This window comes from Paraburkholderia sp. WS6, from assembly GCF_030464835.1.
GTDB classification, from domain to species: Bacteria; Pseudomonadota; Gammaproteobacteria; order Burkholderiales; family Burkholderiaceae; genus Paraburkholderia; species Paraburkholderia madseniana.
In genome coordinates, this window is record NZ_JALQCK010000018.1 from 1 (window position 1) to 57,671 (window position 57,671).

The window sequence follows — 57,671 nt, forward strand, 5'->3', positions numbered from 1 at the left end:
TCCATCTCGCGTACAAGGTCGCTTGATGGAATGGGGCTTAAGTTGAGAGCATTGCCCCGCACAGGGGCAACGCTAATAGACCACTAACAATGCAAGGAAAGGCACCAAGGCCAGAACAAGGAAAAGCCAACACCCCAGGCAAACAGAAAAACAAGCGCCGAGCAGGCAAAGAAACGTTACTTCACCCGCCGACGCCCCAACCCCCGCACCGCGAGCAAACACAAAACCATAACCGTGAGCGACAAGACCGTGGTCATCGTCCCAAGCGCATAAATCACAGGCGTCGTCACCGACGTGGTAAGACCCTGCAATTCGAGCGGCAAGGTATTCTGATCTCCGATCGCCTGCGAGGTACGCGAAATCTCATCCCATGAAAGGGTGAAACCAAACATTGCGACGCCGACAACCGAAGGTCCGATGATAGGCAAAACAACATGCCGGAAGCTTTGCCACGGCGTGGCGCCAAGATCCCGCGAAGCCTCTTCGTAAGCAGGATTGAAGCGGTTGAACACAGCAAACATCACAAGCAAACCGAATGGCAGTGTCCACGTCAAATGCGCACCCAGCGCCGACGTGAACAGGCCCATCGACGTCGTATAGGTATCGGCAAACGACTGATACCCCCACGCGGAAGCGAGATACTTCACACCGTTATCGAGCAACCGGAACGTCAGCCCGATCCCAAGCGAAACGATAATGGACGGCATGATCAGACTGGCGACCGAGACGTAAAAGACCGCCGTATCCCCGCGAAACCGCCGGCGAAAAGCCAATCCGGCTGCCACCGAGAACAGCACCGTCAACACGGTTACAGCCAGCGCGAGCCGCACTGATCGCCCAAATGCACCCCAGATGTCAACGTCGCCGACGCCGTCACGCAGCGCGGCAAACCAGTGCAACGACACCCCACGCATCGGAAACGTCAACCCGCCCTCGGGTCCCTGAAACGAAAGAATGAAAATCGTAATGACCGGTCCATACAGGAACAGCACGAACAAGCCGAACAGCAGCGCAAGCCAGTAAAAGCTGGCCGGCCGACGCTCTCGATGTTTGAGGCGAATGGCCTGCATCTTCACAGCTCCTTGCGGATGTCGACCACCCGCGTCAAACCCCACACGATCATCAACACCACGGCCAGCAGAATGATCGCGTTGGCTGCCGCGGCGGGAAATTGCAGGTAGCCGGTCTGGACCTGAATGATCTTGCCGACCGATGCGATCTGCTGGCCGCCCATCACGCCGACGGTCAGGAAATCGCCCATTACGATCGTGATCACGAAGATCGAGCCGATCACAATGCCGGTCTTCGATAGCGGCAACACCACGTCGCGAATCACTTGCCAGCCGCTCGCCCCCGCATCGCGTGCCGCTTCGAGCAAGGAGCGGTCGATCCGCATCATCGCGTTGAAAATCGGCACGATCATGAAGAACGTATAGAGGTGCACGAACGCCAGCACGACCGAGAAGTTCGAATACAGCAGCCATTCGAGCGGCTGGTCGATCAGATGCGCGCCCAGCAGTGCCTGATTGACGAGCCCGTTACGGCCGAGCAACGGCATCCAGGAAATCATGCGGATCACGTTCGACGTCCAGAAGGGAATCGTGCAGACGAGGAACAGGATTGTCTGCATGCTCGTCGTGCGCACGTGGAACGCGAGGAAGTAAGCGATCGAAAAACCCAGCAGCAAGGTCACGGTCCATACGATCGCGCAGAACTTGAGCGTCGACCAGTACGTCTTGAGGGTCACGCAGACGTCCGTCATCGACGAACAGCCGTTGAAAATCGCCGCGTAGTTTTTCAACGTGAACGCCGGGATGATCTGGTATTCGTTGAAGTCCCAGAAACTGACGATCAACGTGATGGCCAACGGCACGATGAAAAACAGCAGGAACGTGAGCGAAAGCGGCGTCGCCTGCAACCATGCCGGCGCGCGCCGGTGTTTGACGGGCTCATCCTGCGCGTGAGAGGGAAGGTCGATCGTTGCCATGGGCGGATATCAGTGGAAGCACTTTTGCGGCATGACCGCGTCATCGAAGAACTGCCGGCATGTCATGCACCGGCAGTCCGGCATGCGATTCAGTCGCTCAAGCCGCGATGAACTCGTTCCACTTCTGAACCATGTAGATGTTCTCGTCCATCACCGCATTCCAGCAGGCAATCGCCCCCATGCGCTGGTTGTACGAGCCACCGTCGCGCACGGTGCCGGTTTTTTCGAGCAGCTGGCCGTCAGGTGCCTTGATATCCTGCGCGGCAGCTTTGCCTTCGATCCAGTAGTCCCATTCGTAAGGCTGCATGTGCGTTTTCGCCGTCTCGAGCACACCGGAGTAATAGCCCTGACGCATCAGGTAGGCGCCGGCCCAACCGTCCTGGAACCAGTTGACGAACTCGTACGCAGCGTCGAGTTTCTTGCCTTGCAGCGAGCGCGGAAAGCCGAAACCCGACGCCCACGAGCGATAGCCTTCCTTGAGCGGCTGGAATTTGCAGGCGACGCCCATGGTGCGCACTTTGGTCACGGCGGGCGACCACATCGACTGGATCACAACCTCGCCCGACGCCATCAGGTTCACGCTTTCGTTGAAATCCTTCCAGAACGCGCGGAACTGGCCGGCGCGCTTGGCTTCGATCAGGATCTTGATGGTCTGGTCGATTTCGGCCTTGGTCATGTTGCCTTTGTCGCCGTACTTCACGTGACCCATCGCCTCGATCGCCATCGCCGAATCCATGATGCCGATCGCGGGAATGTTCAACAGCGCCGCCTTGCCCTTGAATTGCGGATTGAGCAGTTCGGCCCAACTGTCGATCGGCCGCTTGATAAGGTCGGGACGGATGCCGAGCGTGTCCGCGTTGTATGTGGTCGGGATCAGCGTCATCCATTCGGTCGGCGTTGCAGAGAACTCGGTGGAGCGCGGGCCGGTCAGAAACATCACCTTCTTCGGCGCGGTGCCCTGATCGCCGATCTTCTTGCCGTTCACTTCACCGCGTGTCAGCACCGGCGTGATCTTGTCGGCGAGCTTGATACGTTTCGCGTCCATGCCCGCGAGCGTGCCGGCGGGAATCAGTTTCTTGAGGGCGAAATATTCGGTGTCGACAATGTCGAACGAGTTAGGCTGCGTGATGATGCGCTTGGCCACGTCGTCAGTCGTCACCGGCACGTATTGAATGTCGATGCCTGTGTCTTCCTTGAATTTCTTCGCGATGTCGGCGCTCTGGTTCACCGCCGTGCCGAGGTAGCGCAACGTGATCTTCTCCTGCGCATGCACGTACGGAAAGCCGGCAATGCCGGCCGCCGCCACAGCGCCCTTGATGAACGTGCGGCGCGACAGGCCCTTTTCCTTCAGATCGGATGCGGCCGCTGCCGGGCTCTCGTTCGCTTCACTCATTGCCTTCTCCTCAGTTGACGTTCGTTTGATCCGCGCTTGATGTTCGATCAGCGCCTGTTTGTCGTTCAGTTAAAGCTCAGTTCACGCCACTCGTTCAGAGACGTTCTCTGCGCCGCCATGTCACGCAAGGCAGCGCACAACCGCGCACCCGTTCAGGCCGCCAGCGGATGCGCGTCCTGCTCGTTCCACCAGACCACCACGCGTGCGTCGGGGCCGAGCCGCGCAGGGTCATAGTCGGCGTCGCTCACGAGCGAAATCAGTTCAGGCGAGCCGTCGAGCGGATCGAGCGTCATGCGTAAATGGGTGCCTTGGTACTCCGCTTCGCGTACCATGCAGGGCACACCGCCAATCCGCGTCAGGCCACTCTCACCGGTTGCGGTCTGGACGGGCGTGACGCCGTGCGGCACCACCCGCAGATGATCGGCGCGCACGGTAAACGAGCGGCCGTTCGTGTTGAATACGTTGTGACCACCGAGAAAGCGCGCGACGAATTCCGTACGCGGACGGTTGAAGACTTCGTGCGGCGTGCCACTTTGTTCGATGCGCCCGTGGCTCATCACGACCACCAGATCGGCAAGCGCCATTGCTTCTTCCTGCGAATGCGTGACGTGCACGAACGTGATGCCGAGTTCTTTCTGCCAGCGTTTGAGTTCCGCACGCATCTGTACACGCAGAAAGGGGTCGAGCGCCGAAAGCGGCTCGTCGAGCAATAGACAACCCGGTTGATTCAGCAACGCACGAGCGAGCGCCACACGTTGCTGCTGGCCACCCGACAGTTGCGCCGGTTTGCGTTCGGCATACGCGGACATCGCGACCAGTTCCAGCAGCTCACCGGCACGCTTGCGGCGCACATCCTTCGCGATGCCGCGCATCTTCAGGCTGAACGCGACGTTATCGAGCGCGCTCAGATGCGGGAACAGCGCGTAGTTTTGAAAGACCATTGCCGTGCCGCGGGCAGCGGGTTCTTCCCGCGTGACATTGCGTCCCGCGATCAGAATGTCACCCTCGGAGACCGATTCATGCCCGGCGATCATGCGCAGGGTCGAGGTCTTGCCGCATCCCGAGGGCCCGAGCAGGCAGCAGTACTGGCCGCCGGCAATGCGCAGATCGATGGCGTCGACGGCAAGCGAGTCGCCGTATTGCTTCGACACGTGCACCAGTTCGATATCGGCGGCTGTAGTTTCGAGCACCGTTGAAGCAGGCTGAATCATGGAGTGGGTGTCCTCGTGAACGGCGAAGTGCTGACGCACGCAAAACCACACGCGATGCCTCGGCGAAGCCATCCAAACGCAAGACATGTGCCATCCGTCGCTTCGTAATGGTCGCGGATTGCAAACGCGCCGGTGTGCTTAACGTCGACGAGTTGGCTCACATATTGCAAACGATCTGCAGCGTCGATCGTCAGCGATCAAAGCGTTTCTTTTGCGCAATCGCGGTGCGTCTTCGGTCCGTCCCGGGGCATGATCCGGCCAACTCGGTTCATGCAGGGCGCCCTGCGTCGCTTTTAGTCACTCACGGCTTCTTTACATGAACGACACACGGAACATGCCCGCAGCAGAGAATCGCGCCCGTCAATCGATCGCCACCCATGGCCGCTTTTCCTATCGCCCGATCACGGACAGCGATGCGTTCCGCTGGCCCGGCGATAGCGGACTCGCGGTCTACCTCGGCTTCAATATCGAGCACTTTGCGTTCGGCGAGGGACTCGGCGCCGCGCTCGGCCCGATTTCGCCGCAACCGGATGTGCTGAACCATAGCTGGCGCGAGTACGGCAACCGCGTGGGCGCGTGGCGCTGCATCGAACTGTTCGACCAACTTGCAATGCCAGCAGGCACGCTCATCAATACCGCGCTCTACGACCATTGCCCGGAACTGATTGCGGCCTGCGTGGCGCGTGGCGACGAACTGATCGGTCACGGTCACACCAATGCGCATCGGCAAAGCGACCTCGACGAAAATGGCGAACGTGAACTGCTTCGGCATTGCCGCGAACGTATCGCCGAAGTCTCCGGCACGCCGCCGGAGGGCTGGCTCTCACCGTGGATCTCCGAATCGCACCTGACGCCTGACCTGCTGGCCGAGACCGGTTATCGCTATACGCTGAACTGGTGTCACGACGATCGTCCGGTACGCATGGCTACACGCAGTGGGCCGTTATGGTCGATTCCGTACCCGCAGGAACTCAACGATCTGCCGATGATGGTGGGCCGCCATATGGACGGCCGCGCGTTCGCCGACATGATCGTCGATCAGTTCGACGAGATGCTTGAACAGGCTAATCGCGGCACGCAGCCGCAGGCGCTCGTGATGGGTATCGCGTTCCATCCTTATCTGGTGGGGCAGCCATATCGACTACGGCATCTGCGCCGCGCACTCGACCATATCGCCGCGGCACGAGCGAAAGGCGATGTGTGGATCACGACGCCGGGCGCAATCGCGCATCACATGGACGAACTGGAGCGGGACGGCGTGTTGCGCCCGGAGGTCGCATGAGCACGAGCACGAGCACCAAGCCGAAAGCCGGCGCGGTCACCGCCAGAAAAACGCCGAAGGAAGAAGCGGACGTCGACGAGCGCATCTATCAATCGATCTTCGACGGCGTGCTGAACCACCGTTTGACGCCCGGCACGAAGCTGCCGGAGCCCGAGTTGTGCCAACTGTTCGGTGTAGGCCGCGCGGTCGTGCGGCGGGTACTGGAGAAGCTCGCCTACGACGGCATCGTCGTGCTGCGGCCGAACAAGGGCGCCGTGATCGCCGAGCCGACACCGGAGGAAACGCGCGAGATCTTCGAGGCGCGGCGCTCCGTTGAACGCATGCTGGTCGAGCTGGCCGTACAGCGCGCGAGCGCCCAGGACATCAAGGCCTTGCGCCAGCAACTGGCGAGCGAACACGAGGCGATGCATCGCTTCGACCAGCCTTCGTGGGCCACGCTCGCGAGCGGTTTTCATATGCGCATCGCTGCGCTCGCGGGCAACTCGATCCTGCAAAACTATCTGAAGGAACTGGTTTCGCGCTGCTCGCTCATTGTCGGCGTATATGAACCGCCGGGGCACGCGCCGTGCGAGCACGCTGAACATGCGACGATTGTCGATTGCATCGCGGCACGCGATGCAGCGGGCGCTATGGCCCATATGGAAGCGCACCTTCGCGATATCCAGGAGCGGATCGAAACCTCGCGGATGCGCGGCGAGAAGAGCCTGGGCCAGTTGCTCGGCATCACTGGCTACGCCAATGCGTCAGCGCGGGAAACTACGTGAGTGGCGACACGCGACCGCTTGACGCCCGGCTGACTCAAACCCCAAGCGCACGGCCGTCGCTACGTGGATCGTGCGCGCCTGATGCCGCACCGTCCGACTCGATGCGGATCACGCCTGGATGGCCCGCCAACGGACTCTGCGCCGGAATAGCGCTCACCTCATGTCCACGTGCAGCGAGTTCGGCGAACACGTTGGCGCCGGCGTCTTCTTCGAGCTTCAACGCATCGCGTGTATCGGAGAAAGTCTTGCCAAGCAGAAAGCGCGGACGGGCGAGGGCAGTGAGCGGGTCCATCCCGTAGTCGATCAGCCGCGTGAGGATCGCGGCCAGCGTTTGCGGCTGACCGTCGGCGCCTTGCGTGCCGAACAGCAGATGTGGCCGGCCATTCTTCAGATACATGCCGGGGTTGAGCGTATGGAACGGCCGCTTGCCCGGTTCCACCGCGTTGTGATGCGCGGGATTCGTGCTGAATGACGCGCCGCGGTTGTGCCACAGAATCCCCTTATCGCCCGCCACCACGCCGCTACCCCAGTCAAAGTAAACCGTTTGCAGAACACTGACGCTGCGGCCTTCGCTATCCGTCGCGCCGATAAACACCGTGTCGCCCGGGCGGAACACATGGGGCCATGCGCGCGCTTCACGCAGATCGATCGAGCGTGCATACGCATCGAGCGCGGCGGGCGACAGCATGTCGTCGACCGGCACGGAGTTGAACTCAGGATCGGACACGAAGCGGTCGCGGTCCACGAACGCGACCTTCACCGCTTCCACCAGCAGGTGGTAGTACTCGGCGCTGCCCTCGGCAATCTGCGCAATGTCGAAACGATCGAGCATGCCCATGATCTGCAGGGTCGTCACACCTTGAGTCGGCGGCCGCATGCTGACCAGTTCGCCGCCACGGTAGGCCACGCGCAATGGCGCCTCATCGCGTGCTTGCGTTCGCGCCAGATCGCTCAACGTCAGCGGCGAGCCGGCTTCGCGCAGACCGTGTGCGATCCGCTCGGCAAGCTCGCCCTCATAGAATTCGCGCGCGCCGAAGCGGGCAATCCGCTCGATGCTCTTTGCCAGCGCAGGTTGCACAAAGCGTTCGGCGATGGCAGGAATTTGGCCGTTCGGCGCGAAAGTTGCCGCGAAGCCGGGCAGGGTGTGCAATTCGTCCGCCCGCATGCTTTGCCAGAAATGCTGCGAGGGCGTGACCGGGAAGCCATCGGTTGCATATTCCAGCGCACGGTCGAACAGCGACGACCACGATTGCGCGCCGCCCCATGCATCTTTGCTGATCTCGTACGCCTGACGCCATGTGTCGACGGTCGCGGCCGTGGTGAGTGCCGAGGCAGCACCGCGCAGTGGAATGGCGCCTGTGAACGCGGGCAGTTCCTGCGCGGCCTGGCCGATGCCCGACACCGTACGCAGCATCCCTTGCCGATCGCCGATCACCCAGAAAGCGTCGCCGCCGAGTCCGGTGAAATGCGGATACGTCACGCACAACGCTGCGCCGATGGCGATCGCGGCTTCGATCGCGTTGCCGCCCGCAAGCAATACGTCGCGACCCGCCTCGCTCGCCAACGCATGAGGGCTGGTGACCATGCCGGCGGTCGAACGGGCGAGTCGGGTGTCGTGCATCGATGCTCCGCTACGGGGGACGAGCAGTGAGTGAGTTCGTCGGAGTAGCGAGTATAAGTTCGCGCACGGCGCCGAAAAAAATCGGCACGTAGCGGTAACGTGCGATCGCGCGGCGCCGCTGCGCGCCAGGCTCGAATGCAGGGCGCAGGAGCCCCGAGTTGGGGAGCGCTGCACCATGACGCATTGATCGAAGGGCGGCAGCGCGGCCCGTCCTCGCCGCCGGTAAATCGTCGCAAAACCAAACCTGGCAAGGCTAACAGCGCGTTCGGGCGAACTTGAAAGTCACCTGGCATAGCTCCTGCTAATTTGAGTTCAAACTTGTATTCAAGATTGAACTCAAGGAAAAACCAGTGCCAATTTCGTCGCCCCTGAAGGTCCGTAGTCTCCTCTCGGCTTATGCCGCCAAGCGTCTTACGCCGACTGAGGTCGTGGCGTCGGCGCTTGCCCGTATCGCCGAAATCGACCGGCCGGAAGTCTGGATCCTGCGTGTGCCCGCTGCGGACGTAGAGGCCCGCGCCCACGCGCTCGAAGCGCTTTACGAAGAGCAGGGCAGTGCCGTGTTCGAACGGATGCCGCTGTTCGGCGTGCCGTTCGCGGTCAAAGACAATATCGACGTTGCCGGCTTGCCGACCACCGCCGCGTGCGAGCCGTTCAGCTATACGCCGGACACCTCGGCATTCGCCGTGCAGTGCCTCATCGACGCCGGCGCGATCCTGATCGGCAAGACCAATCTCGACCAGTTCGCAACGGGCCTCGTCGGCACGCGTTCGCCTTACGGCGCGGTGCGGAACACCGAGTATCCAGAGCGCGTGTCGGGCGGCTCGAGTTCAGGCTCGGCGGTTGCCGTGGCCGCGGGTTGCGTGGCCTTTTCGCTCGGCACCGACACGGCCGGGTCCGGGCGCGTGCCGGCTGGGTTCAACGGGCTTGTCGGCCTGAAGCCGTCGCTTGGACTCGTCAGCAAGCGCGGCGTGGTGCCGGCGTGCCGCAGCCTCGACACGATCTCGGTGTTCGCGCACGACGTTGACGATGCATGGCGCGTGTTCAATGAAATCGCGTGCTTCGATCCGCTCGACGGTTACTCGCGCAAGGTACCGGGTCTCGGTCTCCTGCGTAGCGCGCCGCGGATCGGCGTGCCGGATCATCTCGAGTTCTACGGGGACGCAGCGGCGAATCAGGCCTTCTCAGCCGCACTCGATACGCTCTCTACCCATCTGCATCTCGCGCCCACGCCGATCGACTTCCAGCCGCTCAAACAGGTCTCCGCGCTGCTCTACGACGGCCCCTGGGTGGCGGAAAGACGCGCCGCGCTCGGTTCATTCTTCGAGACGCATCACGAAGCGGTCCATCCGGTCGTCGCCACGGTGATCGGCAAAGCGGATCGTTACAGTGCCGCTGACGCGTTCAATGGCCAGTACGCGCTTGCCGATCTGAAGCGGCACGCCGAACAGCTCTTCGAGACGATCGACATCCTGATCGTCCCGACTACGCCGACGCATCCGTTGATCGCCGATGTGCAGGCCAATCCTGTGGAGTTGAACAGCCAGCTTGGCTACTACACGAACTTCGTCAACCTGCTCGATCTGTGCGCGTTGGCCGTGCCGTGCCGACGTCGCCAGGACGGTTTGCCGGCCGGCGTCACGCTGATCGCGCCGAGCGGCGCGGACCGTCGGCTCGCCGAGTTGGGCGCGCGGATCCAGGCGCTGTTCGCGACCGAGGCCCGGAGCGCGAGCGAAGCTGCGGCCACGGCAATGACCGAAAAGAAAACCGCGCCCGCGCCAAACGCGATCGCGCCATTGCCGTTTCAGGAGCCGACCGTCGCGCTTGCTGTGGTCGGTGCGCATCTGCGTGGCCAGCCGCTGAACTGGCAACTTCAGGAAGCCGGTGCGCGTTTTGTCATGGCAACGCAAACCGCCGCCGGTTACACGCTTTACGCGCTCGCCAACACGCAACCGCCGAAACCAGGCTTGGTGCGCGTCACCGACCAGCAAGGCGCACCCATCGCCGTGGAAGTCTGGGAAATGCCGCTGCGCACCTTCGGCAAATTTGTCGCCGACGTGTCCGCACCGCTCGGTATCGGCTCCGTGCAACTCGCCAACGGCCTCACGGTGAAGGGCTTCATCTGCGAACCGTCGGCGGTCAGCAACGGCAGTGGCGCACTAGACATCACCTCGTTTGGCGGCTGGCTCGCTTATCTCGACAGCCTGAATGTCAACTGAGGGCCAACGCTCTTCACCTCTCCACAAGGAATTGGACACCATGACCAGTCGCCGCAATTTCATCAAGAGCGCCAGCCTGTTGACGCTCGGCAATATCCTGCCGATTCAATCGGTATTTGCCGCGCCGAAGACGACGGTCGGCGTGATCTACGTCGGCGCGCGCAGCGACTACGGGTACAACCAAGCCCAGGCGACCGCTGCCGCTGTCATCAAGAAAATGCCTGACGTGAAGGTGGTGGAAGAGGAGAACGTGCCCGAAACCATCGCCGTGCAGAAAACCATGGAAGCGATGATCGAACAGGACGGCGCGACGCTGATTTTCGCGACCTCGTTCGGTTACTTCGATCCGCATGTGCTGAAGATGGCGGCCAAATATCCGAAGGTGCGTTTCGCGCATTGCGGCGGTTTGTGGAAGCAGGGCAACCCGTCGAACATCACCAGCTACTTCGGTTATATCGACGAATGCCAGTACCTGAACGGCGTCGTCGCGGGCCACATGACGAAGAGTAAGAAGCTCGGCTTCGTCGCCGCCAAACCGATTCCGCAGGTGCTGCGCAACATCAACTCGTTCACGCTCGGCGCGCAGTCCGTCGATCCGTCGATCACCACGCAGGTGATTTTCACGGGCGACTGGTCGATGCCCGTGAAGGAAGCGGAAGCCACCAACAGTCTCATCGATCAGGGCTGCGATGTGCTGACCTGTCACGTCGATGGCCCGAAGGTCGTCGTCGAAACGGCGGAAAAGCGCGGCGCGATGAGTTGCGGCTACCACGCGAGCCAGGCGGCGCTCGCGCCGAAAGGCTATCTGACCGGCGCGGAATGGGACTGGGCGACGCCGTACAAGCAACTGGTCACGGGCGCACAGGCCGGCACGCCGCAACCGAATGTGTTGCGCGGCGGCTTGAAAGAAGGCTTCGTGAAGATGTCGCCGTACGGCGCGAAAGTCACCGCGCCGGCGAAGCAGAACGCCGACTCGATCAAAAGCAGCATGGTGGCCGGCAATTTCGTGATCTTCAAAGGACCGATGAAGGACAACAAGGGCGGCACGGCGATCGCCTCCGGCGCGAGCCACATACAGACCGACTACACGCTCGAGAGCATGAACTATCTGGTGGCAGGCGTCGTCGGCCAAATCTGATCCTGGCCTGCGTGATTGTGTGAGTGTGCGTGACTTTGCATGAGCGAAGGAGCCATGATGCGCCCCAATGCCCCTACCGCGAGAGTGATGCTGTCGCTCTTGCCCGCGCTGCCGACCGCGTTGGCGGTGCTCGGCACGCTGCTGCTGTTTTCGTTGTTCCTGCTGGTGCAGGGGCAGCCGGCGCTCGATGCGATCGGTTTGATCTTCGAGGGCGCTTTCGGCTCGTCGTTCGCGTGGCAGAGCACCTTGCTGCGTGCGTCGCCGTTGATGTTGACCGCGTTGTGCGTCGCGCTGCCCGCCCAGGTCGGACTTATCGTGATCGGTGGCGAGGGCGCGCTCGCGCTCGGCGGCATGTGCGCGGCGATCGTCCCGCAGATGCTGCCGCACGGCACGCCGTGGCTGATCGCCACGCCGTTGATGGCGGTGGCGGGCATGCTGGCCGGCGGTATCTGGATCGGCGCGGTCGGCGCGTTGCGGCAGTGGCGTGGCGTCAACGAGACGATCAGCAGCCTGTTGATGTCGTATATCGCGATCGCGCTCTTCAAACATCTGGTGGAAGGGCCGCTGCGCGACCCCGCAAGCCTGAACAAGCCGTCCACCTATCCGGTGCCCGACGCGATGATGATCGGCTCGATCCCTGGGCTCGACACGCACTGGGGACTGTTCTGGGGCGTCGTCGCGTGCATCGCGGCGTGGGTGTTCGTAAAGTTCAGCACCAAGGGCTTTGCGATGCGCGTGGTGGGCGGCAGTCATCGCGCGGCGCGTCTGGTCGGCTTGCCGGTCAATCTGCTGGCCCTTGCCGCGTGCGTATTGGGCGGTGCTGCGGCGGGACTCGGCGGCATGTTCGAAGTGGCGGCGGTGCAGGGCAGTGCAAATGCATCTTTGCTCGCGGGTTATGGCTATGCGGGCATCCTCGTTGCGTTCGCCGCACGGCAGAATCCGCTCGCGATCATCGCGTGTGCGCTGATGATCGGCGGCATCGAAGCGAGCGGTTCTCTGCTGCAACGTCGGCTCGACCTCCCCGACGCCACCACGCTCGTCCTGCAAGGTCTGCTGTTCGCCAACCTACTCGCGTGGGAAGCACTTGGCGGGCGCATCGCCGCATGGCGCGTCAAATTGCAGGCCGCCGCGCAGACCGACCTTCCCGTGCAACTGGAGCAGACCCATGCCTGATATGCACTCGCCCATCGTGATCTTGTTGCTGTCGCTGTTCGCCGGTGCGATCCGTGTCAGCACGCCTTATCTGTTCGTCAGTCTCGGCGAGTGTTTAACCGAGAAGGGCGGGCGCGTGAATCTCGGCCTCGAAGGCATCCTCGTGTCAGGCGCGATGAGCGGCTATGCCGGCGCTTTTCTGACCGGCTCGCCGTGGGCCGGCGTGCTTGCGGCCGGTTTCGTAGGCTTGCTGCTCGGCTGTCTGCACGGCCTCGTGTGCTCGTTGCCGCGCGTGTCGGACATTGCGTTCGGCATCGCGTTGATGCTGCTCGGCACCGGGCTCGCGTTCTATCTCGGCAAGCCTTTCATCGAACCGCAGGCGCCGATGCTGCCGTTCATCGACCTCGGCACGTGGACCTCGTCGCCACAATTGCATAACGCGCTGCATATCAACCTGCTGTTCGTGATCGGCGTGGTGTTGTCCTTCGTTCTGCAATGGGGCATGCGCAATACCCGTTGGGGGATGGTGCTGCGGCTCGTCGGCGATCACGCCGAGACGGCGCGCGCCATGGGCTATCCGCTCACGCGTGTACGCATCGCCGCGACGGCGGTGGGCGGCGTGTTCGCGGGCATCGGCGGTGCATATCTGTCGCTGGTGTATCCGGGTAGCTGGAATGAAGGGCTCTCCAGCGGACAAGGACTGATGGCGGTCGCGCTGGTGATCTTCGCGCGCTGGCAGCCTTTGCGTTGCCTGTGGGCCGCGTTGCTGTTCGGTGCGGCGGGCGCGCTCGGGCCGGCGTTGCAGGCGATCGGCGTGACGAGCGGCTACTACCTCTACAACGCGGCGCCTTATGTGCTGACGCTAGCGATCATGATCGTCAATTGCCGTCCGGATCGCACGCTGGCTGGCGCGCCGGGCGAGTTGAGCCTGACTCGCTGAGCTTGCCCCACCGTGCGTGCCTTCAAAGACCCCGCCAGGACCTAACAAGGATCTCACCGCCATGAACCGATTCATCGAAGCGAAACCGTACCCGTGGCCATACGATGGCGACCTGCGCCCGGACAACACGGCACTCGTGATCATCGACATGCAGACGGATTTCTGCGGCCACGGCGGCTATGTCGACAAGATGGGCTACGACCTGTCGCTGACGCGCGCGCCGATCGAGCCGATCAAAAGCGTGCTGAAGCCGATGCGCGAACTGGGCTTCACGATCATTCACACGCGTGAAGGGCATCGCCCGGACCTCTCCGATCTGCCCGCGAATAAACGCTGGCGCAGCCGCCGCGCGGGCACCGACGGCGTAGGCATCGGCGACGACGGCCCCTGCGGCAAGATCCTCGTGCGAGGCGAACCGGGCTGGGAAATCATCGACGAACTGAAGCCGCTGCCAGGCGAGATCATCATCGACAAACCCGGCAAGGGCTCCTTCTGTGCGACGGATCTCGAACTGATTCTGCGTACGCGCGGCATCGTCAATCTGGTGCTGACCGGCATCACCACCGACGTCTGCGTCCACACGACGATGCGCGAAGCCAACGATCGCGGCTTCGAATGCACGGTGCTGGCCGATTGCTGCGGCGCGACCGACAAGAGCAATCACGACGCCGCGTTGCACATGATCACCATGCAAGGCGGCGTGTTCGGCACGGTGTCGGATTCACACGCGCTGCTGGCTACGCTACTGGCCACGACGGCTGCGCCAGCAGCGGCGCTGGCCACTTCAGGCAGATAAACCATGACCACGGCGCCGAAGGCATTGGGCGTGGAAGTGCTGAACGCAAGCAAAACGTTCGGCGCGTTTCGCGCATTGGATAGCGTCTCGATCAAGGTCAAAGCCGGCACGATTCACGCGCTGCTCGGCGAGAACGGGGCGGGCAAGAGCACGCTCGTGAAGGGACTGGTCGGCTATGGCGTGCTCGACGACGGGCAGATCGCCGCCGATGACCGTGAAGTCCACATCGCGTCGCCGCGTGATGCACAGGCGCTCGGCATTGGCATGGTGTATCAGCATTTCACGCTGGCGTCGGGCCTATCGGTCGAAGAAAACCTGTTGCTCGCGCGCGGACGGATGCCGTGGAAAATCGACTGGAAGGGCGAGCGCGCCGCGCTTGCTGCGTTCATGCAGCGCATGCCGTTTCGCTTGCCGCTCGACGCGCCGGTGGCTATGCTCGCCGCCGGTGAAAAACAAAAACTCGAGATCCTGAAGCAGCTTTACTTGCAGCAGCGCTTCCTGATTCTCGACGAACCCACCTCGGTCCTGACACCGCAGGAAGCGGACGAGGTGCTTGGCCTGATGCGCGATCTGACCTCGCGCGGCGAACTGACGGTGCTGATGATCACGCACAAGTTCCGCGAAGTGATGGCCTATGCCGACGACGTCACCGTGTTGCGCAAGGGCCGGCAAGTCGGCACGAGCGCGGTTGCCAACACCAGCCGAGACGAACTCGCAGCGTGGATGATGGGCACCGTCGCTACCCATGCGCCGAACGAAGTCCCTTTGAAGGACCAAGCGCCGGTGATGGCCGCGGTGACCGTGGAACGCCTGCCACGCAAACCCGTCGACGACACGGCGCAGGTGCGTCTCGCGTTGCACGACGTTTCAGTCGAAGACGATCGCGGCCACACGGCAGTCAAGCACGCGACGCTCTCTGTGCGTGCGGGCGAAATCCTCGGACTTGCAGGCGTTTCCGGCAACGGACAGAAGGAGCTGGTGGAAGCGCTGGTCGGTCAACGTCGCGTGAAAGCCGGCGACATGGAGGTGGCAGGCAAGGCCTATCACGCAACGCGCGAAGAAATGACCCAACGTCGCGTGTTCGCGATTCCCGAGGAACCACTGAAGAATGCCTGCGTCGCCGCAATGACCGTGGCGCAGAACCTCGCGCTGCGCGACTTCGATCGCGAGCCGTTGCGGCGCGGCGGCTGGTGGCTCGACCGGCGAGCCGTGCGTGAGCGCGCCGCGCAGCTGATCGCCGAGTTCAACGTGCGTCCACCGCTACCCGAACGAACCATTGGCACGCTGTCGGGCGGCAATGTGCAGCGCGCGGTGTTGGCGCGCGAACTCGGACAGCCGGTGGATGTGCTGATCGTCGCGAATCCTGTATTCGGTCTGGATTTCGCGTCGGTTGCCGATATCCATGCCCGTCTGATGGCCGCACGCGATGCAGGCGCGGCGGTGCTGCTGGTCAGCGAAGACCTCGACGAACTGCTCGAACTGGCCGACCGCATCGTGGTGATCGCGGAGGGCAAACTGGTGTTCGAGACGCCTGCGGCGCGCGCGGACCGGACCGTGCTGGGTCAGCATATGGCAGGGCACGGCGATACCCCGGCGCATCGCGCCGTACCCGCAGAAAGAATGAAGGAAGCCATCGGATGACACAGCAAACCCCGTTGACGATCGACGCCCAACCGGGTCCCTTCACCTTGGACCCCACGAAAACCGCGCTGATCGTAATCGATATGCAGCGCGATTTCATCGAACCGGGCGGCTTCGGCGAATCGCTTGGCAACGACGTGTCGCTGCTGGCCGAGATCGTGCCGACCGTCGCGGCGTTGCTGGCATTCGCGCGCCAGCATCAATGGCTCGTGGTGCATACGCGTGAATCGCATGCGGGGGATCTGTCCGACTGCCCGCCGGCGAAACGGCTCAGGGGCGCGCCCAATGCCCGCATCGGCGATGCCGGACCGATGGGGCGCATCCTGATTCGCGGTGAGCCCGGCAATGCGATCATCGAGCCGCTCGCGCCGCTTGCCGGTGAACTCGTGATCGACAAACCCGGCAAGGGCGCGTTCTACGCCACCCGGCTCGGTGAAGAGCTTGCGATGCGCGGCATCACGCATCTCGTGTTCGCGGGCGTGACCACCGAAGTGTGCGTACAGACCTCGATGCGCGAGGCCAACGACCGCGGCTACGACAGTCTGCTGGTCGAAGATGCGACCGCCAGCTATTTCCCCGCGTTCAAACAGACGACGCTCGAGATGGTGCGCTCGCAAGGCGGCATTGTCGGCTGGACCGCGCCGCTTTCTTCATTGACGAAATTCGACGAGACGATCCCGGCATGGAGATAAATCAGCCCGAAGTGGTAGCTCAAGTGCAGGCAGCCTTTGTCGAATACGAGCGGGCGCTGGTCGACAACGACGTCGCGGCAATGAACGCGCTTTTCTGGCACACGCCGGAGACGGTCCGCTACGGCATCGCCGAAATCCAGCATGGCGGCGAAGCGATCCGCGCATGGCGCGAGACCTGCGAGCCGGTGCCAAAGTCGCGCAAACTGCATCGCACCGTGGTCACGACATTCGGTACCGATTTCGCCACAGTCAGCACTGAGTTCACCAGCGATGCGACGCCTTTGATCGGCCGCCAGATGCAGACGTGGGCGAGGCTTGATTCCGCCGATGGCTGGAAGATCGTCGCGGCGCACGTCAGCCTTATCGCCATGCCATGAAACACCGATAATAAGAAAAAAGGGGATGTGGCATCAATGAACGACGATACGACGAATCTGCTTGAGACTCCCGCAGAGCCCGGCATGCCTGCCGTGCCGGCCGCCGCCAATCCGCTCGCCGAGCAGGTGTACCAGCAACTGAAGAACGATATCTTCAGCTTCCGCCTCTTTCCCGGCGACCGTTTTTCCGAAAATGGCATCGCGCAGCACTACGGCGTGTCGCGCACGCCGATGCGCGACGGCCTGTTTCGTTTGCAACGCGAGGGTTATCTGGAAGTCGGCTTCCGGCGTGGCTGGAAAGTCTCGCCGATCAATTTCGACCAGCTCGATCAGCTCTACGATTTGCGCATCGTGCTGGAAGTGGCGGCCGTCGAACGCGTGGGGGCGGGCGGCGACGTCGCGCATGCGGCCGTCGAAGCGCTGAAGGCGATATGGTGCGTCGAGCCCGAATTGCGCGAGAGCGACCCGGTCAAGATGTTCGGCATGGACGAGAACTTCCACCGTCAACTGGTCGCGGCAACGGGCAACGCGGAGATGCTGCGCGTGCATAACGAAGTGACCGAGCGCATCCGCATCGTGCGTCGGCTGGACTTCCTCAAACCGCACCGCACGAGCGCCACCTATGACGAGCATTCCACCATGCTGAACCTGATCGAACGCAACCGGGTGACGGAAGCGATCATCCTGCTGCGCGCGCATATCACGCAGAGCAAGCTGGAAGTGCGCAAGATCACGCTTTCCATGCTGGCCGCGGCGCGCGATAGCAAGTTGCCGTTTGTGTCCTGAGTGACCTCAATTCACCTTATGCGGCCGTGAGCGCACATTTATGAAGCATTCAGTGCCGACCGCGAATGTCCCTAACGCCAGCCAGTAAAGCGGCGCAAGGGAAGTTGGCTGGGTGGTGCTGTTCATCGTGTGCTCCACTTACGCTGCAACAGCGTCCGTGGTTTCGGTGCTGTAGAACGGGTAGTCGGTATAGCCGACGTCGGTGCCGCCGAAGAAGGTGGGGCGGTCATACGGGTTCAGCGGCAACTGAAGGCGCAGGCGTTCGGGCAGATCCGGGTTGGCGATGAAGTCGCGGCCAAACGCGACCAGGTCGGCGTCGCCTGCCTGCAGGACGGCTTCGGCGCTCGCGGCTTTGAAGCCGCCGGCGGCGATGATGACGCCCTTGTAGTGCTTGCGGATCAGTTGCGCGGCGACCGGGTTCGGGTCCTTGCTGTCGTCGTCGACGTTGCCCAGCACGCGCGGCTCGATCAGGTGCAGATAGGCCAGGTTCAGTTTCGCCAGTTCCTGCGCGACGTAGCTAAAGAGACCTTCCGGATTGCTGTCCGACATATCGCCCCAGGTGCCGCTCGGGCCAAGGCGCACGGCCACGCGGTCGCTGCCCCACACCGAGCTGACGGCCCGGGTGGCTTCGATCAGGAAACGGGCGCGGTTTTCGAACGAGCCGCCGTAGATGTCGGTGCGCTTGTTGCTGCCGTCCTGCAGGAACTGGTCGAACAGGTAGCCATTGGCGGCGTGCAGTTCGACGCCGTCAAAGCCCGCTTCCTTGCCGCGAATCGCCGCGGTGCGGAAGCTTTCCACCAGCCCGGCGATTTCGGGGATGGTCAGCGCACGGCTCGGCGTGTTCGGAATCCAGCCCGCTTCGGTGTAGGCAACGCCGCCATGCGGCACGGCAGATGGCGCCACCGGCTCCACGCCGCCTGGCTGCAACTGGCTGTTGGACTGACGCCCGGCGTGATAGAGCTGCAGGAAGATGCGGCCGCCTTTGGCGTGCACGGCGTCCGTGACCTGCTTCCAGCCGGCGATCTGGCTATCGTCATAGAGACCCGGCGCGCCGAGGTAGCCGTTGCCATTGGCAGCGGCGATGGTGGCTTCACCGATCAGGAAGCCACCTTCCGACGCGCGCTGCGCATAGTACTCGGCCATCAACGGGCCGGGCTTCGCGCCTTCGTCGGCACGCATGCGGGTGAGCGGCGCCAGCACGACACGATGGGACAACTGGTAGGGACCGACTTTGACTGCGGAATGGAGCCTGGACATGATTTCCTCGAGATTCAGTGGCTGGTGACGTTCAATCAACAGCGGGCTTTCGACCTTGAGGAGCAGTGTATGGACGGACGGAGATAAGAAAAATAGGCTAAGGTTCCGAATATATCGGACAGTAAAGTCCGAAATGGAACCGTAACCGGGTTTCGAACGCTCGCCTGCGTCGCCCGGCCGGCGCAAATCGGCCTCGGGAAGCGGCAATGGACAGCCTCAGCGGTATTTCGGTGTTTGTGCAGGTGGCGGAAACGCGCAGTTTTACCGAGGCGGGCCGGCTGCTTGGCGTATCGTCTTCGGCGGTCGGCAAAAGTGTTGCGCGCACCGAGGAGCGTCTCGGCGTGCGGCTCTTTCACCGCAGCACGCGCAGCATTACGCTGACGGCCGAAGGGGCGCTGTTCCTCGAACGATGCCGGCGCATCCTCGGCGAGCTCGAAGCGGCGGAAGCCGAACTGTCCGACGCCGCCGGCAGTCCGCGCGGCAGGCTGCGGATCAGCACGCCGCAACTGTCCGAGCTGATCATGCCGGCGCTGGACGGCTTCATGCTGCAATACCCGGACATCGAACTCGACGTCGATCTCTCCGATCGCATGGTGGACATCATCGAAGAAGGTTTCGATGCGGTGATACGCACGGGTGAGCAGCATGATTCGAGGCTGGTGTCGCGGCGCCTCGGTTCCTGCGGGCAGGTGCTGGTCGCCTCGCCCGGTTATCTGGAGAAGCACGGCGTACCCAAGCATCCTTCCGAACTCGTGCAGCATGCCTGTCTGCTACATAAATTCCCCGCCAGCGGCAAGCTGGAACGCTGGCCGTTTCAGCTCGCTGCGTCGGATGCGGAGCCGGAGTTGCCGCAAACCTTCGTCGCCAACACCATTGAAGTGCTGGGCTTTCTGGCGCTTCGGAACAAGGGCGTTGCCTTCGTGCCGACCTTCCTCGTGCGTGATGCGCTGGCAAGCGGTGCGTTACAGACCGTGCTCGACGATTTCATCGACCAGACCGTCACCTTCTGGATCTTGTGGCCGGCAAGCCGTTACGCGTCGCCGAAGTTGCGCGTCTTTATCGACTACGTCAGCCAGAACCTGCAGATCGGATAGCGACGGCAAAGAAACGTCTAAAAGCTGAGCTTTACTCGTACGAGAAAGCCCCGCCGAACTTATCCATCCGCTCCAGCGCCATCCCCGAGCCACGCACCACGCAGGTCAGCGGGGCTTCGGCGACAAACACCGGCAAGCCGGTTTCTTCCGCGAGCAGGCGGTCGAGATCGCGCAGCAACGCACCGCCGCCCGCGAGCATGATGCCGCGCTCGGCGATGTCGGCGCCCAGTTCCGGCGGCGTCTGTTCCAGCGCGATCTTCACCGCCGAGACGATCTGGTTCAGCGGATCGGTGAGCGCTTCGAGAATCTCGTTGCTGGACACCGTGAAGCTGCGCGGAATGCCTTCGGACATATTGCGGCCCTTGACTTCCATTTCCTTGACTTCGGAGCCCGGAAACGCGGAGCCGATTTCCTTCTTGATGGCCTCGGCGGTCTGCTCGCCGATCAGCATGCCGTAGTTGCGGCGAATGTAGTTGACGATCGCATCGTCGAACTTGTCACCGCCCACGCGCACCGAACCTTTATAGACGACACCGCCGAGCGAGATCACGCCCACTTCGGTCGTGCCGCCGCCGATATCGACCACCATCGAGCCGGTCGCTTCCGACACCGGCAGGCCGGCGCCGGTCGCTGCGGCCATCGGCTCTTCGATCAGATAGACCTGCGAGGCGCCCGCACTATGCGCGGCTTCCTTGATCGCGCGGCGCTCGACCTGAGTCGACCCGCATGGTACGCAGATGATGATGCGCGGCGACGGCGCGAACATCCGCGACTCGTGCGCCATCTGGATGAAGCGCTTGATCATCTGCTGGGTGATGTTGAAGTCGGCGATCACGCCGTCCTTCATCGGGCGGATCGCCTCGATATTGCCCGGCACCTTGCCGAGCATCTGTTTCGCTTCCTTGCCGACGGCCAGAATGATCTTCTTACCGTTCGGGCCGCCTTCCTGACGAATCGAGACCACCGAGGGTTCGTCCAGCACGATGCCCTTGCCACGCATATAGATCAGCGTGTTCGACGTGCCGAGGTCGATTGCCAGGTCGTTGGAAAAATAGCCACGCAAAAAACCGAACATGCAAATTCCTGTCTCGCTGATGCCGGGCGCGTGAGCGCGCCGCTTGGGATGCCGCCCGGAGGCGGCAGGCGACCAGGTGATGGCCGGAGAGAGGGAAGAATAACAGTTTCGGGCGCCGGGCTACTTCGGCGGGCGTGCTCGCAGCAAGTTGTCGCCCTGCCATTTGATGCGGTCGCAGTTGCTTTTGACCCGCACTGCGAATTCCGACGGGGAGTTGAGTTGCAGCGCGCGCATCTGGATCGCATCGCTATCCCCGCGCTGCCAGCCCGCCTGCCAGCGCGTATCGAACTGGCTGGCTTCGGTCAGGACCTTTCTGAGTTTCTCCTTGTACTCGACCACGTCCTGCTCGGAGCCTCCGCAGAATTCTTTGGCAAAGCGGGCGCGCTGGCCCGCGGCTTCCGCGCTGCCGTTGGCGCTGTCTTCGCTGGCCAACACGGATCGCGGCTGGGCCAGCAGCAGAAGCGACAAAAGCAGCGCCAGTACGGGTGCCAGCGCAACCAGGGCGTGATAGCGAGACCGGTTTTTATACACGATTGCCTCCTTGTGGCCGTCCTCCGGCGCCGCAATGAATCGCATGTGTGCAGCGACGGAGCGTGCTGCCCCCATATTACCGTGTATAGCTATAGACGCCCGGCCAGCGCTACTTACGGCGCATTGGTCAGCGCCGGATCGAGATAGGCGCTCACGTTCTGCGATTGCTTGTAGACCGCGTTGCGTACATTGAACTTGTCCGCGTTCACGCTCGAACCGTACACGGAATCCAGCCCGTCACCCTTGACGAAGGCCTTCCTCGCCGCCGTCGCGTCGAGCAGGTGCGTGCCTTTCAGCAACGGCAGATATTGGGCCGGCGTCAGGCCGACGCGCGCGGACATGATCTTGACGGCATCCGGTTGCGTCTTCGGATCGTTGATGTAGGCCACGCAGCGATACCAGACCTTGATCACCTTGGCCCAGTCGGCCTTGCGCGACTGCAGACTGACCGGATTGACCGTGATCGCGTCGTAGATCAGCCCTGGCGCGTCGGCCGAGGTGAAGATCGGACGTGAGCCCGGCACGCGCTTGAGTGCCTCGCCCGCGTTCGGTTGCCATGCGCCGACCGCTGCGACGTCGCCGGACGACGCCAGCACTTGCGGCAACTCATTCGTCTTCGCGTTGACGAGCGTGATGTCCGATTCCTTGAGCGCATGCTTTTCGAGCGCCGTGTCCAGCAACAGGTGATCGACCAGACCCATTTCGACGCCGACCTTCTTGCCCTTGAGTCCGGCCACGGTGCGAATGGGTGGCTTGGCCACGATCATGTCGTTGCCGCTCGAGTAGTCGGTCAGGAGAATCATCACGTTTTTGGCGCCGCTTGCGCCGGTGACCAGCGCATCGCCGTTGGTTGCGCCGACCGCGTCGAGCTTGCCGGCGGAGAACGCGTCGAGCGAGGCCGAGTAGTCGAACCACTGGAAATTGACATCCACGCCGGCTTCCTTGAACCAGCCTTTGTCGATGGCAACCTGGAACGCGACGAAGCCGGGCCAGTCGCTATAGCCGATGGCGAGCGGCGCGGCCGCTTGTGCAGGCGCGGCGGCGAAGCCGATGGCGACCGCGGCGGCAGCACCGGCGATCGCGCCACGCACACGGCGCGACGAGGCAAGGCTGCTCAGTAAGGTGAGGGACGTACGGGCGGATTCGAAGCGTTTCATCGTTTTCTCCAGGAGACCGGTCAATTGCGATTGTTGAGTTGGATCGCGCGGCGACTGCGCGATAAAACAACATGACCGGTTCCCGCGAGAATCCGAATGGTGCGGACACTGCGCGAAAACTGCGGGAGACAAACGCCGGCCACGGAGAGGCACGATAGGCATCGCTATCGCCAATCTCCCGGGCTTTTGTCCCGCCGTGTAGTGCGGCCAGCTCGTTCCCGGATCAAGTCCGAATCGAACGAACAGGTGCACCGGGCTGCTCTCGGACCAGACATTCTCGCGAACCGGAACCCTAGCATCCCTAAGATGCGACGCTGCCGCACCTCTCGGCAATTAATCTAGCGAGAAATATGCCAGCCGGATTGCGCGATGCGTCGGGATGCTTGTTATGCGAATGCTTCAACGCAGAAAGGGCGTCAATGGCTCAATCCAAGGTGGCAAAACGCTGATGCACGTAGGCGAGAAACTGCTCGAGGCGTTCCTCGATCGAGACCGCGAGACTGACCCGTTTGATGCGGCGATCCGCTTCGGAACTCGTCTCCAGCAACCAGCCGGCATCGATCAGCTCCTGCACGTAGCGCACCGCGGTGCGGCGGCTCACGCCAGGCATGAACTCGTAGAGCGCCGTTTTGGCGAAGTCGTCTTCCGGCTCCACCCACATCCGGCAAAACAGATCGCTGTAGTTAAGGTCGTTCAGCCCCAGGTCGCCGAAATGCGAGGACCACTGCCAGTCCATGTCGAGAATGGCGCGCGCGACGGCTTGCCCCTTGTGACGCGCAAGTTTCTTCTTCATCGATTCACCACGAGGAGGAGGGGTGCACAGTTTAAGTGCTAATCGCGCCGGAAATTGGGCGCGCCAGAATTATGCATGGCGAGGCCGGGATATTTTATTGGCGAAGGAATTTCGTGTGTACCATTGCATGCAATTTTGCATGTAATTGGAGAGGCGATGAAATTCGAATTGTTCAAGACGTTCTGGGGATTCGATGGTGGTCCGCGCGATGCCGCACCGCTGGTGCGCGCCGCCGGCTTCGACGGTATCGAAGCGCCCGTTCCGGCGGGTGGGGCGGAGCGTGAAGCGTTTGCGCAGGCAATCGCGGATGAACGTCTCGAGTTCATTGCGGAAATTACGACGGCGGGCAGTTATGTGCCGGAACGGTCCGCCACGCCGGCGGACCACTTGCGCGACTTCGAGGAAAAAATCATATGGGGCAAGCCACTCAGGCCGCGCTTTTTCAATGTGATGGCGGGCTGCGACGCATGGCCGGCCGCTACACAGATGGATTTCTTCGCGCGCGCGGTGGAGATTGCCGCGAAGCACGAGGTGACCTGCAGCTTCGAGACGCATCGCGGCCGCTCGTTCTACAACCCATGGATTACCCGCGACGTCGCGCGTGCCGTGCCGGACCTCAAGCTGACTTGCGACTTCAGCCATTGGGTGTCGGTGTGCGAGCGTCTTCTCGACAGCGAGTGGGACACGATCCTCGAGCTTGCGCCGCATGCGCATCATCTGCACGGGCGTGTTGGCTATCCGCAAGGTCCGCAGGTGCCGCATCCGGCTGCACCTGAGTACGCGGACTGCCTCGCCTCGCATCAGCGGATCTGGGAGGCGCTGTGGAGCGCGCAGGTCGATAGGGGCTATACGACCACGACGATGACACCCGAGTTCGGCCCCGACGGTTATCTGCACACTTTGCCGTTCACGAATGCTCCGGTGGCCGATCTATGGGAGATCAACACGTGGATGGGGCGCGAAGAGCGACGTCACATCGCGGCGTTTCTTGCCGGACGTGAGGCGCGGGGCGGCCTGCAAACCGAATCGCAAGCGAACCTGTCCGCGCAAATGCATTCGCCGACTCAATCGCCCACCGAACCGCAGCCCGTATAAGCCAAGCTCATGAGCCAATCCCACACCCGTTTTGACCGCTTGCCCGTCGTCGATGTCAGCGGCCTTTTTAGCGATGATCCCGACCAGCGTCTTGCAACCGCCCGCGAACTCGACCGCGCGGCGCGTGACGCGGGTTTTTTCTACGTCACCGGCCATCAGGTCTCGCGTGCACAGCAAGCTGCGCTAATAGATCAGGCCAAGCAGTTCTTCGCCGCCCCCGACGACTGGAAGATGCGCTATTACATCGGCAAATCGACTGCGCATCGTGGCTATGTACCCGAAGGCGAAGAGGTTTTCGCAGGCGGCAAGCGCGACAGGAAGGAAGGTTTCGACACGGGCCGGGAACTGCCGCCTGACGACCCGGATGTCCGGGCCGGCACGCCGATGCTCGGGCCGAATTTGTGGCCCGAGCAGCCAGGCTTTCGTGAAGCCGTCGGCGGCTACTACGAGGCGGCGTTCGCGCTCGGCCGCGCGTTGTTCCGGGGCTTCTCGCTTGCACTCGGCTTGCCGGAGACGCATTTCGACAGCTATTTGCAGAAGCCCCCGAGCCAACTGCGCCTGCTTCACTATCCCTTCGACCCGTCCGCGGAAGACCGGCCGGGCATCGGTGCGCATACCGACTACGAGTGCTTCACGATCCTGCTGCCGACGGCCCCTGGCCTCGAAGTGATGAACGGCGAAGGTGAGTGGATCGACGCGCCGCCGGTCGACAACGCGTTTGTCGTGAACATCGGCGACATGCTGGAGGTATGGACGGGCGGCACGTATGTGGCGACGTCACATCGCGTGCGCAAGGTGAGGGAAGAGCGCTACTCGTTTCCGCTCTTCTTTGCCTGCGATTACCACACCGTGGTCCTACCACTGCCGCAGTTTGCAACACCCGAGGCGCTGGCGAAATACCCGCCGGTTTCGGCGGGAGATCATCTGTTCGCGCAGACGGCGCAGAGCTTTACCTATTTGAAGCAGCGTCTCGAACGCGGTGAGTTGGTGTTGCCGGAGGGGTCGAAGGGGTTGGCGAGCTTTGGGCAGCAGGCTCGTTATGCGGGTACTGAGCAGGATGTTGCCTGACTGATGGCACTCATTGAGGCCGTGTGTGTGGCCGCCCCGGAAGCGCGTTTAGTGCTGGTTATCTGGCCGGAACGCGCTTGCAAGACACAGGTTCTCAACCAACGCGCAGCCTAGTCTACGAGCGGCGCCGTTGCTTTTGCAGTTCGATGAAACGAGCCGACATGAGCGTGTAGAGCGTGCGGCGAAGCGTGGCAAGCGTGAGCATGGTCGGATGAGGGCGGTGAAGTGTGTGACGCCTTATCACGCACACACCGTGCCATCGTGCAGAGCCCCTACACCCCGTGATAAACGTAATCGCGCGGCCCAATCATGGTGCTTCGCGCATTCAACTGGTGCCGGTTTGCCCTCAGCCGTGGTGCGTGCGCCATCAAGCCAATGAACCTCTGCTTGCCGCATTGTGCCGCCGATACCATTCAATCCCTTGCCACAATGCGCCTGCGGCCTCAGCAACATCACGCTGGCACGCAACTCGCTTAGCTACGCAGCGAGAGGTGCGAAGTAATTTGCATCATCTTCAGGATCGCTAGGGTTCCGGTCGTACCGCTTTAAAGGCTTCCAGAAGGCTTCAAAGCGCGCACACGATGTCTGGTCCGAGAGCAATCCGGTCTTGCCGTTCACCTTCTTTCAAGGCGCCGGCGAGGCTCCACGGAGGGATAAAAGCCCGGGAGGTCGCGATGTCGGTCAATCGCCCTCTCATGCTTTTTCCCAACCGATACCTGGAGCCTCCATGTCGACGCAAACCTCAGTCGATCTCGCACCGATCCCGCATGTGTTGTGGGAAACAGTGATTCCTGCCGGCACGCATTGGTCCGGTGTGCTGCGCCGTGGCATGGCGCTGCGCATCGTCGATCCCGAGGGCGGCGCCAATCTGGCCGCCGTGTTCTACCGGCACGACGAACCGCTCGAACGCTACAACATGGCCGATACCTTGAAGGCACAACACACCGCGCATCTGACACGCGGTCACGTGCTCTATTCGGATATGGGCCGCGTCATGGCGTCGATTACCGCCGATACGCTCGGCTGGCACGATCCGCTAGGCGGCCTCGGCGACGCCGAACTGTTCGCCGACAAATACGGCGCGGCCCGCTATCAGCAACATCGCAATGCGATGGTCCGCAACGGCCGCGACAGCCTGTTGCTTGAGCTGGCGAAACACGGTCTGGGTACGCGCGATCTCGTCGCCAATATCAACTTTTTCAGCAAGCTCGCGATCGGTGAGGATGGCTCGCTCGACTTCGTCGCGGGACATTCCGCTGCCGGCGCGACCTTCGATCTGCGTTTCGAAATGGACACGCTCGCCGCGTTTTCGAGCGCACCGCATCCGCTGAACCCTTCCTCCGAATACGAACCGAGACCCGTCAAGCTGATCGCGTATCGCGCGTACGCCGCCGACGCCTCCGTACCGGCTGACGATCCTTGCCGCTCCGCCTGTCCTGAGAACGGGCGCGGCTTCGTCAACACCGATCGTCTGTTCGTTTAAGGAGACCCGCGATGCCTATCATCGAAAGCAAACTCGACAACCATCACGCGGTCTACGACCTCACGCTGCCGTCCGGTGAGCCGTGGCTGCACGAAATCAAACGCGGCCAGTTGTTCCGCATTCTCGACCTGGAAGGTAACCAGGCCGTCGACACGCTGTTCTACAACAGCGCCGATCCGCTCGAACGCTACAGCGCGCAAGGCACGATTCGCGCGCAACGCAATCTCTATCTATCCGCGGGCAGCGTGCTGATGTCGAACTTGGGCAAGCCGATGCTGACCATCGTCGCGGACACTTGCGGTCGCCACGACACGCTCGGCGGAGCCTGCGCCGCCGAAAGCAACACGGTGCGTTACGCCCTCGACAAACGCTATATGCATAGCTGCCGCGACAGTTTCCTGCATGCCATTACGCATTGCACCTGCGGCGTGGGCACGCAGCTCACCAAGCGCGACATCGTCAGCAATATCAACTTTTTCATGAATGTGCCGGTGACACCACTCGGCAAACTGACCTTCGAAGACGGCATCTCAGCCCCGGGTAAATACGTCGAAATGCGCGCCGAGATGGACGTGACGGTACTGATCTCGAACTGTCCGCAGTTGAACAATCCGTGCAACGGCTACAACCCGACGCCCGTGCGGCTGACCATCTGGGACGCCCAATGACATTCGACAAAGTCCTGATTGCCAATCGCGGCGAAATTGCCTGCCGCGTGATTCGCACGCTCAAGCGTCTCGGCATTGCGTCGGTTGCGGTCTATTCAGAGGCCGATCGCCACGCCATGCATGTGATGCTCGCCGACGAATCGATCTGCATCGGCCCCGCTGTGGCGGCCGCCAGCTATCTGAATAGCGCGGCGATTCTCGAGGCGGCGCGTGCAACCGGCGCGAATGCCGTGCATCCCGGCTACGGTTTTCTCTCGGAGAACGCGGCTTTCGCGCAGGCATGCGAAGACGCGGGCATCCGTTTCATCGGGCCGCGCCCCGCGCAGATGCGTGAATTCGGCCTGAAGCACACGGCACGCGAGCTGGCACGAGCAAACGACGTGGCGCTACTACCCGGCACCGGCTTACTGCCTGATGTAACTGCCGCGCTAAGCGAGGCCGAATCGATCGGCTATCCCGTGATGCTGAAAAGCACCGCGGGCGGCGGCGGCATCGGCATGTCGCTGTGCCGCGATGCGGCACAACTGGAGAGCGTGTTCGCATCGGTCGCGCGGCTTGGCGAGGCCAACTTCGCGAACGCGGGTGTCTACATCGAGAAGTTTGTCGAGAACGCGCGCCATATCGAAGTGCAGATTTTCGGCGACGGCCGCGGCGGCGTGATCGCGCTCGGCGAACGCGACTGCTCGGTGCAGCGGCGCAATCAGAAGGTGATCGAGGAAACGCCCGCACCCGGTCTGACACAAGCGGAACGCGCGGCATTGCATGCGAGTGCCGTGCGCCTCGCGCAGGCTGTGAAGTATGAATCAGCCGGCACGGTCGAGTTCGTATTCGACGCCGACACGCGGCGCTTCTATTTCCTCGAGGTGAACACGCGGCTGCAGGTCGAGCATTGCGTTACGGAGGAGGTGACGGGCGTCGACCTGGTCGAGTGGATGATCCGTCAGGCAGAGGGCGCACTTGCGCCGCTCGACACGCTGGTTGCGACACCCAGCGGCGCGAGCATCCAGGTCCGCTTGTACGCTGAAGATCCGCACAAGCAGTTTCAGCCGAGCGCGGGCGTGCTGACCCACGTCGCTTTCTCCGCCGATGCGCGGGTCGACACCTGGGTCGATGCAGGCACCGAAGTCAGCGCGTTTTACGACCCGCTGCTCGCGAAGATCATCGTCAAGGGCGCAACACGCGATGCCGCGCTCGCCGCCATGCGCGCCGCGCTGGCGCAAACCCAGTTGTACGGCATCGAGACGAACCTCGACTATCTGCGCGCCATCGCCGTTTCGGCGACCTTCGCACGCGGCGAGCAAACCACCGCCTTCCTCACGCGCTTCATGTTCGCGCCGCACACCATCGATGTGCTCGACGGCGGCGTGCAGACCACCGTGCAGCAGACGCCGGGACGGGTTGGCTACTGGGACATCGGCGTGCCGCCGTCGGGCCCCATGGACGATCTGTCGTTCCGCCTTGCCAACGAACTGCTCGGCAATCCGGCCGACGCGGCGGGACTCGAATGCGCGATGGTTGGCGCGACGCTGCGCTTCAACACCGCGACGCTGTTCGTGCTGGGCGGCGCGCCGCTCGCCGCCACACTCGACGGCCAACCGGTCACGCTCTGGCAGGTCACGCGGGCACCGGCGGGTTCGGTGCTCAAGCTCGGCGGCGTGACCGGCGCGGGCATGCGTGCCTGTCTCGCGCTCAAGGGCGGCTTGCAGGTGCCGGACTATCTCGGCAGCAAGGCCACCTTCACGCTGGGCCAGTTCGGCGGCCACGCGGGGCGCGCCTTGCGCAAGGGCGACGTGCTGCATCTTGCCGCCGACGCAGGCCGCGGCGAAGCGGGCGCGCAACTCGATCCGGCGCGCGTGCCGGCGCTGACGCACGACTGGACCCTCGGCGTGCTCGACGGTCCCCACGGTGCACCGGACTTCTTCACGCCCGACGACATCGCGATGCTGTACGGCACGCGCTGGACGGTTCACTACAACTCAAGCCGCACAGGAGTCCGGCTGATCGGCCCGAAGCCGCAATGGGCGCGCACGGACGGCGGCGAGGCCGGGCTGCATCCGTCGAATATTCACGACAACGCGTATGCGGTCGGCGCGGTCGATTTCACCGGCGACATGCCGGTGATTCTCGGCCCGGACGGTCCGAGCCTTGGGGGTTTCGTCTGTCCAGTAACCGTGGTGGGCGACGAGCTATGGAAGCTCGGGCAACTGCGGCCGGGGGATGCGGTGCGGTTCGAACCGGTACGCGCGCAAGCGCTGTCGATGGCGTCTGCGGCACCTACAGCAACCGCAGCAACGACAAACCTCAACGCTCACGATTGCATTCTCTACAGCGATCCATCGGCCGGTGAGGGCACGGGCGTGGTCTACCGCCGCTCCGGCGATCAGAACGTGCTGGTCGAATACGGCCCGCTCATGCTGGACCTGAATCTGCGCTTTCGCGTGCATGCGTTGATGAACTGGCTCGATGCACACCGGCTGCCCGGCATCGTCGATCTCACGCCGGGCATCCGATCACTGCAGGTCCATTTCGACCCGCGCACGCTGTCGCACGATACCTTGCTCGCGCATCTTCAGCAGGCCGAGCGCGAATTGCCCGCCGTCGACGAGATGCGCGTGCCGAACCGCATCGTGCATCTGCCGCTGTCATGGGACGACCCGTCGACGCGGATCGCGATCGAACGCTACATGCAGTCGGTGCGGCCCGATGCGCCGTGGTGCCCGAGCAATATCGAGTTCATTCGCCGCATCAACGGTCTGAATAGCATCGACGACGTGAAGCGCATCGTGTTCGACGCGCGTTACCTGGTCATGGGTCTCGGCGACGTCTATCTCGGCGCGCCGGTGGCGACGCCGCTCGATCCGCGCCACAGGCTCGTCACGACCAAATACAACCCGGCGCGCACCTGGACGCCGGAGAATGCGGTGGGAATCGGCGGCGCCTATCTGTGCGTGTATGGCATGGAAGGGCCGGGCGGCTATCAGTTTGTCGGCCGCACCGTGCAGATGTGGAACCGCTATCGCACCACGCGCGAATTCGAAGCCGGCAAGCCGTGGCTGCTGCGGTTTTTCGACGAGATCCGCTTCTACGAAGTCAGCGAGGCCGAGCTGGCCGAGCTGCGCGCCGACTTCATCGCGGGCCGCGCGGGGCTGAAGATCGAGGAATCGGTGTTCGACCTCGGCGCGTACAACCGCTTCTTGAAGGATGAAGCCGAATCGATCTCCGCCTTCAAACGCCTGCAACAGGCCGCGTTCGACGAAGAGCGCGAACGCTGGAACGCAGCGGGGCACGCCGAGTATGTCGGCGAGCAGGGCAGCGACGCGGGTTCGGCTACCGGCAACGGGGCGGACGACGCGCTGGCGGCCGGTCAGCAGAGCGTCGTCGCCGATGTCTCGGGCAGCGTCTGGAAACTGCTCGTCAGCGAAGGCGAACGCGTGAGCGAAGGGCAGGTGGTGGCAATCGTCGAATCGATGAAGATGGAAGTGTCCGTTGCCGTCACCGAAGACGGTGTGATCGAAACGATCGATTGTGCGGCCGGCGCGGCGGTTGTCGCGGGTCAGCGCTTGATGGTGCTGCGTGCCGACGTGGCGGCCGGGACCACGGAGGAGGCGACGTGCAAATGAAGCAAGCCGACGAACTGTTCAAATCGATGTTGATTGCGGCGCTGCAGTCGCGCCGCGCGTCAGGCGGATCGAGTTCCGACACCGAACGCTGCCCCGGAGAATCCCATGACCGTCATTAACAGAAGCGACTGGTTCGCGGTGCGCCGCGAACTCTCCGCACGCGGCAAGTGGCTATTGGGCTTCGGCTCGTTTTTGTTGCCGGTTCTCGTATGGTGCATCGTCAGCTACGTGCCGTTCGTCTGGCATCCGCAGGTGCTGGTCGAGAGCCCGGGCAGCGTCGACTATTTCCAGCCCGGCATGCGCGTCGACAAGGACGTGTTCGCCGACGAACTGAGCCATGCGCAAGCCGGCCACACGGCGTTGCCGACGGGTGAGCCGGTCAACCCGGTCTACCTGCCCGCGCCCCACGAAGTGCTGCGTGCGTTCTACACCGCGTTCACGACGCCGCCTGCGTCGCGCGACGGCGTATGGCTGCATCAAAGCCTGTGGCACAGCATCCAGGTGATCTTCTGGGGCTTTCTGCTGTCGTCGGTGATCGGCGTGCCGATCGGCATTGTCTGCGGGACTTACAGCGCGATTGCGCGGCTGCAGGAGCCGTTTTTCGAGTTCTTCCGTTACTTGCCGGCCCCCGCGTTCGGTGCGCTGATGGTGGCGATCCTCGGCATTTATGACGGTCCGAAGATTGCCATCATCGTGATCGGCACGCTGTTCCAGCAGGTGCTGATCGTGGCGAACACCACGCGCAAGCTGGAGTACGGCCTGTTCGAAGCGGCCATGACGCTCGGCACGAAGAAACTCAAGCTGCTCACGCATGTGGTGATTCCCGGCATCCTGCCCGACCTGTACCGCGACCAGCGCATTCTGCTCGGCTGGGCGTGGACGTATCTGATCGTGGCGGAACTGGTCGGCACCAGTTCCGGTATCACGTGGTACATCACGCAGCAGGCGCGTTATGAGCATTTCGACAACGTCTATGCGGCGATCATGATGATCGGGATTATCGGACTCGGCACCGATCTCGTGCTGGCCTATGTCGGCCGCAAGCTGTTTCCGTGGGACCGCACGCTCAAGGCGTAGCGGGACCGATCGCGCCACGGCCTGATGCCACACATCGCAGCGCACAGCACCTCATTGCACCGCATTCAAGGATTCAATCATGTTAAATCCGCAACCGATTCCGTCATACCTTATCCAGTCCGAAGCGGTGCGTGAGCGTTTCGACCGTCTGAAATCGCGCGAGGTGATCCTCGAAGTTCGCGATCTCGACAAGCGCTTCGAGAGCGCGCAAGGCGAGTGCACCGCATTGAACGGCATCAGCTTCAAAACGCACCGGCGCGAGTTCGTCTGCGTGATCGGACCGTCGGGCTGCGGCAAGTCGACCTTGATCCGCATTCTCGCGGGCCTCGAGCGGCAGACGAGCGGCAGCGTGCTGCTCGACGGCAAGCCGGTGGAGGGGCCCGGTGCGGATCGAGGCATGGTGTTTCAGGGCTACACGCTGTTTCCGTGGCTGACAGTCAAGAAGAACGTCATGTTCGGTTTGAAGATGAACGGCCACAGCAGCATGCACGCCGAGCGCGATGCGCTGCAATGGCTCGATCTGGTCGGTCTGACAAAGTTCGCCAACGTGTATCCGCATCAATTGTCCGGCGGGATGAAGCAGCGTGTGGCGATTGCTCGCGCGCTCGCGAACCGGCCGCGGATTCTGCTGATGGATGAGCCGTTCGGCGCGCTCGATGCGCAGACCCGCGCGAAGATGCAGACGCATTTGCTCGATATCTGGCGCAATATCGACGTGACCGTGCTGTTCATCACGCACGATCTGGACGAAGCGATTTTTCTCGCCGACCGCATTCTGGTGCTGAAGGCAAATCCCGGCGAGGTGCAGGAATTGATCGAGGTGCCGGTGCCACGTCCGCGGGATTATTCGCAGGCCACGTCGCCAGAGTTTCTTGCTACGAAGGCGCGGCTCGAAGCGCTGATTCATCCGCCCACGGCGGCGGACGAGGAAGACGATGTCGTCAAGCCGCATATGGTCCGGATGACGGATGTGACGGATAACGTCGAGTAGGAACGTAGCGCGCTTGAGCCGGGAGTGGCCATTTTCCGTTGTGCGAACGGGTATGGCCGGCTGCCGTCCCCGGCCAACATTACCGAATCGTAATCACCAGACGCTCCGCTTGCCGGTATGATTTAGGGTCAAGCACAGCGGAGCACTCCCATGCGAATCCTGGTGATCGAGGACGAGCTCAAAACAGCGGCTTATCTGAAGAAAGGCCTGGAAGAATCCGGCTACGCGGTCGATGTCGCGAACGATGGCCCACAAGGGCTGCTCCTCGCGCAGGAAGAAGAGTACGACGTGATCGTGCTCGACGTGATGCTGCCCGGCATGGACGGCTGGACCGTCGTCAAGACCTTGCGCAGCACGCGGACCACGCCGGTGCTGTTTCTCACCGCCCGTGACGACGTCGACGACCGCGTGCGCGGCCTCGAACTCGGCGCAGACGATTACCTCGTCAAGCCCTTCGCCTTCGTCGAATTGCTGGCCCGGGTGCGCACGCTGGCGCGCCGGGGGCCGCCGCGCGAAAGCGAACTGATCAAGGTGGGCGATCTGGAAATGGACGTCAATCGCCGGCGCGTGAAACGCGGCGGCGTGCGTATCGATCTCACGCCGCGCGAGTTTTCGCTGCTGCAGTTGCTTGCGCGCCGCCAGGGCGAAGTGCTGAGCCGCACGCAGATCGCGTCCTATGTGTGGGACATGAATTTCGACAGCGACACGAATGTCGTCGAAGTCGCGATCCGCCGGCTGCGCACCAAGATCGACGATAACTTTCCCGTCAAGCTGATTCACACGGTACGCGGCGTCGGCTATGTGCTCGAATTGAAGGACGCCGCTTGATGCGCCGCCGCTCGCTCGCCGCGACGCTTACACTTGCCTTCGGTGTCACCACGCTCGCGGTTTTCGTGCTCGCCGGGAGTTTTCTGTACCTTGCGCTGGGGAAGCAGATCCAGGCGCAGGACGACCTCGACATCGTGCTGGCGGCGCGCCACGCACGGCGGCTCGCCGAGGAGCTCGCTACGCCGAAAGGGATTCGCGAGCACGGTGACCGGTTGATCAGCATCGTGCTGGGCAATGAAGCGATGTCGATGGAGGTGTTCGGTCCCGATGGGCGTATGGCGATCGAACACAACGCCGGGGAGACGTTTGCGCCGCAGGGTGACGCGGCGACCGGGGCTGCCTCGGCAGTTTCAAATGCGCCTGATGCTTCCGTTGCACCCAATGCGGCAAGCGAAACGGGCGAAGGAGGCGCGGCAAGCGATATCCACGACCCCGGCGAGACCGCTGAAGCTGGCGGCGTCGAGACGATCGCCGCGCTGCCGCCGCTCACGCGCATTCCCGCTGCGGCGCGCATCACCGACGTGGATATCGGCAACTGGACCGGCCGCAACGGTGCACCGATCCGCGGCATCCTCGCGGACGCGCGGCTGCACGACGGCGACACCGCGACCGTGTTGATTGCGCGCAACATGAGCGACCGCTGGCGGCTACTCGACCGCTATCGCGACAAGCTCAACCTGGCAGGCGCAGCCGGCGTGATTCTGACGATGCTGCTGAGCTATCTGCTGATTCGTGCCGCCTTGCGGCCCTTGCGCGATATCGCGGCGAGTGCGGGCCTCGTCACGGTCAATCGCCTGAACACGCGGGTCACGGTGGCGCGCGTGCCGAGCGAACTTGAAGCACTGGTAAGCGCGCTCAATGCCATGCTCGAACGCGTCGATCACGGCTTTCAGCGCCTGTCGCGTTTCACAGCCGACCTCGCACACGATATGCGCACACCGATTAGCAACATGCGCGGCGCCGCCGAAGTCGCACTTGCCCGGCCACGCTCCACCGACGAATATGAATCCCTGCTCGCATCGAATCTGGAAGAGTGCGACCGGCTCTCCCGAATGATCGAAAACGTGCTGTTTCTTGCACGCGCCGAGCATCCGCAGTTCGTCAAACATATGCGCGCGTTCGAGGCGGGGCAGGAACTGACGCGGATCGCCGAATACTTCGAGGGCATCGCTGACGATGCGAATGTCAGGGTGCAGGTCACCGGTGCGGCGACGCTGACGGCGGATCTCGAACTGTTTCGTCGCGCCGTCAGCAATCTGCTCGCCAACGCGATTCGCTACACGCCACGCGGCGGCGAGATCGCGCTCGATGTTCGCGCATCGGCTGACGCAGTGCGCGTCATCGTGTCGAACCAGGGGCAGCCGATCGCCGCCGAGCACCTCGAACGCATTTTCGACCGTTTCTATCGCGTCGATCCGTCGCGCAGTTCCTTGCCTTCGTCCGGTGTGTCGCAAGGGTCCACGGGTTCGACGGGGCTCGGGCTTGCCATCGTCCGCACGATCATGGAGTTGCACGGCGGCACGGTGCATGCGGAGAGCGACGCGCAGAGCACGCGGTTCGTGCTTACGTTCCGGCGGGTTTAGGGTCATCCCACGTCCCACCCAGCGCCTTCAACAACAACACGCTCGATTCCAACTGCCGTGCCGCAATCTGATCCGCGGTGCGCTCGTTCGTCAGCGCGATAGTCTGCGCGGTCACCACATCGAGATAACTAACCGCGCCCGCGTTGAAGCGGTTTGTCGTGAGCCGCAGCGAGAGATCCGCGGCCGTGGTCGCGCGCTGCTGGCTGGCGGCTTCGTCCGCGAGCGAATGCAAGGCGGACAGATTGTCCTCGACCTGCTGGAACGCCACCAACACCGTTTGCCGGTAGTCGGCGACCGTACCGTCGTATTGCGCCGTCGCGCCATGCAGAGTGGCCGTGCGCCGGCCGCCGTCGAACAGCGTGCCGGCGAGTTGCGATCCGAGCGACCAGAACAGACTCGGTGCGCTCAGCCATGGCGCGAAGAAGGTGCTTTCCAACCCAGCGCTTGCCGACAGCACCAGATCGGGGAAGAAGGCCGCGTGCGCCTCGCCGATCTGTGCATTCGCCGACGCCACGCGCCGTTCGGCGGCGGCAATGTCGGGGCGTCGCTCGAGCAGTTGTGATGGCACGCCAACGGGAATCGCCGGCGGCGTCGCAGCCGAGCCGTTCGGTGGAAACGTGAAGGTGGAGGCGGGCTCGCCGATCAGCGTGGCAATCGCATGCTGCATCTGCGCGCGCGTCACGTCGATGTCGGTGTCCTGCGTGCGCGTCGCTTCGAGTTGGGTGGTGGCCTGAGCGACCGCTGAGGCATCGATCGCGCCGTCTTTCAGTTGCTGCTGCAGCAGCTTCAAGGCGGCGGCGTAGGCGGTCACGCTGTCGTCGAGCAGCTTCTTTTGCGTGTCGAGCGAGCGCAGAGAGAAATAGTCGACGGCGAGATCGGCGCTCATCGACAGACGCACGGCTTCCAGATCCGCTTCGCTCGCCTCAGCATCGGCCTTCGCGCTGGTCACGCTATCGCGCACGCGGCCGAACAGATCCGGCTCCCAGCTCGCCGACACGCCCGCCGAATAGTCGGGAATGGTCTTGCCCGCCAGCGCACGGTCCACGAGATTCTGCGAGGTTCTCGAACGATTCTGGGCGACACCGGCAGTGACGGTCGGGAAGAAACCGGCACGCTGATAGTCCACCATCGAACGCGCCTGCTGAACCTGCGCGACCGCCTTGCGCACGGTCTGATTCGACACGTCGACGCGCGCCTCGAGTTGATTCAGGACCGGATCGTTGAAGATCGTCCACCAGGGGCCGCGCGGTGCGGTGTCGGCGGGTGCGGCCTGGGCCCAGCCAGGCGCTGCGCCTGCGTATTGCGCGGGGATCTCGGCGGTGGGGCGCTGGTACGGCGGCAAAGTCGAGCAGGCGCTCAGCATTGCACCGATCAGCGTGGCCACAATCGAACGCCGCAACAACGGGCGTGGAAGAGATATGGGAGACATTCGGCTCATCCTTTCGATGACTGGCGCTCAGCTATGCGTGGCCGGCGCGATCTGCACGAGCTGGCCGGTACTCAGCGAATCGCCTGGGTTATCGATCACGCGGTCGGTCGCCGCGAGGCCCGTGGTGATTTCCACTTGCGTGCCGAAATCGCGGCCGATGTGCACCGTCTTGAGCGCCGCGCGTCCGTTGCCGTCGACCACGGCGACCGTCACGCCGTCGGGGCGGAAGAGCAGGGCGCTCACTGGCAGATCGAGCGCCGGTGTGGTCGATTGCAACTGCAGATGCACCTGCACATAAGCGCCTGGCATCAGCGCGCCATCCTTGTTATTGACGTCGACTTCCACGCGCAACGTGCGGCTGGAGGGATCGATCGAGCCGGTTGTGCGCGCCACCTTTGCGGCGATGTGCCGTCCGGGATATTGCTGGGCGGTCAGATACACGCCGGTCTCGGGCGTGACGTAGGGCGCGTCGTTCTGAGGCACGTCGACGAACACGCGCAGCACGCCGGTTTGCTGGATATGAAACAGTTCGCCGGACATACCTGCCGTGCCAGGCGTGCCGCCCGCCGTCACGAGTGCGCCGACATCGACGTTGCGTGCGGTGATCGTGCCATCGAACGGGGCGGTGATCTTCTCGTACGACACCAACTCGGCGAGATGAGCGACATTGGCCTGCGCCGACGCCAGCATCGCGCGGCGCGCTTCCATGTCGCTGACTTTCGTATCGGCGTCCTGCTGCGCGACCGATTGCGTTTTCAGCATCTCCTGCCAGCGCTGCGCGGTCGTTTTCGCGAAGTCGAAGTTGGCCTGCGCGGTGGCTTCGTCGGCACGGGCCTGGCGCAGTTGTGCGTCGAGATCGGGCGCGTCGATCGTGGCGAGCGTCTGGCCGCTTTTCACCTGGGCACCGATGTCGGTGTTCCAGTGCGCGAGATAGCCGCTCGTGCGCGCATAGATCGATGCTTCGGCGAATGGTGTTACCGCGCCGGGCAGCAGCAACTCGTTGACGGCCGGCGCGGGGCGTGGTGCGACCACGGACACGCTGAGGACGCTTTGCGCTTGCGTCTGTTGTGTCAGCGCTGCGCTTGCGTGCAGACGCGGCACGATACCGACGATCAGCAACGCCGCTGCGAGGCCAGCCAATGCGAACGGCCACACGCGACGGCCCGGCTTCGGGCTTGAGGCCATGTTGGCGGCTCGATCAGCCTCGACAGCCGGTTCAGACCTGTCGCCGAGGTCCGGCGGAAGTGATGGATTGTTCATGAGCTAGTTCTCGTCGGAGTCAAAGTGTGCGGGCGGGAACGCGGGATTCTTCTGCGGCGGTGCGAGCCGCGCGGCGTTTGTCGAGCCACGCATGCACCATTCCGTAGACGACCGGAACAAACAGCAAGGTGGACACCGTGCCGAGCGCGAGGCCGCCGATCACCGCGCGGCCAAGCGGCGCGTTCTGTTCGCCACCGTCGCCGAGGCCGAGCGCCATTGGCAGCATGCCGATCAGCATCGCAAGCGCGGTCATCAGCACGGGACGGAAGCGGCTGAAGCCCGCCTCGAGCGCGGCCTGCAGCGGCGGCTTGCCGCCGTGGTGGAATTCACGCGCGGTGTTGATCACGAGAATGCTGTTGGCCGTGGCAATGCCGATACACAGAATGGTGCCGGTCAGCGCCGGCACGCTCAGGCTCGTGCCGGTGCTGAACAGCATCCATGCAATCCCCGCGAGCGAGCCCGGCAAACCGCTGATGGTGATGAACGGATCGAGCCACGACTGAAAATTGACGACCATCAGCAGATAGACGAGGGCGATCGCGAACACGAGACCGCTTGCGAGGCCGCTGAACGAGTCGTGCATCGCCTGCACCTGGCCGCGCACCACGATCGACGCGCCCGGCGGCAATTGCGGCCGGATCTGGTCGACGAGGCGGTTCACGTCGGTCGCCACGCCGCCGAGGTCGCGCCCTTGCGCCGACGCGAAAATATCGAGCACCGGCTGCACGTTGTAGTGCGAGACGACGGCTTGCTGGGAGGCGCGTGTCAGCGTGCTTATCGCGCCGAGCAGGTTCTGCGGAGCGGGGCCGTTGCCGTTTGCCGCAGCGGACGCCGTCGCCACGCCCGCACCTGCGCCACCGTTCTGCGCGACCGGAATATTGGCCAGCGCCTGCAGCGAGTTGATGTCGTACTGCGGCATCATCGCCATGAGCGGATAGCTGACGCCGTTGCGCGGATCGAGCCAGAAATTCGGCGTGGTCTGGGAACTGCCTGAGAGCGCGATCAGCAGGTTTTGCGATACGTCCCGTTGCAACAGGCCGGCCTGAATCGCCCGTGTACGGTCGACATTCACGTTGATCGCGGGTTCGTCGCCCGGTTGCTGAATGCGCGCATCGACGAGGCCGCGCACGCCGCGCAGTTGTGCGAGCAAGCGGTTCGCCACGACGCGATTGGCGTCGAGCTTGTTGCCGACGATCTGGATATCGATCGGCGCGGGCAGGCCGAAGTTGAGAATCTGGCTGACGATATCGGCAGGCAGGAAGGCAAACGCGACGCCGGGGAAATCTTTGGATAGCGTGGTGCGCAACGTCGCCACATAGGCGGCGGTGGGCTTGTGTCCGGCTGCGAGCGTGATCATCACGTCGGCGTCTTCCGGGCCGATCGGGTCGGATGAATCGTAGGTCAGGTTGATGCCGCTCACCGGCACGCCGATGTTGTCGAGCATGGCCGCGAGTTCCTGCTTCGGGATCACGCTGCGCACACGGGCTTCGACTTCATCGGTAATGCGCGCGGTGTCTTCGATACGCGTGCCGGTCGGCGCACGCAGATGCAGGCGGATCTCGCCGGTATCGACCGCGGGGAAGAAATCGCGGCCGGAAAATGGCACCAGCGCGAGCGAACCGATACACAGCAGCAGAAAGATCGCGATGAAACGGCGCGGGCTAGCAATAGCCGACGCGAGCACGCCGCGATAGCGTTCGCGCAACATCTCGAAGCGATGTTCGAAGCCAGCCTGAAAGCGGATCAGGCGTGCAATCGGGCCGTTGCCCGTGACTGGCGCGTTGCTGCGCGCACGCATCAGATACATCGCGAGGGTCGGCACCAGCGTACGCGAGAAGAAATACGACGCGATCATCGCGAACACCACCGCTTCGGCGAGCGGCACGAACAGATAGCGCGCCACGCCGGAGAGCAAAAACATCGGCACGAACACGATGCAGATGGACAGTGTCGAGACGAAAGTCGGCACGGCAATTTCGCCGGAGCCGTTCAGAATCGCGTCGTGCAACGACTCGCCGTTTTCCAGATGGTGCGTGATGTTTTCGATCGCGACGGTGGCGTCGTCGACGAGAATACCCACCGCGAGCGCGAGTCCGCCGAGCGTCATGATGTTGATGGTCTGGCCGAGCGCGGACAGCGCGATCAGTGAGGTCAGCACCGCGAGCGGAATCGACACCGCGATGATCAATGTGGCGCGCCAGCTGCCAAGAAACAGCAGGATCATCAAAGCTGTCAACGCCGCGGCGATCACGGCCTCACGCGCCACACCCACTACCGCCGACTTCACGAACACCGATTGATCGGACAGCGCGGTGATATGCAGCGCACTCGGCAAACCCGCCGCGATATGCGGCAGCATCGCCTTGACCTGCTGGATGATGGTCAACGTGGACGTGCTGCCGGATTTCTCGACGGTGAGCAATGCGGCGCGTTTGCCGTTGCTGCGCACGATGTTGGTTTGCGGCGCATAGCCGTCGCGCACATGGGCAACGTCGCGTACGTACACCACACCACCGGCCACCGTCTTGATGGGCAGGTCGTTCAGCGCGGCTACCGTGTCGGTGCTGCCGTTCATCTGCACGTTGTATTCCTTCGTGCCGATTTTGGCGGTGCCGCCCGGCAGAATCAGGTTCTGTGCGTTGACGGCGTTGACCACGTCGAGCGGGGAAAGGCCTTTGGCCTGCAGCGCGCGTGGATCGATATCGACCATGATCTGCCGTACCTTGCCACCGAACGGCAGCGGCACCGCCGCGCCTTGCACCGTCGCGAGTTGCGTGCGGATCTGGCTGTTGCCGAGGTCGTAGAGCTGCTGTTCGGACAGCGTGTCGCTGGAGAGTCCGAGCTGCAGGATCGGCACCGTCGACGCGTTGTACGTGATGATGTTCGGCGGCAGCGTGCCAGGCGGCAGCACGCGCAGGATCGACGCGGAATTGGAGGCCGCCTCGGCGATCGCGCGATTGATGTCCGCGCCGGGGTGGAAAAAGATCTTCACCACCGAGACGCCATTCAGCGATTGCGACTCGATATGCTCGATATCGTCGACGTCGGAGGTCAGCGCGCGCTCGTAGTTCGAGGTGATGCGGTTGGCCATATCCTGGGCGGAAAAGCCATTAAACGTCCAGACGATGCTGACCACCGGGATGTCGATGTTTGGAAAAATATCGGTGGGCGTGCGCAGTATCGCAAGAGGGCCGACGATAAAGATCAACACCGCGAGGACCACGAATGTATATGGGCGGCGCAGCGCGAGCTTGACGATCCACATGGCGGTTTCCTGAAAAGAGGCAGAGGGAGGCACGCGGGTTTTGATGCGCCTGATGGCGCGGGGCGCGGGCTTCTTCGTATGTCAGGAGTGTGGGGTTAGGGCGCTTACCGCTGATGGTCCGCTAGATTACCGTTCTGTTATCTGGGGTTTGGGTTCTTTGTTCTGATTTACGCGCGGTGCGTAGATAACAAAACGGTAATCCGAAGGTCAGTGCTCCGACAGATGAAATGGCAACAATGGGAAGCGTGGTTCAAGCCACTCATTTTTTGCACTTCATCGGAGAGACATCATGAAATTGCTTACCGCTATTGCTGTTGCTGCTCTTAGTCTGCCGTTTGGGGCTACTGCCTTTGCTCAATCTAATCCGTCGGGATTGACCCGCGCTGAGGTCATTGCTCAGCTGAAGCAGGCTCAGGCTGAAGGGCTCGTGCCGGTGCGTAATAATGACTATCCGCCTTCGGCGACGGAGATTGCGCGGAATCGGGAGATTTATGCTATTCAGCATGGAGGGAATGGCGCTGACGCTACCAAGGCGGCAGGTGTGCCAGCGGCTCAAACAGAGTCGGCGTCGAATTGATGCTGTGTCTGGACTCCCGCGGTGTTGGCCTTTCCTTGATTTGCTATTGGTCTATTAGCGTTGCCCCTGTGCGGGGGCGGCACCTACTTCTCTTTGCCGGCTGCAAAGAGAAGTAGGCAAGAGAAAGCAGCTCAAACCACTCCTGCTAAGCGGGTCCCGTAGTTTGCATAGGGTAGTGGTGCATCTGGAATCTGGGTTCGTGCACCTGCATGCGCCAGTGACAAGGGCATCATACTTCCGGCGGCGCTGCGCGCGCCGAAGAGTACTTCATAAAACCGCACGCTAGGTTTTCGCGCCCGCGTTCTATTCGGCGCGGTGGCCCGTGTTCTTCAACTCAAACCCATCGCCCAATCCACTGCTGCGTCGAACAGGCTGTCTCCCGCCGGTGACAAGTTGCCGAAGGTGTCGTTGTTCAGGAAAAACATCACGCGACGTGCGGGGGCCAGCGACTCGTAGTCCATCGTCGCACCCTTCTCGTACGCGAAGATCGCCGCCTTCTCCGGCTGCCCATATAGCGTCGCAATCGTCGTCGCGCCCAAGCCTGGTTTGCCCCAGCTCATCGCGGCCTGTTTGCCATATACGTTCGTTACGCCTGCCGGCAAACCGGCTGCGATCGGGTGCGGTGCGTTAACCAGCCACAGGTAACGCTCTTTCTCCGCTTCGCCGAAATCGACGTCGTGACGCTTGCCCGTCATCGCGAAGTCATCGAGTAAATCGTTCTCCCATGTCAACAACGGCTTGGCCAGATAGCGCCAGCCACCCACTACCTGTTTCGATGAAACCGTCGATGAAATAACAACGAGATCCGCATCGCCAACTGCCTCCGGCGGTTGCGCCTGGTCCAGCATGCGCACGCTATAGCCGCGCGCTTCAAGGTGTGTCGCGATCTTCTGGTCGACTGCCAGGCTCGGCCCGTTGAGTTGCACGACCATCACGATTTTCTTGCCCGTGCGTGGCCCGCTCGTTGCCGCTCGCGCAGCAGGTGTCGTGACAGCCAGCAGGGCGCCAAGGCCCGCTGCGGCGGTGAGAAATGTCCGGCGTTTACGTACGGGCAATGAGCCCTGTTCAGTGCGGCGATTCTGAAGTTTCATGACGATTCCTGTCCCGTGTTGATCAAGTGAATGCGTGTATTACGTGCAAGGCGCGATGGCAGCACGGCCTAGAACTCGAGCGTCGACAGCAAAGAGACCTGACGTGCGTCGCCAACCGACACGAAATACTTGTTCACGCTCGACGGGTAGTAAGTCTTGTTGAACAGATTTTTCACGTTGAGCTGAAACGACAGATGCCGATTGCCAAGTTTCGTCTCGTACGTGGCGAAGGCGTCGGCGACGGTGTAGGCCGGTAGCGTAAAGCTGTTGGCCGAATCGCCCGGGCGCGGGCCGACGTAATGCGCGCCGGCGCCGACGCGCAACTGGTCGCCGCCGAAGATCGTGCCGAAGTCATACACCGCCGCAAGCGATGCGGTGTTTTGCGGCGCGTTCCACAAACGCTTGCCGGCGTAAAGCGGGTCCTCGGTGGTCTTCGCGTCGATGTAGGCGTAGCTCGCGATCACGCTCCAGTGCTGGCCGATCTGGCCGGCCACGTCGAGTTCCACGCCGCGCGAACGCGCCTTGCCGGCCGTGCGCCAGTCGGTCTGCTTGGTCGTGTCGTTGTACTGCTGCACCAGCACGTTCTTCTTGTCGATATTGAACAGCGCCAACGTGCCGCTCAGGCCGTTGGGCATCGCCACTTTGGCACCGAGCTCCCACGAGGTGGCTTCCTCAGGCAGCACCGATGAATCGATTACCACGCCCGACGAGAGCGGCGCGATTGTCGAAGTCGGCTTGAGCGACTGCGTATAGCTGCCGTATAGCGACACCGTGTCGGTCCATTTGTAAACCACGCCCGCGCGCGGCAGCCATTTGGTGCCGTTAATGTCGGTATTGACGACAAATGGCCGGCCCTTTCCCGCGATCTGGTTGTAGCTTAGGAAGCGCGCGCCGCCTATCAGGACCCACTTTTCGGTGAGGTGCAAACTGTCCTGGAAGAAGAGCGAGCGGTCGTGCAGCGTGTCGGTCTGATCGCTGTCGCTCGCCGACACCGTGGTCGACGGACTCTCCAGACCGTAGACCGGATGGAAATAGTTGAACGGATATTTCGTGGCCTGGCGCAGCAAGTCCTTGCGATAAATGCGGCGGTATTCGTCGTCGGCACCGACCTGCAAATCGTTGCGCAAACCGGCGATGTCGAAATGGCCGTCCACATAGGCGATCGCGTAGCTGTCCGTGCTGAGCGCGCCATGCGTCGCATCGTTGCTGCGCGACACGGCGCCGGTCGTGCTGTTGATGCCTTGCACGCGTAACTGGCCCGCGTCGTAGGTCTCGCGGTTGTAGCTGTAGCCGAAGTGCGCCTTCCAGTTGGCGTTGATCTGATGGTCGACGCTGATCTGCGCGAGGTTCGATTCGCCGTCCATTTCGTTGAACGGTTCGTCGAGACGTTCGCGGCTCGAGATCGCGAGCGGCTTGTTGGTCTTTGGGTCGAGCGCTGTGCCGCGGTCGAACGGATAGAGAAACTTTCGATATTCGTACGACGCCACCACCTGCGTATCGCGTCCATACCATGCGAGCGACGGCGCCACGAGCGTCTCGCGATGTTCGCCGAAGTTGCGCCAGTATTGTTCGTCGGTCTGATCGACGACCAGCCGGTAGGCGAGGCCGGAGTCGCCGATCGGCCCGGTCGTATCGAACGTCGCGCCGGCTCCATTGCGGCCGTGTCCGTAGGTCGAGCCGAGCACGGAGATCGCGTGATACGGTTTGAGCAAGGGTTGCTTGCTCACCACGTTGACAACGCCGCCCGGGTCCATGATTCCGTACAGCAGCGAAGTCGGGCCTTTGAGTACTTCGACACTGTCAGCGGCCGCGTTCAGCGCGCGCCCCTGCACGAGCGGCATGCCGTTGTGCATGATCGAACCGTCGCGATTGCCGCCGAAGCCGCGCTTGAGCAAGGTGTCCTGCGTGCCGGCCAGCGTATTGCCTTGCACGATGCCGCTCACGTTCGCGAGCGCGTCGTCCAGATTGCGCGGACGTTGGTCGTGCAATACCTGGGCCGGCACGATGTTGACGGCCTGGGCCGTGTCGAGTACCGGTGTATCCGAACGCGTCACCACTGCGTCGACAGGTGGCCGGTAGCTGCCGGCTTTCACCGTCGACGAACTGACGGTCACGGCGGGGAGGGTGGTGCCGCGCCCGTTGCTGCTGTCCGCCGACGGCTCAGCGCGCTGCACGAGCGTATAGCTGCCATTGGACTGTTGCACCGCGCCGAGCCCCGTGCCGCGCAGGATTCGATCGAAACCTTCCCCTATGCCGTAATCGCCGCGCAGGCCTTCACTCGTGCGGCCGTCGGTCAGCGCCGCCGGAAACGACAGCAGCAGTCCGCTCTCGCGTCCGAAGCGATTGAGCGCCGCTTCGAGCGGGCCAGCCGGAATGTCGTAGCTCTTGCGCTGCGACGCCGCCGAAGCGGATGGCGCATCGGCGGCCAGCGCGACATTGAACGGCAGTCCCGCCGAGATCAGCGCGGCCGTAGCAATATTCCGCGCGAAGTGTGCCGGCTGCCGCGCGCGCGAAGCGCCACGGCTGCTACGGCTGCCATTGCCGGCGCCGGTCTTTCGATGCTGTCCCATGTTCAAAGCTCGCAGGAAGGTAGACGATGTGTTGCTCTCATCTCCCTTGTCACGCGAGATTCGAAAACAGCTCACAACAGACAAAAAAATTTCGGCGCCGGTAGCGCAGGTCGGTTTTAAGAGCGAGCCGCGCGCACGGTACCCCAATAGCGCGTGATGAATACGACCTCAATCGGAAAGGTTCTCGCCAGGGTGTCAAGCACGCGGTCGGTGTCGGCGAGCGGGAAGGTGCCCGAAAGCCGCAAACCGGCCACTGAGGGATCGCAGCTCAGATGCCCCGCGCGGTAGCGGTCGAGCTCGTTCACGAAGTCGCCGAGCCGCATGCCGCTCGCGACGATCAGGCCATCCGTCCATGCTGCGTCGTTCTCGCTGATCGGCTCGACCGCGCTGACGTCATCACGCGTAAAGCGGGCGCGTTGGCCGGCGTGGACGACCGGCGCGAGGCCGGGGGCATCGAATGGATTGATCCGCACAGCGCCTTCGAACACATCGAGGCGGCAGAGCGTGCTCTGTTGTCTGACGGCGAAGCGCGTGCCCAAGGGCTGCAAACTGCCTTGCGCCGTCTCGACGATGAACGGCCGCCGCTCACTGTCGCTGTGACCGGTCGCGATCATGATTTCACCTTTGATCAGGCGCACGCGGCGCTCGATGCTGCTGAAACGGATATCGATGGCGCTGTCGGTGTTCAGTGTCAGGCGGGTGCCGTCGGCAAGTGTCATGGTGCGGCGTTCACCGAGTGCGGTGCGCGCATCAGCGCTCCATGCGCGCCACGGCACGTGTTCACCGGCAATCCATGTCGCGCCGCCCGCGAACAGCAGGGTCGCGAGGACTTTGACATTCGCGCGGCGCTTCGCCGAGCCGGGACGCGTCAGTGCAGCGCGTGCGGCCGCCGCGCCACCTGTGTCTGCGTTGTCCGTGCCTGTTTCAGCGAGGCCCCGGAAGCGGCTGCTGACGCTGCAGATGTGTTGCCATGCACGCTCATGATCGGGATGCTCCGCGCACCAGCGCGCCAGCGCGAGTTGCTGCGCGCGCGTGTCGTCGCCGGATTGCAGCTCCATCCACCACTCCACGGCGCGCAGGGCAATGTGCTGCGGAATATCGGGTCGCGCGCTCGCGTTCATCCGTCGATCCGTCAGGCCGCGCTGAGTGCAAAAAAACACTGCGCGCCGGCGCGCACCAGATGGCGTTTCACGGTCGAGACGGACAGCTTCAGTTGTGCGGCGATTTCGGCATGGCTCAAGCCGTCGAGCTGGGCCAGCAGGAACGCACGCTTGACGGCGACCGGCAACCGCTCCAGCAGACTGTCGATTTCACACAGTGCTTCGAGAAGCAGCGCACGGTCTTCAGGCGAGGGCGCAAAACTTTCGGGGGTAAGTGCCAATGCTTCCAGATAGGCGCGCTCGATCTGCTCGCGACGCCAGTAGTTGGCTATCACACGTTGCGCGACGGTCGTCAGGAACGCTCGCCGTTCTTCCAGGGCGAGCGGTTCATCGCGGGCGAGCAGACGCACGAACGTGTCTTGCGCAAGGTCGGCCGCACGATGCGCGCAGCCGAGCTTCTTACGCAGCCACGCGTGGAGCCAGCCGTGATGATTGCTGTAGAGCGCCTGCAGCTCGTGATGCAGGGCCGATTCGTTTGCCGCCATGGCCTACCGGACGCGCCGGATCGATGGATGCGGCGCCCTTGTAAATGAGAATGATTCGCATCATAGCATGACAAAATGTAAGGAGGAAATGCGAACGTGCCCGGCGCTATGACCGGTCGCGGTTACGGGCCCGGGTGGCACCCGTGATCACCGCGAGGCCGAGCATGATGACCGCCACGATCGCGATCGTATGTTGTGCGACATGCAGCGCCATCAATCCCCACGCCACACCGCCTATCAGAATGATCCAACCTACGAGATAAATGAGCAGGGTCATCGTTTTTCTCCTTTTCGTTCGGCGGACGGGACCAGCTTGCCTGCTATGGAAAGCTTTACCGGTCGCCCCGATTGGGCCATTGAAATCGCTTGCCCGAATTGGATTGCAGCCGGGCAAATCCGGCACATGCGATCAACGGGTCTATCGAGCAGCAGATTTCGCGCCTGAGGTCGATGCATCCGTCGTTTCAGGCTGGTAACGATGGCGGACCGGGATTCAGACGACCCACCACGCGAGCAGCGCCGTGAGCAGCACCACGGCCCATGAAGGTAGGCGCCACCAGCCGAGCAACGCGAGCGCCACAATGACCAGTGCGAAATCGCGCCCACTGTGCACCGCGCTGGTCCATACGGGATCGTAGAGCGCGGCGAGCAGAATGCCGACCACGGCAGCGTTGATGCCGGCCATCGCCCGACGCATCGACGCGAATGCCCGCAGTTCGCCCCACAGCGGCAACGCGGCGCCGACCAGTAGAAACGACGGCAGAAAAATTGCGACGGTGGCGATCAGCGCACCGGTTATGCCCGCCGGGTAACCGGTGCTGGCGGCGCCTAGAAACGCCGCGAAAGTGAACAGCGGCCCCGGTATCGCCTGGGCTGCGCCGTAGCCGGCCATGAAAGAATTGGTCGAGAGCCAGCCGCGCGGCACGACGACCGCTTCCAGCAACGGCAGCACGACATGGCCGCCGCCGAACACCAGCGAGCCAACGCGGTAGAACGCCGCGAACAGGTCGAGTGGATACGCATGCAGCACGGCGGCCGCGGCGGGCAAGCCGAACAGCAACAGCCCGAAGAGGGTGAGGCAAAGAAGCGCGCCGGTCTTCGTGCCGGGCATGCCGAGCGGCGCACGTGGCACCTCGGTCGAGGATTTGAGAAGCAGGGCGCCGACGATGCCCGCCGCGACGATCGATGCGATCTGGCCGTAAGTTGCACCGAGCACGATAACCGCGATGGCCGACGCCGCCGCGATCGTCACGCGGGCGCGGTCGGGGCACAGCGTGCGTCCCATTGACCAGACCGCCTGCGCCACGACGGCAACCGCTGCGAGCTTGAGGCCACGCAGCAGATGAAGCCCGTTCGACTCTGCCAGATGGGTGAAACCGTAGGCAAACGCGACCATCAACAACACCGACGGCAGCGTAAAGCCGAGCCAGGCCGCCAGCGCACCCGCGATGCCGCCACGAAAACGGCCGATCGCGATACCAACCTGGCTGCTGCCGGGGCCCGGCAGAAACTGGCACAGCGCGACCAGATCGCTAAACGTGTGCTCGTCGAGCCAACGGCGGCGCGTGACGAACTCGTCGCGGAAGTAGCCAAGATGTGCGGCAGGGCCGCCGAACGAGGTCAGGCCGAGCCGCAGGAAAATGCAGAAGAGGCTCCATGGCGAACTGTGTGCTGGCACGTCGAGGGGCGTGTCGGATTCTGCGTTCTGCATGAACATGTTCCACACCCGCTCAAAGCAAGGATTTTCCCTGGGCGAGAATCTTGTCGCAGACCTGCTTCGTGACCTGTTCCTTCAGTCCGCCGCCGCTCAGGTCTAGCTGCTTGCCGTCGCCGCTGCTCAGGATGCCCTTGGCGCCGTTGGTATAGCCGCTGTCGGACGAGGCCGAACTGGAGCCGCCCGGGAGTTTGCTCATCAGCGAGTCCTTGACCGAAGACGCGCTGTTGCCGCTGAGATAGTTGTTCTTGATGCAGAAATCGAGCACACCCGCGACGTTGCTGGTGCTGCCGGAAGTTAATGACTGGCCTGACAACGCACTGCCCATGCCGCCGAGGCTCCCGAGGCCACCGGACGATCCGCCACCCGAGCCCTGATTGAGCAGGTTACCGAGTTGCGCCTGGGCGGCCGGGACAGGGAGCAATACTGCGATCAGAATACCTATAGCTGCGATGCGATAGGTGCGTACTTTCATACTCGAACTCCTTCTGCTGGCTGGAAGTCCTCCTACTATAGTGCCTTTCAGACGGGCGACAGACGGGGTTGCCACGTTAAATGTTGTCATGCGCGATGGGTAACCGGTACTCACCGCCATATACGACAGCGCCCACAATATGAGATTTTTAATTCTCATGTGAGTTAATCCTGATTTCCATATAAGGATTTCCTTATTTTTTTATTGAATATTTTTTGAACATATATCTCCGCAATAAATTATCTTAACCTACACAAATAACCAGTTTTTTTACCCTTCAGGCTGAGTGAATTCGGCCGTATACCTTGAGGAAGCAGGGATCCTCAGTCGGTTTCATCACCACAACTGATCCAGCCTCACGGTACAGGCGAGCCCGATCCGCACGGTATCTGCATTGCCAATCGCTGTAATTGATGACATAGGCACGGCGGCGTCGCTGATGCCAATTTAATTCCGCATTTTTAGTCATCGTTGGTCGAAATTAATCAGGCTGCCACGACGCGCGTGTCACGAGACGTGTGAATTCTTCAATAGCATTCACTGAACTGCAGCAGGGAAAGAGGCCGCAATGATGTTGTCCGCCGATGAGTGCGGACGGCACACATCGCGGCCGCAAAAGCAAACGTTTGCCAGCTACTGACGGCGCCCGGAATGGTTTCATGAATCGACCATCGGGACCGTCTCATCGGGAGTGAAGAAGCGCATGACGAGATCGAAATCGAGCAAGGTCGATACACAACGAGCACACGTAAATTCAGACGCTCCTGAAACACGGTCTGGACATTCCGACACCGTGGCGATGCAGGAACAAATCGCCGAGGGCATTTCGCGTCGCACATTTCTGTATAGCCTGGGCGCGTTGGCCCTGTCCGCTTGCGGCGGCGACGGTGGAGGACCATCGTCGGCTCAGGGGGCCCAGTCATCGCTGTCGGCGGCCGCATCACGAGCTGCAGTGTTGAGCAGTTCGTCGTCCAGCGCGTTTGTGCATCCAGGTCTGCTGCATACCCAAGCCGACTTCGATCGGATGAGCCAGAAGGTCGCGGCGCAAGCGTCTCCCTGGATCGATAGCTGGAACATCCTGATCTCGAACAGTCATGCAAGCCTGTCGTGGACACCGCGCCCACAGGCGGTTGTCTATCGGGGTAGCGACGGAGTGCATTCGCAGAACTACTCCTTGCTGTTCAATGACGTCGCGGCGGCGTACGCATGCGCATTGCGCTGGAAAGTCTCGGGCAACACCGCTTATGCCGACAAGGCGGTGCAGATCATGAACGCCTGGTCGTCGACGTTGACCGGGATCGGCGGCGATACCAACGCCGATCTCGCGGCCGGCATCTACGGCTATGAATTCGCCAATGCCGGTGAAATCATGCGCGTTTATTCAGGCTGGGCGACGGCGGACTTCGCGCGCTTCCAGAGCATGATGCGCAACGTCTTCTATCCGATCAACCACGATTTCATCAATCGGCACAACAACACCGAGGTGACTCACTACTGGGCCAACTGGGATCTGTGCAACGTGGCATCGATCATGGCTATCGGTGTGCTATGCGACGACCAGTCGCTATTCGATGAAGCTGTCACGTACTTCAAAAGCGGCGCGGGCAACGGCGCGATTTTGCAGGCCGTCTACTACGTCCACCCGGGCTACCTGGGTCAATGGCAGGAGTCGGGACGTGACCAGGGACACGCCACGCTCGGCATCGCACTGGCGGGAGCGATCTGCGAAATGGCCTGGAATCAGGGCGTCGATCTCTACGGTTACGACAACAACCGGTTCCTCATGGGGGCGGAGTACGTTGCGAAAAGCAACCTCATCGAATCGGGCACGACCTTTTACACCGTGCCCTATGTCCGCTACAACAATGTAGACAACGTGAACCAGACGGTGTTTTCGACTTCGGCTCAAGGGACGGTGCGACCTTGCTGGGCATTGGTCTACAACCACTACGTCAATCGCAAGGGACTGGCCGCGCCTTACACGCAGAAGTTCGCGACACTGGTCCAGCCCGAAGGTGGTGGAGGCAACTATGGGCCGAACAGCGGCGGCTATGACCAACTGGGCTACGGGACACTGACTTGCACGCTGGACGCGATCGCAAGCGGTGCAGCGCCAAGCGCACTCGTCGCGATCGCAAGCGCAGGGCACGTCATCCTGTCGTGGTGGGGCACGGCGTACGCGACGAGCTATAACGTCAAGCGCGGCACCACGTCCGGCGGACCCTACGTGTCCATTGCGAATGGTGTTACCGATCTGCTCAGCTATACGGACAGCGGTCTCGCGGCCGGGACCTATTACTACGTCGTGACCGCGGTGACACCGGTCGGCGAATCGGCTGCGTCAAACGAGGCCGTTGTGACCACGGCGGTGCAACTGCAGACCTACCTGGCATTCGACGAAAGCAGTGGCACCAGTGCGGCGGATTCGAGCGGGAACGGACATACCGGTACGCTGGTCGGCGGTGCGAGCAGGGCGGTCGGCAAGAAGGGCAATGCCGTGTCGCTCGACGGCAGCACGGGTTATGTCAGCCTGCCGGACAACTTCGTGGCCGACGTGTCGGACTTTACGATCGCGGCGTGGGTGTACTGGAACGCGGCGAAGACCTGGGAACGTGTATTCGACTTCGGTTCCGGCACGGGCCGCTACATGATGCTGACCCCGCGCGCCAATAACGGATTCGCGCGCTTCGCTATCACGCTTAATGGTGGCTCCGGTGAGCAGGACATCAATGGCAATGTCGCGCTGCCTACCGGGCAGTGGGCGCACGTCGCTGTGACGCTATCGGGCAGCGTCGGTACGCTGTATCTGAACGGTGCGGAGATCGGCTCCAACACGGCGATGTCGTTTGCGCCGTTCCGGCTGGAAAGCACGAACCAGAACTGGATTGGGCGATCGCAATTTTCAGCCGATCCGTATTTCAACGGATTGATCGATGAGTTTCGCATCTACCGTAACGCGCTTAGTGCGGAGCAGATTGCGGCGTTGATTTCGCCGTAGCGACAGGCTGGGCGGATGTCGACGTTCTGTGAGCGCGTCGGCATCCGTGCGGCTGGGTTTCTGTCCCAGCCCCACAATCGCCCGAATCATATCAAAGTGCCGGTAGAGGAATTTCCTGAGCACGTATCCCAAGCCAGACGTTTGCGCCGGTTGAACATAGGTCGATGTTGGAATTTGCAAGCTGCGCGATCTAATATGATTAATACGCATCGGCTCCAGCCAATGCACCACGCAGCCGCGCCCGGAGATCTCATCATGCTGATTCCGAAGGTCGTAATCGGAGTAGCCGCCCTCGTCGGCGTGACCATAGCCTACGCGGACGGGTTCGTCGTCACGAGATCCCTTTCGAATGGGCGTGAAATGCGTCTCGTCCAACACACTGCCGAATGTGATGGCGGCCCCGGCGCATTCATTTACAGGAAAGGTAAGCAGATCGATCAGACCTGCAATGTCCAACTGACTGCGGCAGGAGCGACCGTGAGGTTGCCACCTCTTGAGCCGCGCATGTTCTTCCCCCGCGATACGCTGTACCAGGACTCAAAACTATGAGCGCCCGCCGGTCTCTGCAATAAACCTTTGGGCAGGCGTGCATCACCGGTGCATCTGGCATTGATCGCACGCGAGCCAACCGTCTCTGCTCGATGCAATTTGGCCTTCCGCAAGCTAGGCTCGAATCGCCACGGTAGGGTGAGAAGGAGCCCTCGGAACGCTCGATTCGGTGGTCTGTTTGAATTTGCTTTCATCGACAGTTGGAATCACTGTCGGGTCGCCGAAGGTCTATAACTGAATCGGCAGTCCAGAGCGAACGTCTACCCCATCTATCGCTGATACGGAAGCCCGCGAACTTTCGACCTGGAAAGGAGGTTTAGCGATTACGTACGACCAATCCATGCTTTGCCTTTTCGAATCCCGATTAGCCTAGGTATAGGAGGTAATCATGCAATGCGGGTACCGTGGGTGGATCATAGACGCGACGCCGGACTTCTCCCTTGGGAAATTCTTTGCGCACGCGCGACTGGTTCGCGTTTCGGCTGACGATGACGTTGACGGCGAAATGCACATCGAGCGTGATCTTTCCTATTTCGACACGGAGGAAGAGGCGATCGAAGTTGCCCAACAATGGGCGTTTGCATGGATATGCGAGCGCGACGGCAGCGTCGATGGTATGCAGCACGAGACACAGGCATCCCGGAGCGGTATTCCGGACGAAATTCCATTCAGATGAAATGCTGAATGCGCTGCGCCCACGCTGACTTATTCATGTAAGCGCACCTTGCAACGCCGTAGCAGGAAGTCCGGACACACAAAGAAAGCGGCGCCGCCGGCCGGGTGTCGGGACGCCGCCTGAATCACACACTCGCAGGACTCGGGAGACCGCACGAGTGACTTGAAGGTATCGTTCGCCACCGCTCGCTTCAAGACGAAAAATCTTCGTTTGTAACGAGGCCAAAAGCATTATTTACATCATTTAATCTGATGACTTCGCTACGCAACCGGCCACGATGGTCCTTTAGCGTGGGCGCGCGACGGTCGCGTTTTTTGGAATTTACAAAATCAAAAATTTCTTACAAAACTGCTCATCGGTTGAATCCAACCAACAACATGTTCCGGGTCACCGTTGATCAGATTTTCCTGGAAACCAGGATTTCCTTCAGTGCATCGGCGTAACGTAAGCCGCACACCGCAATTCCCCCCGAGTGCAAATTTTTGTGCGTCCCAGTTCGACCCCCGCCTCGCCTGGCACACATCCCTGTTGGATCGTGTATGCCCATGCTATGTCCACGATCTCACAATTCAATTGGGGGTTCGGCCTAACAGGCACAGCGAATGCTTCATCTGCATCGTGTCGTCGCCAACTGTGGAGTCATTGCGGAAAAGCACGCCGGATGGCGACTCCGGCCACCCGTCCGGAATGGCCAGGAAGATGGCGAGCGTTTTCATAGCTCAAAGGCTTACGATAGAAAACCTGGTACACCGCTCCCATTGCCATGGCGGAACCAGGAGGCGAACACGCAGAACGGTCCCGCGGCTCATTTCGATGAGCACTCCGCGAGGGGGGAGGGCACATGAACTTAGTGAATGGAAGGATCAGACGAACCGATCCGAAGCGTGTCGTCATGTTCAGACCGGCCGAGCTTGCGCATTCGGGTGCAGGTAGCCCGGATTCAGGCATCAAGGCCGCACCGCCTGCGCGGGGCAGACGCCTTGCGCTTTGGGTCGCGTCGGCAAGCGCATTGGCTGTCGGGGTCATGGGTATCGTCGCGTATGGCGATCGGTTCGACGATGATCAGGCGCTCGGGATCATCGGACCCACGTCGCCAGCGCAACACACGTCTTGGTCCGGTCATGTCGCGCTACCATCGTCACCTCCCGCTCGCGGAACTGCGGTTGCCAGTACTGAGCTTACCCCGCCTGTGTCTTCCGCTTCGTCCGATCACCGCGCTGGACCTACTCCGGATTCTGCTGCGCCGCAGTCGGTTACACGAGGGCCTGGTCAAGCAAGCTATGCCGCCACACAGAATCGCCGCCATTGGGCGCCGCACGTGAGAGCAATCGCGCGGCATGCGCCGGGGATCACCCTAGCCACATCGCCAACGCAACAAGCGTTTTCGTCCGGTCATGTCGAGAGATCATCGTCACCTCCTGCCCCGGAAACTGCAATTGACAGTGCTGAGCTCGCCCCGCCCGCTTCGTTCGATCAGCGCGGTGCACCTTCTCCGAATTCTGCTTCACTGCAGATGGCTGAAGGACAGCCTGCAGGCGGTCACGGCGGAGGCGGTTCGGGCGCCGGCGGTTCGGGCGGAGGCGGTTCGGGTGCTGGCGGTTCGGGCGCTGGCGGTTCGGGCGCTGGCGGTTCGGGTGCAGGCGGTTCGGGCGCAGGCGGTTCAGGCGCGGGCGGCTCGGGTGCAGGCGGTTCGGGCGCGGGCGGCTCGGGTGCAGGCGGTTCGGGTGCGGGCGGCTCGGGTGCGGGCGGTTCGGGCGCGGGCGGCTCAGGCGCGGGCGGTTCGGGCGCAGGCGGTTCGGGCGCGGGCGGTTCAGGCGCGGGTGGCTCAGGCGCGGGCGGTTCCGGTGCAGGCGGTCACGGCGCAGGCGGTCACGGCGGAGGTGGGAACGGCGGAGGTGNGGGAACGGCGGAGGCGGGAACGGCGGAGGCGGGAACGGCGGAGGCGGGAACGGCGGAGGCGGGAACGGCGGGTCAAGGTAATCGGCCGCCTTGTTTTCAGCCGCCCTTTCGAGCAAGAGACGAAGGTCATGCCGGCTACCGAACGGGTAATCCCGATTGTATGGAACATGAAGCCGTGAGATCCGTTGCGTATGTCCATCTCTCTAGCGGAAGCTCCGATGGCTGTATCCAGCCGGCCGCCCAGTTCGGGACAACACCGAGAGACGAATGTCAGCTGCCGAAGTGCATCGGCCATATGAGCGTCCATTTGCTCAGGTAGAGGAATGACGGGAACTGGCCGGACACACCCATTGCGATCGGCGGAAGCCGCTCAAGCTGCGACGGCCGCCCGTTTGATCCTGTTCGTCTGCCGCCGGCTGGGTTGATCTCGGTTCGGTGGCGAGGTTGTCACCAATCAACGGGCGAAGCCGCGAGACGTTTGAAGGTGGCTCGCCGACGACGCCAAGGGGCCGCGCAAGACGACCTATATTCATTTGCCGAAGGCGGAGGTCATGCTCCATGTCGCGGAGCCTCAGAGCTCGGGCACCTACCAGGGTACGCGCTCCCGGCCGGTCAACCAGTCGCGCATGCTCATGGTGATCATCCCGCTATGGTCCATGATCGACTCCAACCATCGTCATGGAGCTTCAGCATGAGCCCGAAGAGGCCCGACTGCGACATTTCTTATATGGTCGCCTCCCATTTGCAAGGAGATGTTGTGTTTGGCGAGGAGGGTGGTTGCGGACTTATATCCGGACTCGATTGCAGAACATACCTGCCGGCCCCGATGGATTTCGCCGCAAAGGTCCTAATCTAAATAACGGACTCGAGGTCCGAGTAATGTCTCAGGCTTGCCTTTGCGCGGTCCAACCTGTCTTGCCATCGCTCAATATCACCTATGCAACCTGGAGTAGGTTTGTATCAGACTGCAATGCTATTCAGGCAGGCGTCGACGTCGCAGGCTGATACGTTCGACCATACGCAAGTAACGCCCAGATCGTTCGCGCAACTTTGTTAGCCAGAGCAACCGCGACGACGTTCGTGGGTCGCCGGGCGAGCATGGCGCGCATCCGCTCAGGCAGTTGTCTCGAACTGGAGATGACAGATCGGGCGCCGTGTATCAGCAGGGTACGTAAGTACACGTCTCCACGTTTGCTGATACCGCCCA

48 protein-coding genes and 2 riboswitches (1 of these 50 running past the window's edge) are annotated in these 57,671 nt (G+C 62.4%); of the genes, 26 read left to right on the forward strand and 22 right to left on the reverse strand.

The window, feature by feature from the left end; translation table 11 throughout:
- Positions 1 to 176 precede the first annotated feature (176 nt).
- From M0D64_RS21445 to M0D64_RS21460, 4 genes are all read right to left on the reverse strand, one after another.
- Positions 177 to 1,070 carry an ABC transporter permease gene (locus M0D64_RS21445; RefSeq protein ID WP_266259132.1) on the reverse strand — a complete coding sequence of 298 codons (894 nt, stop codon included), beginning with the start codon at positions 1,068 to 1,070 and terminating at the stop codon, positions 177 to 179.
- Positions 1,071 to 1,072: 2 nt separating this feature from the next.
- Positions 1,073 to 1,987: an ABC transporter permease gene (locus M0D64_RS21450; RefSeq protein ID WP_266259133.1), complete on the reverse strand. Its 915-nt coding sequence runs from the start codon at positions 1,985 to 1,987 to the stop codon at positions 1,073 to 1,075.
- Between the two features lie 97 nt (positions 1,988 to 2,084).
- Positions 2,085 to 3,380, reverse strand: coding sequence for a PotD/PotF family extracellular solute-binding protein (locus M0D64_RS21455; RefSeq protein ID WP_154565886.1), 1,296 nt, complete (start codon positions 3,378 to 3,380; stop codon positions 2,085 to 2,087).
- A gap of 152 nt (positions 3,381 to 3,532) precedes the next feature.
- Positions 3,533 to 4,591 carry an ABC transporter ATP-binding protein gene (locus tag M0D64_RS21460; RefSeq protein WP_266259134.1) on the reverse strand — a complete coding sequence of 353 codons (1,059 nt, stop codon included), beginning with the start codon at positions 4,589 to 4,591 and terminating at the stop codon, positions 3,533 to 3,535.
- Between the two features lie 316 nt (positions 4,592 to 4,907).
- On the opposite strand from M0D64_RS21460, the gene M0D64_RS21465 reads away from it, so the two are divergent.
- Positions 4,908 to 5,873 carry a polysaccharide deacetylase family protein gene (locus tag M0D64_RS21465; RefSeq protein WP_266259135.1) on the forward strand — a complete coding sequence of 322 codons (966 nt, stop codon included), beginning with the start codon at positions 4,908 to 4,910 and terminating at the stop codon, positions 5,871 to 5,873.
- Complete coding sequence (locus M0D64_RS21470; RefSeq protein WP_266259136.1) at positions 5,870 to 6,637, forward strand: GntR family transcriptional regulator; 768 nt, start codon at positions 5,870 to 5,872, stop codon at positions 6,635 to 6,637. The genes M0D64_RS21465 and M0D64_RS21470 overlap by 4 nt, the downstream gene beginning before the upstream one ends.
- A 34-nt stretch (positions 6,638 to 6,671) precedes the next feature.
- Here M0D64_RS21470 and ggt read toward each other — a convergent pair whose 3' ends face one another.
- Positions 6,672 to 8,258: a gamma-glutamyltransferase gene (ggt, locus tag M0D64_RS21475; protein WP_266259137.1), complete on the reverse strand. Its 1,587-nt coding sequence runs from the start codon at positions 8,256 to 8,258 to the stop codon at positions 6,672 to 6,674.
- A gap of 350 nt (positions 8,259 to 8,608) precedes the next feature.
- Here ggt and atzF point away from each other — a divergent pair, with 350 nt between their 5' ends.
- From atzF to M0D64_RS21520, 9 genes are all read left to right on the forward strand, one after another.
- Complete coding sequence (atzF, locus tag M0D64_RS21480) at positions 8,609 to 10,474, forward strand: allophanate hydrolase (RefSeq protein ID WP_266259138.1); 1,866 nt, start codon at positions 8,609 to 8,611, stop codon at positions 10,472 to 10,474.
- Between the two features lie 40 nt (positions 10,475 to 10,514).
- Positions 10,515 to 11,612, forward strand: a complete 1,098-nt coding sequence (locus M0D64_RS21485) for a BMP family ABC transporter substrate-binding protein (protein ID WP_266259139.1) — start codon at positions 10,515 to 10,517, stop codon at positions 11,610 to 11,612.
- Between the two features lie 57 nt (positions 11,613 to 11,669).
- Positions 11,670 to 12,785, forward strand: a complete 1,116-nt coding sequence (locus M0D64_RS21490; RefSeq protein ID WP_097396658.1) for an ABC transporter permease — start codon at positions 11,670 to 11,672, stop codon at positions 12,783 to 12,785.
- On the forward strand, positions 12,778 to 13,704 hold the full coding sequence (locus M0D64_RS21495) for an ABC transporter permease (RefSeq protein WP_266259140.1): 927 nt from the start codon (positions 12,778 to 12,780) through the stop codon (positions 13,702 to 13,704). Before M0D64_RS21490 ends, M0D64_RS21495 begins: the two co-directional genes overlap by 8 nt.
- 61 nt (positions 13,705 to 13,765) lie before the next feature.
- Positions 13,766 to 14,500: a cysteine hydrolase family protein gene (locus M0D64_RS21500; protein ID WP_266239294.1), complete on the forward strand. Its 735-nt coding sequence runs from the start codon at positions 13,766 to 13,768 to the stop codon at positions 14,498 to 14,500.
- A gap of 3 nt (positions 14,501 to 14,503) precedes the next feature.
- Positions 14,504 to 16,141, forward strand: a complete 1,638-nt coding sequence (locus tag M0D64_RS21505) for an ABC transporter ATP-binding protein (RefSeq protein ID WP_266259141.1) — start codon at positions 14,504 to 14,506, stop codon at positions 16,139 to 16,141.
- Entirely contained in the window at positions 16,138 to 16,833 is a 696-nt protein-coding gene (locus tag M0D64_RS21510) for a cysteine hydrolase family protein (RefSeq protein WP_266259142.1), read from the forward strand. Before M0D64_RS21505 ends, M0D64_RS21510 begins: the two co-directional genes overlap by 4 nt.
- On the forward strand, positions 16,824 to 17,210 hold the full coding sequence (gene hpxZ, locus M0D64_RS21515; RefSeq protein WP_266259143.1) for an oxalurate catabolism protein HpxZ: 387 nt from the start codon (positions 16,824 to 16,826) through the stop codon (positions 17,208 to 17,210). The genes M0D64_RS21510 and hpxZ overlap by 10 nt, the downstream gene beginning before the upstream one ends.
- A 36-nt stretch (positions 17,211 to 17,246) precedes the next feature.
- Entirely contained in the window at positions 17,247 to 17,996 is a 750-nt protein-coding gene (locus M0D64_RS21520) for a GntR family transcriptional regulator (RefSeq protein WP_266259145.1), read from the forward strand.
- A gap of 138 nt (positions 17,997 to 18,134) precedes the next feature.
- On the opposite strand, the gene M0D64_RS21525 is transcribed toward M0D64_RS21520, so the two are convergent.
- On the reverse strand, positions 18,135 to 19,253 hold the full coding sequence (locus M0D64_RS21525; protein WP_266259146.1) for an alkene reductase: 1,119 nt from the start codon (positions 19,251 to 19,253) through the stop codon (positions 18,135 to 18,137).
- A 206-nt stretch (positions 19,254 to 19,459) separates the two neighbouring features.
- On the opposite strand from M0D64_RS21525, the gene M0D64_RS21530 reads away from it, so the two are divergent.
- Positions 19,460 to 20,347 carry a LysR substrate-binding domain-containing protein gene (locus tag M0D64_RS21530; protein ID WP_266259147.1) on the forward strand — a complete coding sequence of 296 codons (888 nt, stop codon included), beginning with the start codon at positions 19,460 to 19,462 and terminating at the stop codon, positions 20,345 to 20,347.
- A gap of 31 nt (positions 20,348 to 20,378) precedes the next feature.
- Here the strand turns inward: M0D64_RS21530 and M0D64_RS21535 are convergent, their stop codons facing one another.
- The 4 genes from M0D64_RS21535 to M0D64_RS21550 all read right to left on the reverse strand — a co-directional run bounded on the left by M0D64_RS21535 (position 20,379) and on the right by M0D64_RS21550 (position 23,903).
- Entirely contained in the window at positions 20,379 to 21,422 is a 1,044-nt protein-coding gene (locus tag M0D64_RS21535; protein WP_028194510.1) for a rod shape-determining protein, read from the reverse strand.
- Between the two features lie 120 nt (positions 21,423 to 21,542).
- On the reverse strand, positions 21,543 to 21,998 hold the full coding sequence (locus M0D64_RS21540) for a hypothetical protein (RefSeq protein ID WP_266259148.1): 456 nt from the start codon (positions 21,996 to 21,998) through the stop codon (positions 21,543 to 21,545).
- A gap of 68 nt (positions 21,999 to 22,066) precedes the next feature.
- The gene (locus M0D64_RS21545) at positions 22,067 to 23,110 is read right to left on the reverse strand and encodes an ABC transporter substrate-binding protein (protein ID WP_266259149.1); all 1,044 of its coding nucleotides are present in this window, start codon (positions 23,108 to 23,110) and stop codon (positions 22,067 to 22,069) included.
- A gap of 173 nt (positions 23,111 to 23,283) precedes the next feature.
- Positions 23,284 to 23,417: riboswitch (guanidine-I (ykkC/yxkD leader) on the reverse strand.
- 117 nt (positions 23,418 to 23,534) lie between these two features.
- Entirely contained in the window at positions 23,535 to 23,903 is a 369-nt protein-coding gene (locus M0D64_RS21550; RefSeq protein WP_171928392.1) for a MarR family transcriptional regulator, read from the reverse strand.
- Positions 23,904 to 24,059: 156 nt separating this feature from the next.
- Here M0D64_RS21550 and M0D64_RS21555 point away from each other — a divergent pair, with 156 nt between their 5' ends.
- The 10 genes from M0D64_RS21555 to M0D64_RS21600 all read left to right on the forward strand — a co-directional run bounded on the left by M0D64_RS21555 (position 24,060) and on the right by M0D64_RS21600 (position 36,316).
- Positions 24,060 to 24,998 (forward strand): sugar phosphate isomerase/epimerase, encoded by a 939-nt coding sequence (locus M0D64_RS21555; protein ID WP_266259150.1) that lies wholly within the window; start codon positions 24,060 to 24,062, stop codon positions 24,996 to 24,998.
- A 9-nt stretch (positions 24,999 to 25,007) separates the two neighbouring features.
- A complete protein-coding gene (locus tag M0D64_RS21560; protein WP_266259151.1) occupies positions 25,008 to 26,066 on the forward strand; it encodes an isopenicillin N synthase family oxygenase in 1,059 nt (352 codons plus the stop codon).
- Positions 26,067 to 26,578: 512 nt separating this feature from the next.
- A riboswitch (guanidine-I (ykkC/yxkD leader) is annotated at positions 26,579 to 26,736 on the forward strand.
- Between the two features lie 57 nt (positions 26,737 to 26,793).
- A complete protein-coding gene (locus tag M0D64_RS21565) occupies positions 26,794 to 27,549 on the forward strand; it encodes an urea amidolyase associated protein UAAP1 (RefSeq protein WP_266259152.1) in 756 nt (251 codons plus the stop codon).
- An 11-nt stretch (positions 27,550 to 27,560) separates the two neighbouring features.
- Entirely contained in the window at positions 27,561 to 28,217 is a 657-nt protein-coding gene (locus M0D64_RS21570; RefSeq protein ID WP_266259153.1) for an urea amidolyase associated protein UAAP2, read from the forward strand.
- Entirely contained in the window at positions 28,214 to 31,837 is a 3,624-nt protein-coding gene (uca, locus tag M0D64_RS21575) for an urea carboxylase (protein ID WP_266259154.1), read from the forward strand. Before M0D64_RS21570 ends, uca begins: the two co-directional genes overlap by 4 nt.
- A complete protein-coding gene (locus tag M0D64_RS21580; RefSeq protein WP_266259155.1) occupies positions 31,834 to 31,956 on the forward strand; it encodes a hypothetical protein in 123 nt (40 codons plus the stop codon). Before uca ends, M0D64_RS21580 begins: the two co-directional genes overlap by 4 nt.
- Positions 31,943 to 32,914 (forward strand): ABC transporter permease, encoded by a 972-nt coding sequence (locus tag M0D64_RS21585; protein ID WP_154565904.1) that lies wholly within the window; start codon positions 31,943 to 31,945, stop codon positions 32,912 to 32,914. Before M0D64_RS21580 ends, M0D64_RS21585 begins: the two co-directional genes overlap by 14 nt.
- Before the next feature lie 79 nt (positions 32,915 to 32,993).
- Entirely contained in the window at positions 32,994 to 33,905 is a 912-nt protein-coding gene (locus M0D64_RS21590; RefSeq protein ID WP_266259156.1) for an ABC transporter ATP-binding protein, read from the forward strand.
- Positions 33,906 to 34,055: 150 nt separating this feature from the next.
- Positions 34,056 to 34,733: a heavy metal response regulator transcription factor gene (locus M0D64_RS21595; RefSeq protein ID WP_171928385.1), complete on the forward strand. Its 678-nt coding sequence runs from the start codon at positions 34,056 to 34,058 to the stop codon at positions 34,731 to 34,733.
- The gene (locus M0D64_RS21600) at positions 34,733 to 36,316 is read left to right on the forward strand and encodes a heavy metal sensor histidine kinase (protein WP_266259157.1); all 1,584 of its coding nucleotides are present in this window, start codon (positions 34,733 to 34,735) and stop codon (positions 36,314 to 36,316) included. The genes M0D64_RS21595 and M0D64_RS21600 overlap by 1 nt, the downstream gene beginning before the upstream one ends.
- On the opposite strand, the gene M0D64_RS21605 is transcribed toward M0D64_RS21600, so the two are convergent.
- Genes M0D64_RS21605 through M0D64_RS21615 form a run of 3 tightly spaced genes read right to left on the reverse strand, consistent with a single transcriptional unit; the run spans position 36,297 to position 42,270 of the window.
- Positions 36,297 to 37,745 (reverse strand): efflux transporter outer membrane subunit, encoded by a 1,449-nt coding sequence (locus M0D64_RS21605; RefSeq protein WP_266259158.1) that lies wholly within the window; start codon positions 37,743 to 37,745, stop codon positions 36,297 to 36,299. The genes M0D64_RS21600 and M0D64_RS21605 overlap by 20 nt on opposite strands.
- A 27-nt stretch (positions 37,746 to 37,772) precedes the next feature.
- Entirely contained in the window at positions 37,773 to 39,005 is a 1,233-nt protein-coding gene (locus M0D64_RS21610; RefSeq protein WP_266259159.1) for an efflux RND transporter periplasmic adaptor subunit, read from the reverse strand.
- Positions 39,006 to 39,024: 19 nt separating this feature from the next.
- A complete protein-coding gene (locus M0D64_RS21615; RefSeq protein ID WP_266259160.1) occupies positions 39,025 to 42,270 on the reverse strand; it encodes an efflux RND transporter permease subunit in 3,246 nt (1,081 codons plus the stop codon).
- 289 nt (positions 42,271 to 42,559) lie between these two features.
- Here M0D64_RS21615 and M0D64_RS21620 point away from each other — a divergent pair, with 289 nt between their 5' ends.
- The gene (locus M0D64_RS21620) at positions 42,560 to 42,847 is read left to right on the forward strand and encodes a DUF4148 domain-containing protein (protein WP_266259161.1); all 288 of its coding nucleotides are present in this window, start codon (positions 42,560 to 42,562) and stop codon (positions 42,845 to 42,847) included.
- Between the two features lie 329 nt (positions 42,848 to 43,176).
- Here the strand turns inward: M0D64_RS21620 and M0D64_RS21625 are convergent, their stop codons facing one another.
- From M0D64_RS21625 to M0D64_RS21655, 7 genes are all read right to left on the reverse strand, one after another.
- On the reverse strand, positions 43,177 to 43,938 hold the full coding sequence (locus M0D64_RS21625) for a hypothetical protein (protein ID WP_266259162.1): 762 nt from the start codon (positions 43,936 to 43,938) through the stop codon (positions 43,177 to 43,179).
- A 68-nt stretch (positions 43,939 to 44,006) separates the two neighbouring features.
- Positions 44,007 to 46,508, reverse strand: coding sequence for a TonB-dependent receptor (locus M0D64_RS21630; protein WP_266259163.1), 2,502 nt, complete (start codon positions 46,506 to 46,508; stop codon positions 44,007 to 44,009).
- Between the two features lie 116 nt (positions 46,509 to 46,624).
- A complete protein-coding gene (locus tag M0D64_RS21635) occupies positions 46,625 to 47,629 on the reverse strand; it encodes a FecR domain-containing protein (RefSeq protein ID WP_266259164.1) in 1,005 nt (334 codons plus the stop codon).
- An 11-nt stretch (positions 47,630 to 47,640) separates the two neighbouring features.
- Complete coding sequence (locus M0D64_RS21640; protein WP_266259165.1) at positions 47,641 to 48,153, reverse strand: sigma-70 family RNA polymerase sigma factor; 513 nt, start codon at positions 48,151 to 48,153, stop codon at positions 47,641 to 47,643.
- Between the two features lie 106 nt (positions 48,154 to 48,259).
- On the reverse strand, positions 48,260 to 48,430 hold the full coding sequence (locus M0D64_RS21645) for a hypothetical protein (protein WP_171928376.1): 171 nt from the start codon (positions 48,428 to 48,430) through the stop codon (positions 48,260 to 48,262).
- 216 nt (positions 48,431 to 48,646) lie between these two features.
- Positions 48,647 to 49,864, reverse strand: coding sequence for a chromate efflux transporter (chrA, locus tag M0D64_RS21650; protein ID WP_266259166.1), 1,218 nt, complete (start codon positions 49,862 to 49,864; stop codon positions 48,647 to 48,649).
- 19 nt (positions 49,865 to 49,883) lie between these two features.
- Positions 49,884 to 50,342: a DUF2501 domain-containing protein gene (locus M0D64_RS21655; protein WP_266259168.1), complete on the reverse strand. Its 459-nt coding sequence runs from the start codon at positions 50,340 to 50,342 to the stop codon at positions 49,884 to 49,886.
- Positions 50,343 to 51,141: 799 nt separating this feature from the next.
- Between M0D64_RS21655 and M0D64_RS21660 the strand changes: the two genes are divergently transcribed.
- The 3 genes from M0D64_RS21660 to M0D64_RS21670 all read left to right on the forward strand — a co-directional run bounded on the left by M0D64_RS21660 (position 51,142) and on the right by M0D64_RS21670 (position 54,565).
- On the forward strand, positions 51,142 to 53,340 hold the full coding sequence (locus tag M0D64_RS21660) for a LamG-like jellyroll fold domain-containing protein (protein WP_266259169.1): 2,199 nt from the start codon (positions 51,142 to 51,144) through the stop codon (positions 53,338 to 53,340).
- A gap of 255 nt (positions 53,341 to 53,595) precedes the next feature.
- A complete protein-coding gene (locus M0D64_RS21665) occupies positions 53,596 to 53,889 on the forward strand; it encodes a hypothetical protein (protein ID WP_266259170.1) in 294 nt (97 codons plus the stop codon).
- A 388-nt stretch (positions 53,890 to 54,277) separates the two neighbouring features.
- Positions 54,278 to 54,565, forward strand: a complete 288-nt coding sequence (locus M0D64_RS21670) for a hypothetical protein (protein ID WP_174825347.1) — start codon at positions 54,278 to 54,280, stop codon at positions 54,563 to 54,565.
- Positions 54,566 to 55,134: 569 nt separating this feature from the next.
- Here the strand turns inward: M0D64_RS21670 and M0D64_RS21675 are convergent.
- Complete coding sequence (locus M0D64_RS21675) at positions 55,135 to 55,281, reverse strand: hypothetical protein (RefSeq protein ID WP_154567412.1); 147 nt, start codon at positions 55,279 to 55,281, stop codon at positions 55,135 to 55,137.
- Positions 55,282 to 57,441: 2,160 nt separating this feature from the next.
- Positions 57,442 to 57,671, reverse strand: partial view of an IS110 family transposase gene (locus M0D64_RS21680; RefSeq protein ID WP_266259171.1) — the 3' portion only. Its footprint extends 787 nt past the window's final position; only the last 230 of its 1,017 coding nucleotides appear in the window; its start codon lies beyond the right edge, outside the window — the gene reads right to left on this strand; the stop codon is at positions 57,442 to 57,444.

Excerpts from the sequence above, each read along its gene's own strand:
- M0D64_RS21450 (WP_266259133.1), bottom strand. The coding sequence starts at position 1,987 with ATGGCAACGATCGACCTTCCCTCTCACGCGCAGGATGAGCCCGTCAAA.
- M0D64_RS21600 (WP_266259157.1), top strand. The coding sequence starts at position 34,733 with ATGCGCCGCCGCTCGCTCGCCGCGACGCTTACACTTGCCTTCGGTGTC.
- M0D64_RS21560 (WP_266259151.1), top strand. The coding sequence starts at position 25,008 with ATGAGCCAATCCCACACCCGTTTTGACCGCTTGCCCGTCGTCGATGTC.
- M0D64_RS21525 (WP_266259146.1), bottom strand. The coding sequence starts at position 19,253 with ATGTCCAGGCTCCATTCCGCAGTCAAAGTCGGTCCCTACCAGTTGTCC.
- M0D64_RS21665 (WP_266259170.1), top strand. The coding sequence starts at position 53,596 with ATGCTGATTCCGAAGGTCGTAATCGGAGTAGCCGCCCTCGTCGGCGTG.
- M0D64_RS21550 (WP_171928392.1), bottom strand. The coding sequence starts at position 23,903 with ATGAAGAAGAAACTTGCGCGTCACAAGGGGCAAGCCGTCGCGCGCGCC.
- M0D64_RS21555 (WP_266259150.1), top strand. The coding sequence starts at position 24,060 with ATGAAATTCGAATTGTTCAAGACGTTCTGGGGATTCGATGGTGGTCCG.
- M0D64_RS21645 (WP_171928376.1), bottom strand. The coding sequence starts at position 48,430 with ATGACCCTGCTCATTTATCTCGTAGGTTGGATCATTCTGATAGGCGGT.
- M0D64_RS21510 (WP_266259142.1), top strand. The coding sequence starts at position 16,138 with ATGACACAGCAAACCCCGTTGACGATCGACGCCCAACCGGGTCCCTTC.
- M0D64_RS21470 (WP_266259136.1), top strand. The coding sequence starts at position 5,870 with ATGAGCACGAGCACGAGCACCAAGCCGAAAGCCGGCGCGGTCACCGCC.
- M0D64_RS21675 (WP_154567412.1), bottom strand. The coding sequence starts at position 55,281 with ATGAAAACGCTCGCCATCTTCCTGGCCATTCCGGACGGGTGGCCGGAG.
- M0D64_RS21625 (WP_266259162.1), bottom strand. The coding sequence starts at position 43,938 with ATGAAACTTCAGAATCGCCGCACTGAACAGGGCTCATTGCCCGTACGT.
- M0D64_RS21490 (WP_097396658.1), top strand. The coding sequence starts at position 11,670 with ATGCGCCCCAATGCCCCTACCGCGAGAGTGATGCTGTCGCTCTTGCCC.
- M0D64_RS21660 (WP_266259169.1), top strand. The coding sequence starts at position 51,142 with ATGCAGGAACAAATCGCCGAGGGCATTTCGCGTCGCACATTTCTGTAT.
- M0D64_RS21495 (WP_266259140.1), top strand. The coding sequence starts at position 12,778 with ATGCCTGATATGCACTCGCCCATCGTGATCTTGTTGCTGTCGCTGTTC.
- M0D64_RS21630 (WP_266259163.1), bottom strand. The coding sequence starts at position 46,508 with ATGGGACAGCATCGAAAGACCGGCGCCGGCAATGGCAGCCGTAGCAGC.
- M0D64_RS21500 (WP_266239294.1), top strand. The coding sequence starts at position 13,766 with ATGAACCGATTCATCGAAGCGAAACCGTACCCGTGGCCATACGATGGC.
- M0D64_RS21485 (WP_266259139.1), top strand. The coding sequence starts at position 10,515 with ATGACCAGTCGCCGCAATTTCATCAAGAGCGCCAGCCTGTTGACGCTC.
- M0D64_RS21655 (WP_266259168.1), bottom strand. The coding sequence starts at position 50,342 with ATGAAAGTACGCACCTATCGCATCGCAGCTATAGGTATTCTGATCGCA.
- M0D64_RS21535 (WP_028194510.1), bottom strand. The coding sequence starts at position 21,422 with ATGTTCGGTTTTTTGCGTGGCTATTTTTCCAACGACCTGGCAATCGAC.
- M0D64_RS21615 (WP_266259160.1), bottom strand. The coding sequence starts at position 42,270 with ATGTGGATCGTCAAGCTCGCGCTGCGCCGCCCATATACATTCGTGGTC.
- uca (WP_266259154.1), top strand. The coding sequence starts at position 28,214 with ATGACATTCGACAAAGTCCTGATTGCCAATCGCGGCGAAATTGCCTGC.
- M0D64_RS21605 (WP_266259158.1), bottom strand. The coding sequence starts at position 37,745 with ATGTCTCCCATATCTCTTCCACGCCCGTTGTTGCGGCGTTCGATTGTG.
- M0D64_RS21460 (WP_266259134.1), bottom strand. The coding sequence starts at position 4,591 with ATGATTCAGCCTGCTTCAACGGTGCTCGAAACTACAGCCGCCGATATC.
- M0D64_RS21590 (WP_266259156.1), top strand. The coding sequence starts at position 32,994 with ATGTTAAATCCGCAACCGATTCCGTCATACCTTATCCAGTCCGAAGCG.
- M0D64_RS21585 (WP_154565904.1), top strand. The coding sequence starts at position 31,943 with ATGACCGTCATTAACAGAAGCGACTGGTTCGCGGTGCGCCGCGAACTC.
- M0D64_RS21540 (WP_266259148.1), bottom strand. The coding sequence starts at position 21,998 with ATGCGATTCATTGCGGCGCCGGAGGACGGCCACAAGGAGGCAATCGTG.
- M0D64_RS21580 (WP_266259155.1), top strand. The coding sequence starts at position 31,834 with ATGAAGCAAGCCGACGAACTGTTCAAATCGATGTTGATTGCGGCGCTG.
- M0D64_RS21530 (WP_266259147.1), top strand. The coding sequence starts at position 19,460 with ATGGACAGCCTCAGCGGTATTTCGGTGTTTGTGCAGGTGGCGGAAACG.
- M0D64_RS21545 (WP_266259149.1), bottom strand. The coding sequence starts at position 23,110 with ATGAAACGCTTCGAATCCGCCCGTACGTCCCTCACCTTACTGAGCAGC.
- M0D64_RS21570 (WP_266259153.1), top strand. The coding sequence starts at position 27,561 with ATGCCTATCATCGAAAGCAAACTCGACAACCATCACGCGGTCTACGAC.
- M0D64_RS21520 (WP_266259145.1), top strand. The coding sequence starts at position 17,247 with ATGAACGACGATACGACGAATCTGCTTGAGACTCCCGCAGAGCCCGGC.
- M0D64_RS21445 (WP_266259132.1), bottom strand. The coding sequence starts at position 1,070 with ATGCAGGCCATTCGCCTCAAACATCGAGAGCGTCGGCCGGCCAGCTTT.
- M0D64_RS21635 (WP_266259164.1), bottom strand. The coding sequence starts at position 47,629 with ATGAACGCGAGCGCGCGACCCGATATTCCGCAGCACATTGCCCTGCGC.
- M0D64_RS21640 (WP_266259165.1), bottom strand. The coding sequence starts at position 48,153 with ATGGCGGCAAACGAATCGGCCCTGCATCACGAGCTGCAGGCGCTCTAC.
- M0D64_RS21620 (WP_266259161.1), top strand. The coding sequence starts at position 42,560 with ATGAAATTGCTTACCGCTATTGCTGTTGCTGCTCTTAGTCTGCCGTTT.
- M0D64_RS21455 (WP_154565886.1), bottom strand. The coding sequence starts at position 3,380 with ATGAGTGAAGCGAACGAGAGCCCGGCAGCGGCCGCATCCGATCTGAAG.
- M0D64_RS21465 (WP_266259135.1), top strand. The coding sequence starts at position 4,908 with ATGAACGACACACGGAACATGCCCGCAGCAGAGAATCGCGCCCGTCAA.
- M0D64_RS21505 (WP_266259141.1), top strand. The coding sequence starts at position 14,504 with ATGACCACGGCGCCGAAGGCATTGGGCGTGGAAGTGCTGAACGCAAGC.
- M0D64_RS21595 (WP_171928385.1), top strand. The coding sequence starts at position 34,056 with ATGCGAATCCTGGTGATCGAGGACGAGCTCAAAACAGCGGCTTATCTG.
- ggt (WP_266259137.1), bottom strand. The coding sequence starts at position 8,258 with ATGCACGACACCCGACTCGCCCGTTCGACCGCCGGCATGGTCACCAGC.
- chrA (WP_266259166.1), bottom strand. The coding sequence starts at position 49,864 with ATGCAGAACGCAGAATCCGACACGCCCCTCGACGTGCCAGCACACAGT.
- M0D64_RS21565 (WP_266259152.1), top strand. The coding sequence starts at position 26,794 with ATGTCGACGCAAACCTCAGTCGATCTCGCACCGATCCCGCATGTGTTG.
- hpxZ (WP_266259143.1), top strand. The coding sequence starts at position 16,824 with ATGGAGATAAATCAGCCCGAAGTGGTAGCTCAAGTGCAGGCAGCCTTT.
- M0D64_RS21670 (WP_174825347.1), top strand. The coding sequence starts at position 54,278 with ATGCAATGCGGGTACCGTGGGTGGATCATAGACGCGACGCCGGACTTC.
- M0D64_RS21610 (WP_266259159.1), bottom strand. The coding sequence starts at position 39,005 with ATGAACAATCCATCACTTCCGCCGGACCTCGGCGACAGGTCTGAACCG.